Source organism: Mesorhizobium sp. M1295, from assembly GCF_040318135.1.
In the GTDB taxonomy this organism is placed as follows: domain Bacteria; phylum Pseudomonadota; class Alphaproteobacteria; order Rhizobiales; family Rhizobiaceae; genus Mesorhizobium.
This window is the reverse complement of the sequence record NZ_JAMYLU010000010.1, coordinates 162,924-212,459: the sequence shown is the minus strand read 5'-3', so window position 1 is coordinate 212,459 and position 49,536 is coordinate 162,924. Positions and strand designations below refer to the sequence as shown.

Annotated in this window: 47 protein-coding genes (1 of these 47 cut by a window edge); 24 read left to right on the top strand and 23 right to left on the bottom strand. The window is 62.9% G+C overall.

Annotation, left to right across the window (positions count from 1 at the left end; translation table 11 throughout):
• Both NKH29_RS16685 and NKH29_RS16680 read left to right on the top strand, forming a co-directional pair.
• Positions 1–1,659, top strand: a 1,659-nt coding sequence (locus tag NKH29_RS16685) for an OmpA family protein (protein WP_502911268.1), incomplete at its 5' end; no start/stop codon positions are given.
• Between the two features lie 237 nt (positions 1,660–1,896).
• Positions 1,897–2,412: a TIGR00645 family protein gene (locus NKH29_RS16680; RefSeq protein ID WP_023719323.1), complete on the top strand. Its 516-nt coding sequence runs from the start codon at positions 1,897–1,899 to the stop codon at positions 2,410–2,412.
• Positions 2,413–2,466: 54 nt separating this feature from the next.
• Here NKH29_RS16680 and NKH29_RS16675 read toward each other — a convergent pair whose 3' ends face one another.
• Positions 2,467–3,333: an SDR family oxidoreductase gene (locus tag NKH29_RS16675; protein WP_352494950.1), complete on the bottom strand. Its 867-nt coding sequence runs from the start codon at positions 3,331–3,333 to the stop codon at positions 2,467–2,469.
• A 198-nt stretch (positions 3,334–3,531) separates the two neighbouring features.
• Between NKH29_RS16675 and NKH29_RS16670 the strand changes: the two genes are divergently transcribed.
• Both NKH29_RS16670 and NKH29_RS16665 read left to right on the top strand, forming a co-directional pair.
• Complete coding sequence (locus NKH29_RS16670) at positions 3,532–3,798, top strand: type II toxin-antitoxin system VapB family antitoxin (RefSeq protein ID WP_023719325.1); 267 nt, start codon at positions 3,532–3,534, stop codon at positions 3,796–3,798.
• Positions 3,795–4,184: a type II toxin-antitoxin system VapC family toxin gene (locus tag NKH29_RS16665; protein ID WP_023719326.1), complete on the top strand. Its 390-nt coding sequence runs from the start codon at positions 3,795–3,797 to the stop codon at positions 4,182–4,184. Before NKH29_RS16670 ends, NKH29_RS16665 begins: the two co-directional genes overlap by 4 nt.
• A gap of 7 nt (positions 4,185–4,191) precedes the next feature.
• On the opposite strand, the gene NKH29_RS16660 is transcribed toward NKH29_RS16665, so the two are convergent.
• The gene (locus NKH29_RS16660; RefSeq protein WP_023719327.1) at positions 4,192–4,824 is read right to left on the bottom strand and encodes a helix-turn-helix transcriptional regulator; all 633 of its coding nucleotides are present in this window, start codon (positions 4,822–4,824) and stop codon (positions 4,192–4,194) included.
• Positions 4,825–4,831: 7 nt separating this feature from the next.
• On the bottom strand, positions 4,832–5,704 hold the full coding sequence (locus NKH29_RS16655; protein WP_352591324.1) for a S1C family serine protease: 873 nt from the start codon (positions 5,702–5,704) through the stop codon (positions 4,832–4,834).
• A 175-nt stretch (positions 5,705–5,879) separates the two neighbouring features.
• Here NKH29_RS16655 and NKH29_RS16650 point away from each other — a divergent pair, with 175 nt between their 5' ends.
• The gene (locus NKH29_RS16650) at positions 5,880–6,830 is read left to right on the top strand and encodes a S1C family serine protease (RefSeq protein WP_352494948.1); all 951 of its coding nucleotides are present in this window, start codon (positions 5,880–5,882) and stop codon (positions 6,828–6,830) included.
• Here NKH29_RS16650 and NKH29_RS16645 read toward each other — a convergent pair.
• On the bottom strand, positions 6,827–7,252 hold the full coding sequence (locus NKH29_RS16645) for a VOC family protein (protein WP_352483190.1): 426 nt from the start codon (positions 7,250–7,252) through the stop codon (positions 6,827–6,829). The genes NKH29_RS16650 and NKH29_RS16645 overlap by 4 nt on opposite strands.
• 66 nt (positions 7,253–7,318) lie before the next feature.
• Here NKH29_RS16645 and NKH29_RS16640 point away from each other — a divergent pair, with 66 nt between their 5' ends.
• The gene (locus tag NKH29_RS16640; protein ID WP_023719331.1) at positions 7,319–7,918 is read left to right on the top strand and encodes a TetR/AcrR family transcriptional regulator; all 600 of its coding nucleotides are present in this window, start codon (positions 7,319–7,321) and stop codon (positions 7,916–7,918) included.
• Here the strand turns inward: NKH29_RS16640 and NKH29_RS16635 are convergent.
• Positions 7,878–8,834, bottom strand: a complete 957-nt coding sequence (locus NKH29_RS16635) for a LysR family transcriptional regulator (protein ID WP_352639934.1) — start codon at positions 8,832–8,834, stop codon at positions 7,878–7,880. The genes NKH29_RS16640 and NKH29_RS16635 overlap by 41 nt on opposite strands.
• Positions 8,835–8,943: 109 nt before the next feature.
• Here NKH29_RS16635 and NKH29_RS16630 point away from each other — a divergent pair, with 109 nt between their 5' ends.
• The 3 genes from NKH29_RS16630 to NKH29_RS16620 all read left to right on the top strand — a co-directional run bounded on the left by NKH29_RS16630 (position 8,944) and on the right by NKH29_RS16620 (position 13,673).
• Positions 8,944–9,588 (top strand): FMN-dependent NADH-azoreductase, encoded by a 645-nt coding sequence (locus tag NKH29_RS16630; RefSeq protein WP_352494946.1) that lies wholly within the window; start codon positions 8,944–8,946, stop codon positions 9,586–9,588.
• Positions 9,589–9,717: 129 nt separating this feature from the next.
• Positions 9,718–11,100, top strand: a complete 1,383-nt coding sequence (locus NKH29_RS16625) for a 3' terminal RNA ribose 2'-O-methyltransferase Hen1 (protein ID WP_352494945.1) — start codon at positions 9,718–9,720, stop codon at positions 11,098–11,100.
• On the top strand, positions 11,097–13,673 hold the full coding sequence (locus NKH29_RS16620) for a polynucleotide kinase-phosphatase (protein ID WP_352494944.1): 2,577 nt from the start codon (positions 11,097–11,099) through the stop codon (positions 13,671–13,673). Before NKH29_RS16625 ends, NKH29_RS16620 begins: the two co-directional genes overlap by 4 nt.
• 7 nt (positions 13,674–13,680) lie before the next feature.
• Here the strand turns inward: NKH29_RS16620 and NKH29_RS16615 are convergent, their stop codons facing one another.
• Positions 13,681–13,971: an HlyU family transcriptional regulator gene (locus NKH29_RS16615; protein WP_023719334.1), complete on the bottom strand. Its 291-nt coding sequence runs from the start codon at positions 13,969–13,971 to the stop codon at positions 13,681–13,683.
• A 113-nt stretch (positions 13,972–14,084) separates the two neighbouring features.
• Complete coding sequence (locus NKH29_RS16610) at positions 14,085–14,768, bottom strand: PadR family transcriptional regulator (RefSeq protein WP_023719335.1); 684 nt, start codon at positions 14,766–14,768, stop codon at positions 14,085–14,087.
• A gap of 272 nt (positions 14,769–15,040) precedes the next feature.
• Between NKH29_RS16610 and NKH29_RS16605 the strand changes: the two genes are divergently transcribed.
• Positions 15,041–15,298 (top strand): DUF2798 domain-containing protein, encoded by a 258-nt coding sequence (locus NKH29_RS16605; RefSeq protein WP_023719336.1) that lies wholly within the window; start codon positions 15,041–15,043, stop codon positions 15,296–15,298.
• Between the two features lie 62 nt (positions 15,299–15,360).
• On the opposite strand, the gene NKH29_RS16600 is transcribed toward NKH29_RS16605, so the two are convergent.
• The 5 genes from NKH29_RS16600 to NKH29_RS16580 form a co-directional block, all read right to left on the bottom strand.
• Positions 15,361–15,741, bottom strand: a complete 381-nt coding sequence (locus NKH29_RS16600; RefSeq protein WP_352494943.1) for a thiol-disulfide oxidoreductase DCC family protein — start codon at positions 15,739–15,741, stop codon at positions 15,361–15,363.
• Positions 15,742–15,977: 236 nt separating this feature from the next.
• Positions 15,978–16,271, bottom strand: coding sequence for a GYD domain-containing protein (locus NKH29_RS16595; RefSeq protein WP_023719338.1), 294 nt, complete (start codon positions 16,269–16,271; stop codon positions 15,978–15,980).
• A gap of 205 nt (positions 16,272–16,476) precedes the next feature.
• The gene (gene rpoD, locus NKH29_RS16590; protein ID WP_023719339.1) at positions 16,477–18,498 is read right to left on the bottom strand and encodes an RNA polymerase sigma factor RpoD; all 2,022 of its coding nucleotides are present in this window, start codon (positions 18,496–18,498) and stop codon (positions 16,477–16,479) included.
• Between the two features lie 373 nt (positions 18,499–18,871).
• Positions 18,872–20,848, bottom strand: a complete 1,977-nt coding sequence (gene dnaG, locus NKH29_RS16585; protein ID WP_352494942.1) for a DNA primase — start codon at positions 20,846–20,848, stop codon at positions 18,872–18,874.
• 158 nt (positions 20,849–21,006) lie between these two features.
• Positions 21,007–21,393: an RcnB family protein gene (locus tag NKH29_RS16580; protein WP_352859229.1), complete on the bottom strand. Its 387-nt coding sequence runs from the start codon at positions 21,391–21,393 to the stop codon at positions 21,007–21,009.
• 378 nt (positions 21,394–21,771) lie between these two features.
• Here NKH29_RS16580 and NKH29_RS16575 point away from each other — a divergent pair, with 378 nt between their 5' ends.
• The 3 genes from NKH29_RS16575 (at position 21,772) to NKH29_RS16565 (ending at position 25,079) form a co-directional block, all read left to right on the top strand.
• Entirely contained in the window at positions 21,772–23,436 is a 1,665-nt protein-coding gene (locus tag NKH29_RS16575) for a Na/Pi cotransporter family protein (RefSeq protein ID WP_023719342.1), read from the top strand.
• 123 nt (positions 23,437–23,559) lie between these two features.
• On the top strand, positions 23,560–23,769 hold the full coding sequence (locus tag NKH29_RS16570; RefSeq protein WP_023678301.1) for a DUF2061 domain-containing protein: 210 nt from the start codon (positions 23,560–23,562) through the stop codon (positions 23,767–23,769).
• A 128-nt stretch (positions 23,770–23,897) separates the two neighbouring features.
• Complete coding sequence (locus NKH29_RS16565) at positions 23,898–25,079, top strand: MFS transporter (RefSeq protein WP_023719343.1); 1,182 nt, start codon at positions 23,898–23,900, stop codon at positions 25,077–25,079.
• A 2-nt stretch (positions 25,080–25,081) separates the two neighbouring features.
• Here NKH29_RS16565 and NKH29_RS16560 read toward each other — a convergent pair whose 3' ends face one another.
• The 3 genes from NKH29_RS16560 to NKH29_RS16550 form a co-directional block, all read right to left on the bottom strand.
• Entirely contained in the window at positions 25,082–25,639 is a 558-nt protein-coding gene (locus NKH29_RS16560) for a GNAT family N-acetyltransferase (protein ID WP_353000150.1), read from the bottom strand.
• A 209-nt stretch (positions 25,640–25,848) separates the two neighbouring features.
• A complete protein-coding gene (locus NKH29_RS16555; RefSeq protein WP_352494940.1) occupies positions 25,849–26,931 on the bottom strand; it encodes an arginase family protein in 1,083 nt (360 codons plus the stop codon).
• 97 nt (positions 26,932–27,028) lie between these two features.
• Positions 27,029–27,478, bottom strand: coding sequence for a GatB/YqeY domain-containing protein (locus NKH29_RS16550; protein ID WP_023719346.1), 450 nt, complete (start codon positions 27,476–27,478; stop codon positions 27,029–27,031).
• 307 nt (positions 27,479–27,785) lie between these two features.
• Between NKH29_RS16550 and carA the strand changes: the two genes are divergently transcribed.
• Positions 27,786–29,000, top strand: coding sequence for a glutamine-hydrolyzing carbamoyl-phosphate synthase small subunit (gene carA / locus NKH29_RS16545; RefSeq protein ID WP_353000148.1), 1,215 nt, complete (start codon positions 27,786–27,788; stop codon positions 28,998–29,000).
• A 347-nt stretch (positions 29,001–29,347) separates the two neighbouring features.
• Positions 29,348–29,779 carry a helix-turn-helix domain-containing protein gene (locus NKH29_RS16540; protein WP_352639942.1) on the top strand — a complete coding sequence of 144 codons (432 nt, stop codon included), beginning with the start codon at positions 29,348–29,350 and terminating at the stop codon, positions 29,777–29,779.
• On the opposite strand, the gene NKH29_RS16535 is transcribed toward NKH29_RS16540, so the two are convergent.
• The 3 genes from NKH29_RS16535 to ypfJ all read right to left on the bottom strand — a co-directional run bounded on the left by NKH29_RS16535 (position 29,707) and on the right by ypfJ (position 33,308).
• Complete coding sequence (locus tag NKH29_RS16535; protein WP_352592395.1) at positions 29,707–30,654, bottom strand: alpha/beta fold hydrolase; 948 nt, start codon at positions 30,652–30,654, stop codon at positions 29,707–29,709. The genes NKH29_RS16540 and NKH29_RS16535 overlap by 73 nt on opposite strands.
• Before the next feature lie 315 nt (positions 30,655–30,969).
• Positions 30,970–32,235, bottom strand: coding sequence for a TCR/Tet family MFS transporter (locus NKH29_RS16530; protein WP_023719350.1), 1,266 nt, complete (start codon positions 32,233–32,235; stop codon positions 30,970–30,972).
• Positions 32,236–32,387: 152 nt separating this feature from the next.
• The gene (gene ypfJ / locus NKH29_RS16525; RefSeq protein ID WP_023719351.1) at positions 32,388–33,308 is read right to left on the bottom strand and encodes a KPN_02809 family neutral zinc metallopeptidase; all 921 of its coding nucleotides are present in this window, start codon (positions 33,306–33,308) and stop codon (positions 32,388–32,390) included.
• Between the two features lie 206 nt (positions 33,309–33,514).
• Here ypfJ and NKH29_RS16520 point away from each other — a divergent pair, with 206 nt between their 5' ends.
• Positions 33,515–35,563 (top strand): hypothetical protein, encoded by a 2,049-nt coding sequence (locus NKH29_RS16520; RefSeq protein WP_353000147.1) that lies wholly within the window; start codon positions 33,515–33,517, stop codon positions 35,561–35,563.
• 34 nt (positions 35,564–35,597) lie between these two features.
• Here the strand turns inward: NKH29_RS16520 and mntR are convergent, their stop codons facing one another.
• Positions 35,598–36,053, bottom strand: coding sequence for a manganese-binding transcriptional regulator MntR (mntR, locus tag NKH29_RS16515; protein ID WP_023678308.1), 456 nt, complete (start codon positions 36,051–36,053; stop codon positions 35,598–35,600).
• Between the two features lie 236 nt (positions 36,054–36,289).
• On the opposite strand from mntR, the gene NKH29_RS16510 reads away from it, so the two are divergent.
• Both NKH29_RS16510 and NKH29_RS16505 read left to right on the top strand, forming a co-directional pair.
• Positions 36,290–37,657: an Nramp family divalent metal transporter gene (locus NKH29_RS16510; protein WP_352483177.1), complete on the top strand. Its 1,368-nt coding sequence runs from the start codon at positions 36,290–36,292 to the stop codon at positions 37,655–37,657.
• Between the two features lie 151 nt (positions 37,658–37,808).
• Entirely contained in the window at positions 37,809–38,462 is a 654-nt protein-coding gene (locus tag NKH29_RS16505) for a dihydrofolate reductase family protein (RefSeq protein WP_353000145.1), read from the top strand.
• Positions 38,463–38,517: 55 nt separating this feature from the next.
• Here the strand turns inward: NKH29_RS16505 and NKH29_RS16500 are convergent, their stop codons facing one another.
• Positions 38,518–39,426 (bottom strand): LysR family transcriptional regulator, encoded by a 909-nt coding sequence (locus NKH29_RS16500; protein WP_353000144.1) that lies wholly within the window; start codon positions 39,424–39,426, stop codon positions 38,518–38,520.
• 53 nt (positions 39,427–39,479) lie between these two features.
• Here NKH29_RS16500 and NKH29_RS16495 point away from each other — a divergent pair, with 53 nt between their 5' ends.
• Positions 39,480–40,064 carry a LysE family translocator gene (locus NKH29_RS16495; RefSeq protein WP_353000142.1) on the top strand — a complete coding sequence of 195 codons (585 nt, stop codon included), beginning with the start codon at positions 39,480–39,482 and terminating at the stop codon, positions 40,062–40,064.
• 11 nt (positions 40,065–40,075) lie between these two features.
• Here NKH29_RS16495 and NKH29_RS16490 read toward each other — a convergent pair whose 3' ends face one another.
• A complete protein-coding gene (locus NKH29_RS16490; protein ID WP_023719357.1) occupies positions 40,076–40,867 on the bottom strand; it encodes an SDR family NAD(P)-dependent oxidoreductase in 792 nt (263 codons plus the stop codon).
• Positions 40,868–41,062: 195 nt separating this feature from the next.
• Between NKH29_RS16490 and NKH29_RS16485 the strand changes: the two genes are divergently transcribed.
• On the top strand, positions 41,063–41,521 hold the full coding sequence (locus tag NKH29_RS16485) for a MarR family winged helix-turn-helix transcriptional regulator (protein WP_023719358.1): 459 nt from the start codon (positions 41,063–41,065) through the stop codon (positions 41,519–41,521).
• A gap of 38 nt (positions 41,522–41,559) precedes the next feature.
• Here NKH29_RS16485 and NKH29_RS16480 read toward each other — a convergent pair whose 3' ends face one another.
• A complete protein-coding gene (locus NKH29_RS16480; RefSeq protein WP_023719359.1) occupies positions 41,560–42,738 on the bottom strand; it encodes an MFS transporter in 1,179 nt (392 codons plus the stop codon).
• A gap of 182 nt (positions 42,739–42,920) precedes the next feature.
• Between NKH29_RS16480 and NKH29_RS16475 the strand changes: the two genes are divergently transcribed.
• The gene (locus NKH29_RS16475; protein WP_023719360.1) at positions 42,921–43,277 is read left to right on the top strand and encodes an ArsR/SmtB family transcription factor; all 357 of its coding nucleotides are present in this window, start codon (positions 42,921–42,923) and stop codon (positions 43,275–43,277) included.
• 90 nt (positions 43,278–43,367) lie between these two features.
• Positions 43,368–44,114, top strand: a complete 747-nt coding sequence (locus NKH29_RS16470) for a metallophosphoesterase family protein (protein WP_023719361.1) — start codon at positions 43,368–43,370, stop codon at positions 44,112–44,114.
• 80 nt (positions 44,115–44,194) lie between these two features.
• Here NKH29_RS16470 and NKH29_RS16465 read toward each other — a convergent pair whose 3' ends face one another.
• Positions 44,195–46,606, bottom strand: a complete 2,412-nt coding sequence (locus NKH29_RS16465; protein WP_023719362.1) for a DNA/RNA non-specific endonuclease — start codon at positions 46,604–46,606, stop codon at positions 44,195–44,197.
• An 85-nt stretch (positions 46,607–46,691) separates the two neighbouring features.
• Between NKH29_RS16465 and NKH29_RS16460 the strand changes: the two genes are divergently transcribed.
• Entirely contained in the window at positions 46,692–47,759 is a 1,068-nt protein-coding gene (locus NKH29_RS16460; RefSeq protein WP_348633221.1) for an SH3 domain-containing protein, read from the top strand.
• Between the two features lie 273 nt (positions 47,760–48,032).
• Positions 48,033–49,536 carry the beginning of a carbamoyl-phosphate synthase large subunit gene (carB, locus tag NKH29_RS16455; RefSeq protein WP_352546843.1) on the top strand. 2,000 nt of this gene lie beyond the right edge of the window, so only the first 1,504 of its 3,504 coding nucleotides appear in the window; its start codon is at positions 48,033–48,035; the stop codon falls past the right edge of the window.

Sequence of the window (49,536 nt, the reverse complement as noted above, 5' to 3'; positions counted from 1 at the left end):
GATCAGCAGCAGCTCAAGCCGCGCAGGAAGAAGCGCGACCAGCAACAGCAGGAAGCCGCACCTGCTGAACAGCCGGCCGAGCAGGCTGCGCCCGCGAACGACGTTCAGCAGCAGCTCAAGCAGCGCAGGAAGAAGCGCGACCAGCAACAGCAGGAAGCCGCACCTGCTGAACAGCCGGCCGAGCAGGTTGCCCCTGCAAACGACAACGAGCAGGGCAATCCGCGCAAGAGGAAGAATAAGCAGGACCAGCAGGCGGCGCCGGCTCTCCCACAGGCCGAGCCACTTCCAACCGACAAGCAAGCCGCTCCTGCTCAAGCCGAACAGCCCCAGGACCAGGCGAAGAAACGCGGCAAGAAGCCCGTTGGGGAAGAGCCGGTGACAGGCGAACAGCAGCCCGCAACCGGTGAGCAACCCGCCACCGGCGAACAGGCAGCACCCGCCGAGGGTGGGCCCCCTGCTTCGGGCGAAGCCGCGGCCAACCCGAACGAGGCGCCCATACTGGACAGTCAGAAGGATGTCAGGCGCAGGCACGGCAAGGACCAAGGCGGCCAAAACGCGGGTCGCCAAAATGGCGGCAAAACGGGTGGTCAGGAAGGCAACCAGCCCGTCGAGGAGAACGGCAACCAGGCGGAAGTCTCGAAACCGGCTCCGGTCGACCAGGGGCCGCCCCCGACCGACGACCGGGCAGCGCAGCAGGAGATCAAACCTGAAAAGATCGCTCCCGTGACCGAGGAAAAAGGCAAGCGCGTCGAGCGCTCAGCCGATTTCGAGGATGTTCGTCGTCGTCGGCGCCCGCAAGGCACCAATGTCCTCAGGGAATTCGGCGACCGCGTCATCCTCCAGTTCAACAACCAGACGTTCGTCGAAAGCAGCGACGCCCCGCGTATGCACCGCGGCGCCAGGAATGTCTATTATGAGGACCTGTCGGGCGATCGCACCCGGGAAATCGTGGAGCGTGACAACGGTTTCCGGATCGTCACCATCCGCAACCGCTACGGCGACGTGATCCAGCGTTCACGCATCGCGCCTGACGGACGCGAATATGTGCTGAGCTATGTCGACGAGCGGAACTATGACGATGATGCAGACTGGCGCGACCCGGGCGACGACCTGCCGCCGATGCGCCTTACCATCCCGCAAGAGGAATACATTCTGGATTCCGAAGAGGTCGAGGATCCGGACGACTACTACACCTTCCTCGAACGACCGCCGGTGGAGAAGGTCCAGCGCCTCTATTCGATCGACGAGGTCAAACGCTCAGCCCGCGTGCGCGACATTGCCCGCCGCATCGACCTCGATACGCTCAACTTCGAATTCGGTTCGGCTTCGATTTCCGACACCGAGGTCCAGAAGCTGGAGGGTGTTGCCAACGCCATGGACAAGCTGCTGAAGAAAAACCCGGCCGAGACCTTCCTGATCGAAGGCCACACGGATGCAGTCGGCAAGCCGGAAGCGAACCTTGCATTGTCCGACCGCCGCGCCGAGGCAGTCGCCGAAGCCTTGACCAATGCCTTCGGCATCCCGCCGGAGAACCTGACGACACAGGGCTATGGCGAGGAGTATCTCAAGGTAGACACGTCGGGACCCAACCGTGAGAACCGCCGCGTCGCCATCCGCCGCATCACCTCGCTGGTGGCGCCGGTGGCCAGCGCCCAATAAGCGGAATGTGAACCGCGCGATCCGATCAACCATTGAATCGCGCGGTCACCAATCTTGAAACGCGAGGTCACCAATCCCAAATTTTGGAAAGGGCGTCCCTGCCCCGTCCCGACTCCAGCGGGACACACGAGCCCCGCCGGTTCCCCTCCCCGGCGGGGTTTCGTTTTTTAGAACCTTGCAAACCGCCGCAGCCTGCCCGAAATACGGCACTCCGACAACGGAGCCCGGAATCGCCGCATGAAGCGCCTCGAACTCGCCATCGAATCGATCATTCTCGCCTCGCGCTGGCTGCTGGTCGTCTTCTATCTCGGACTGGGCGCGGCGCTTGCCATCTATGCCGTGTCCTTCGGCAAGAAGCTGTTCGAGTTCGTCTCCGTGGCCTTCACGCTCGACGACACCGATACCATCCTGAAGATCCTCGGCCTCATCGACGCCGCGCTGGTCGCCTCACTGGTGGTGATGGTGATCATCTCGGGCTACGAAAACTTCGTAAGCCGCTTCGATGAAAATGACGGCAAGGTGCATTGGCTGGGCACGATCGATGTCGGCTCGCTGAAGGTCAAGGTCGCCTCGACAATCGTCGCCATCTCCTCGATCCACCTCTTGCAGGTTTTCCTGAACTCGGTCTCCTACACGACCGACCAGCTGATGTGGCTGACCATCATTCATCTGGCCTTCGTTCTGTCGGCACTGATGCTTGCCTATATCGACCGGCTGATGGGTCTTGGCAAAGCCAAGAAAGCCGAAGGCTGAGCACGCGTCTGTGCCGGTCTTTAAGAGATACGCCTGTCAGCTAGATGCTTTCCGTCAGTAAATACCTTTGATTTTGGTATCAGTCCGCTCGAACACCTCGTCCGGCACAAAAAAGTCGCCGGCGAGCGGGCCTGTCGCGCCCGGCGCATAGGCTGAGAAATCGCTGACGCCTTCGGCGCGCAGCACTTCTTCGTCGATGTAGAAATTACCGGTTGCCCCGCGCGACGGCCTGACCAGGATGGCGTGTGCGGCATCGGCCATGATGTCGGGCGAACGGCTCATCGCCGCCACCGTCGCCCCGCCCAGGAGGTTGCGCACCGCCGCCGTGTCGATGGTCGAGATCGGCCAGAGCGAATTGACCGCAATGCCATCCCTGGCGAACTCGGCGCTCATGCCCAGCGTGCACATCGACATGCCGAACTTCGCCATCGTGTAGGCGACATGGTTCTTGAACCACTTGGCCTTCATGTCGAGCGGCGGCGCCAGATTCAAAATGTGAGGATTTTCCGCCAACCTCAAGTGTGGAATGCACATTTTGGAGACGAGAAAAGTACCGCGCGTGTTGATCTGGTGCATCAGGTCGTAGCGTTTCATGTCGGTCTCCAGCGTGCCGGTGAGTTGGATGGCGCTGGCATTGTTGATGCAGATATCGATGCCGCCGAACGTCTCCACGGTCTTGGCGACGGCTTCGGCGACCTGCGCTTCATCGCGGATGTCGCACAGCGCCGGCAGCGCCTTGCCGCCGGCCCGCTCGATCTCTTGCGCCGCTGTGTAGATCGTCCCCGGCAGCTTCGGATGCGGCTCGGCGGTCTTGGCCGCGATCGTCACATTGGCGCCGTCGCGCGCGGCGCGCAGCGCAATCGCCAGCCCGATGCCGCGTGACCCGCCAGAGATGAACAGCGTCTTTCCCTTGAGCGACATCCTCGCCCCTCCCTGTGCTACTCTCTTTTCTACCATCTTTTCTCCTTGCGATCCTTGCCTGCACCGCCGGCGGATACAAGCGCCCTTAACCCGCAGCGGTGGTGTGACGCTACGGAGGGTCGTGGATTTCGCGGGAGCGCGCGTTGAATCTGTCGGGCAAGTTGGTATATATTCTATACGAAAAGGGAGAATATATAAATGGCCTTATCGATCAAGAATATGGCGGTCGAGCAACTGGCACGTGAGCTCGCCCGCCGGCGCCAGGTATCGGTGACGGAGGCCATCCGTCAAAGCCTCGAGCGCGAGGTTGCGCGCGAGCGGCTTGTGCCGCGCGACGAGACCGGTGACCTTTTTCAACGTCTGATGGCGATTGCGGAACGAGCTGCACGAATACCGGAGCGCAAAGACGCGATGAGCGACGATGAAATTCTCGGTTATGACGAACTGGGTATCCCGACGCGATGATCATCGATTCCTCGGCGCTGGTCGCCATTTTACGCACGGAGCCGGGCTACGACCGCTTCGTTTTGGCGATCACCCAGGCTGAAAGACGTTTGCTTCCGGCACCGACACTGCTTGAAACGACAATGGTGCTCGTCGGCCGCTGGCAGGACCAGATTATCGATCGCTTCGAAACTTTTTTGCGCACCGCCTCGATCGAGACGATCCCCTTCACGGCCGACCACGCCGCGGTCGCTCGTCAGGCGTTCCTGCGCTATGGCAAGGGCCGGCATCCGGCCGCCCTCAACTTCGGCGACTGCATTGCCTATGCTGCGGCACGTATCGAAGCCATGCCGTTGCTGTTCAAGGGTGACGATTTCCGGCTGACCGACATCGAACCGGCTGTTTGATCCACGGCTAGACCAGCACCAGGCCCTGCCGCATGGCGATGGCGATCGCATCGGTGCGGTTGGCGGCACCGAGCTTCGTCAGGATCGCTGCGACGTGGAATTTCGCCGTATGCACGGAGATGTTCAGCCGCCGCGCGATGACCTTGTTGGGCGCGCCTTCGGCGAGCAGTGCCAGCACCTCGCTTTCGCGCGGCGAAAGCGTCGGCCGGACGATTTGCTCGTTACTCGGTTCCTCGTCGAACCGGTCGCTGTCATGAAAGGTAAAATCGTGCCCGTCTGACAGAGCGTGGCTGTCACGCGAAATCCGGTAGCCAGCCGCCGCCAGCCGCGCCGCAGCGGCGATCAGCACGTCGTCCGCTGCCACCGGCAGCACGGCAAACACTGTATCGGCCGGCCGCTCCCCGGCCGCTCGCGACGATAGCAGCACTCGAGGCATAGCGGCGTCGACGAGCCCGCCTTGCACCCCATGATCATCGACGATGGCGACATCCGCCGCCCAACGCCCGTCGACTTCGCCCGCCAGAAAAGGCTGCAGGTCATCGGTCGCAGCGAGAGCCGCGGACAGACTTCGCGCGCGCTCGACGTCACGGAGCACGATCAGCACCGTCAGCCGTCTGCCAGCGACCTCACCGCTTACCATCTATCCCTCAGCTCAGTGGTTTTTCACCGATGGTCAGTGAGACCTCACGGTTCTCGCCGCCGCGCACCACGCCGAGTGTCACCAAGGCACCGGCGCTGTCCGGCCCGAGCTTGCGGATCAGCTCGCGCGGGCCATGCACCGTCTCTGCGTTCCACGATACGATGATGTCGCCGAGACTGAGACCGGCGGCTTTCGCCGGGCCGCTATCGTCAAGGCTCATCACCATGGCGCCCTGTGTATCACCATTGCGGACCGGATGCAGGCCGGCACCAAGATAGCCCCTCGCCACATGACCCTTCTCGCGCAGCGTCGTGACTGCCCGCTCGATCGTTTCGTAAGGCATGACCAGCGCCCGCCGGCGTGGCCCGAACAGCAGCATGCCGATCAGTCCGCCCTTGGCGTCGAGCACAGGGCCGCCCTCGAAACGGCCGCCGGCATTGACGGCAAGGTTGATGCGCCGGTCGATCGTGCCGCCGCGCATTGAACGCCAGGCCGGGCCGACCTCGCCGACCGTGCCGAAGGTAGCGAGCGAGGTGCCGTCGCTATTGCCCGCGACGATCGCCAGATTGCCCGGCCGCACTGCATCCGCCTTCACCAGGGACGGCACGCTTGGTGCGCCGGTGGGTTTCAAAACGGCCGTGCCGGTGGACGGGTCGCGGCCGACCAGCTCGGCCTTGACGGTTTCGCCCGAAGGAAACGTCAGCTCGATCTCCTCGCCGGCCTCGACCGCCTCCTCGGCAGTGACGAAATAGTCGTCCTGCCAGTGGAAAGCGGTAGACGTGCGGTGGTGGTGCGTCGCGAAGCTGGCCGTCGCTGGAGCCGCGGCTGCGGCGATGTCGGCAATGGCGTCGGAAAATGTGCTCAGATTGAAATCGCTCATGATTTGTCTCCTGGGTTCCTCGTGACCCAGATATCGCCCGGCAGGGCGTTGGCGGATACTCGCCTGACGGCTAGTTGGGCGTTTGACTGGCCATCTGGTCAGGTCGCGGCCGGTCCGGCCGCTCCGCACATATAGGCATTGTTCATCTTGTTCCAAAAGCTACGGAGCCCCGCAGATGGCCCTGCCCGCCCAGCAATTGCAATATGACGATGCCCTTCTCGATGCCTATTCGGCGACGGTCGCCGATGCCGTCGACCGCATCGGGCCCGCCGTCTGCCGCATCGAGCGTGTCGGTGGCCCGGGCGGCCATGGCTCAGGCTTCGTCATCGCGCCGGACGGGCTGGTCGTCACCAACTTCCACGTCGTCGGCGATGCGCGCAGTGTGCGCGTGTCGATGCCGGACGGCGCCTCCAGGGAAGGCCGCGTGCTCGGCCGCGACCCCGACACCGACATTGCGCTGGTGCGCGCCGACGGCAACTTTGCCGACGTTGCGCCGCTTGGCGATTCCAAGCGTTTGAGGCGCGGCCAGATTGCAATTGCCATCGGCAACCCGCTCGGCTTCGAATGGACCGTCACCACCGGCGTCGTCTCGGCGCTCGGCCGCTCGATGCGTGCCTCCACCGGCCGGCTGATCGACGACGTCATCCAGACTGACGCCGCGCTCAACCCCGGCAATTCCGGCGGACCGCTGGTGTCCTCGGCCGGCGAGGTGATCGGCGTCAACACCGCGATGATCCACGGAGCGCAAGGCATCGCGTTCGCGGTTGCCTCCAACACCGCCAATTTCGTCATCTCGGAGATCATCCGCTTCGGCCGCGTGCGCCGCGCCTTCATCGGCGTTTCCGCCGACACCACCAACCTGCCGCGCCGCGCAGCACTCTTGTCGCAAGTGTCGAGCAGCACGGCGGTGCGCCTGCGCAGCGTCGAGAAGAACAGCCCGGCGGACAAGGCCGGCCTCAGGGAAGGCGACATTATTGTCGCCATCGACGGCCGCCCGGTCACCGGCGTCGACGATCTTGTGCGCATGCTCGACGCCGAGCGCATCGGCCGCGAGACACTGTGCACGGTGGTGCGCCGCTCCGGCATTGCCCAGGTCACGGTGATGCCGTTGGCGAGGGCAAGCTAGCTCGCTGCAGCACCCTGCGCATATTGCGCCAGGAATTCCGGGCTCGGCGGGATCGGCCTGATCACGTCGATCAGCACGCCGTTGGGATCCTTGGTGATGAAATGGCGCTGGCCGAAGGGTTCGTCGCGCAGCGTTAGCAGGATCGGCAGGCCGGCGGCGGTGATCCGCTCATAGACGGCATCCGGGTCCCTGACCTCGAAATTGATCAGCACGCCAGACGCGCGGCCCCGCCCCTCCTCCGGGATCGTCTCATGATCGCCCTGGACGATGCCGAGGTTGACGCGGCGATCTTCGGCTGAGCGCAGATGGATGTACCAGTCGGCCTCGAACAGCGGCTTGAAGCCGAAATGCGCGACATAAAAGGCTGCAGTGCCGGCAACATCGCCCGTCATCAGCACCGGATAATAGCTCGTCGTCCTCATCTTTCCTTCTCCCGGCGAACACCATACAATCTGCATGTAAATGTAACTAACATACAGGCTGAATGTATGCAACAGCGATCCGCTCGCCGCTCCAACCGTGATCGCACCGAAGCGACACGCGCCGAGCTCATCGCTGCGGCGCGAAAACTGTTCACCGAAAAATCCTATGCCGAGACCAGCACACCCGAGATCGTCGCCGCTGCCGGCGTAACGCGCGGCGCGCTTTATCATCACTTTGCAGACAAGCAGGCGCTGTTTGCCGCTGTGGTCGAACAGGAGGCGCAAGCCGTGGCGGAAGAGATCGAACGCGCGTCGCCGCCTTCGCTATTTGCCCGCGATGCGCTGATTGCCGGCTCGGATGCCTATCTGGCTGCCATGCGCGCCCCCGGCCGAACTCGGCTCTTGCTGCTTGATGGCCCCGCCGTGCTCGGCCGCGCCGCCATGGATGCGATCGACAATCGCCATGGCAACCGTTCGCTGCGTGAGGGCCTTGTTGCCGCGATGCGCTCGCACTCTATGACGAGATTGCCTGTGGAAGCACTGACCGCTTTGCTCGCCGCTGCCTTCGACCGCGCAGCGCTCGCCATTGAAGCTGGAGCATCGATCGAGGACTATCGCGCCGTTCTCATCGCGCTGATCGACGGTCTGTCTCCGGCTCCTCCTTAGGCACCTCACCCGGCTCGAATTCGTTGAAACAACCAAGCTGGCGCTTGAACTGATCGATCAGCCAGGCGGCCGCCGGTTTCGGGCTGCGATCGGCGCGGTGCATGGCATAAAGCGGCGAGCGGACTTCGCTGTAAGGCTCGAGATCGAGTTCGACGAGCCGGCCGTTCGCCAGATCATCGGCAATCAGCCATCGCGGCAGCCCGCCCCAGCCCAGCCCCTCGCGCATCAGCACGTGCTTGGTGCGCACATCCGTCAGCCGCCAAGTGCGGTAGGCGAAGACGCCATAGTCGCGCCCGCGCGTACGCTCGGACTGGTCCGAGACGACCAGTTGGATGTGTTCGCGGACATCCTCCAGCGCCACTGGTCTGGGCAGCAGCGCCAGCGGGTGATCAGGCGCTGCGGCCGGCACCAGGGAGAAGAAACCGATGCGCAGCAGATTCACATCCGCCTCGCCCAGAAGCCCTCCGATGCCGAGATCGGCCTGTCCGCCGACAACATGATCGAGGATAAGGCCAAGCGAGCCGATATGCAGACGCAGTGTCACGGCCGGAAACTGCACCTCGAATGCCTTTAGCACCCGAACCAGCACCGGCGACGGTAGCGTCACGTCGACCGACAGCGCAACTTCCGCCTCCAATCCCTGCCGATATCCGTCGATACGCGAGCGGATGCGTTGCAGCACGCCGACCATGCGCCGCGCATCTTCCAGCGTCGCCTTGCCGACATCGGTCAGTTGCGGCTCACGCGTGCCCTCACGCTCAAACAGCTTCAGCCCAAGCTGCGCTTCGAGGTTGGCAATGGCGTAGCTGATGACCGACTGCGCGCGGTTGAGCTTACGGCCGGCAGCCGAGAAGGAACCGGTGTCGGCCACCGCAACCAGGATCTGCAGTTGGTCAAGCGTCGGGTTGGGCTGCATCTTTCAATCCACAATTTAGATGGATCATATACAAAATATACCAGTTTTTCAAATGGGTCTGCGCACACATATTTGCCGGGAGATTTTAATCCAACCTTGGAGAGTCACCATGTCCATCCTTCTTGTCACATCCAGCCCACGCGGCGCCGCCTCGCACTCGACCCGTGTCGCCAACGAACTCGCCGACAAACTGCTTGCCGCCGATCCTTCGGCCAAGCTTGTCGCCCGCGACCTCGTCGCCAACCCGCTGCCGCATATCGACCCCGACTATTCGACCGGCATCTATACGCCGGCCGAAGCGCGCACCCAGCGCCAGGCTGAGGTCGTCGGCGTTTCCGATACTGTACTGGACGAGCTGTTTGCGGCCGACACCGTCATTCTCGCCACCGGCTTCATCAACTTCAACATCTCGTCGACGCTGAAATCCTGGGTCGACCACGTCGCCCGCTCCGGCAAAACCTTTGCTTATAGCGATGCTGGCCCGAAAGGCCTCGTCACCGGCAAGAAGGTCTATATCGTGCTGGCTTCGGGCGGTATCTATTCCGAAGGTGCGGCCGTGCAGTTCGATCACGCCATTCCCTACCTGCGCAGCGTGCTCGGCTTTCTCGGCATGACCGATGTCGAGGTCATCCGCATCGAAGGAGTCGGCATGGGCGCCGATGCGGTAGCAGCAGCGCTGGCCAAAGCCTCGACCAAGGTCGACGCCATTGTGGCCGCGACCGGAAGCGCCGAGCGCGTCGCCGCCGCGGCGTAAAGCCAGCATCGTTTGAATTGAACAAGGGTAGGCGCTCGGTGCCTGCCCTTGCTGTCGTTGGCGACAACCTATTGTGGTGGGCCAACAACTGCCATTGGTTATTCCGCTTGTCTGCGCTATCGGTCGCGGATGTTCCTGTCCGTTGCCACAACGCACCGTCCGGCCACCGATCTCGGTTTCCTGCTGCACAAGCATCCCGATCGTTTGCACGAGACCGACCTCTCCTTTGGCAAAGGGTGGCTATTCTATCCCGAAGCGACCGAAGAGCGTTGCGAGGCAGCACTCCTGCTCGATGTCGACCCGATAGGGCTAGTGCGCGGCAAGGGGCGGGCGGAAGGCTTGCTGGACCAATATGTGAACGACCGGCCTTACGCGGCATCGTCTTTCCTGTCCGTGGCGCTAAACAAAATGCTGCGGACGGCGATGACCGGAATGTCAAAGGAGCGCCAGGAACTGGCTAGCGGCGAACTGCCGCTGGAGGCAGTCGTGACTCCACTGCCGATGCGCGGCGGTGAGGCTCTGGTTCGAAGCCTGTTCGAACCCTTGGGCTGGACAGTCGATCTGACGCCAATCGAGGGAATCGGGTCTGGTGCAGGCGAGTCCCGGTACGGCCATCTGAAGCTGACCGGCACGGGCCGGCTCAGCGCCTTGTTGAACCACCTCTACGTGCTGATCCCGGTGATGGACGATGCCAAGCATTATTGGGTCGGCGAAGCAGAGGTCGACAAGCTGCTGTCCAAGGGAGAGGGCTGGCTGGAAAAACATCCCGCCAAGGACCTGATAGTTCGCCGATACTTGCGCAACCGCGGTGCCTTGGCCCGCATCGCTCTGGAACGACTGGTTCCTGAAACGGCCAGGGAGACTTTGCCGCCCGAACTGCGTGTCACACCTGAGGAAGCGCTGGAGACGCCGATCCGGCTCAACGATCTGCGCATGGAAGCTGTTGTCCGAGCCATCCAGGCAACGGGTGCAACCACGGTTGCGGACCTGGGATGCGGCGAAGGCAAGCTACTTTATCGGCTCGTGCGCGAGCGATGGGTCCATAAGCTGTTCGGGTTGGATCCAGCGGCACGCGAACTGGAATGGGCTGCAAAGCGTCTCAAGCTGAACGAGTTTGGCGGGCCGCCGGAGGGCCGGGTTACGCTGCTGCACGGATCTCTGACATACCGGGACGGCCGCTGGGCGGCAGCCGACGTCGCCGTGCTGGTCGAGGTCATCGAGCATCTCGACGAGGACAGGCTGCCCCTGGTCGAACGCATCGTTTTCGGCGAGACGGCGCCTAAATCCGTCATCGTGACCACTCCGAACGCGGACTACAACGCTCTGTTTCCCAGATTGGCCCCTGGCGCATTTCGCCATCCCGATCACCGTTTCGAATGGAGCCGGGCTCAGTTCGAAACCTGGGCGGCCAAAATCGGTGAGATCTATGGCTATGCAGCCACCTTCAGCGGTATCGGAGCCCAGGATTCTACCCTCGGCGCGCCCACGCAGATGGCGGTGTTCACCCGATGAGAGAACTGGACAAGACCGATCTCGCCATTCCTGACTTTGCCCTCGTCGTGCTGATCGGCTCGACCGGATCGGGCAAGTCGACTTTCGCGGCCAGGCATTTTCTGCCGACCGAGATCATCTCCTCGGATCAGTGCCGGGCGCTGGTCTCCGACGATGAGACCGACCAGGACGTCTCTGCAGATGCCTTCGATCTGGTGCGCGAAATAGCCGGCAAGCGGCTTAAACACCGCAGGCTGGCCGTCATCGACGCCACCAACGTGCGAGCCGCCGACCGCAAGGCCTGGATTGAGCTGGCGCGCAAGTGGCACGCTTTGCCCGTCGCCGTGGTCCTCGATCCAGGCGTCGAGGTGTGCGTCGCACGCAATGCGGTGCGAGCCGACCGGCCGGTCGGCGCCGGGGTCGCCCAGCGCATGACAACCGAGATCCGCAAGGGTCTTGGCGGCCTGCAACGCGAGGGCTTCCGCCAGGTCTGGACGCTTACCAGCGAGGCCAGCATCGACGCGGCCGAGGTGTCGCGGCAGCCGCTATGGACCGACAAGCGCGACGACCACGGCCCGTTCGATATCATTGGCGACATCCACGGCTGTTCGGATGAACTTCAGATGCTGCTCGCTCGACTGGGCTACAGCGTCGCCTGGTCTGAACATCAGGGCGACCGAACGGCCACTGTGATCCCGCCGCAGGGCCGCAAGATCGTCTTTGTCGGCGACCTCGTCGATCGCGGCCCCAACTCGCCCGACGTACTGCGCATCGCCATGAGCATGGTCGCGGCCGGGACCGCCTATTGTGTCCAGGGCAACCATGAACGCAAACTCGGCAGCTGGCTGGAAGGTCGCAAGGTCACGGTCGCCCACGGCCTCGAGCAGACGATAGACCAGTTGAACACGCAGGACCGCGGCCTGCGAGAGGCGCTGCCGGCCTTTCTCGACGGCCTGCGCAGCCACGTCTGGCTGGACGGCGGACACCTCGCCGTCGCCCACGCCGGTCTCAAGGAGGAAATGATCGGACGCGGCTCCGGCGCCGTGCGCGAGTTCGCTCTGTACGGCGAGACTACAGGCGAGACTGACGAGTTCGGGCTGCCCGTCCGCGCGGACTGGGCCGCAGCCTACCGTGGCAAGACAGCCGTAATTTATGGACATACGCCAACGCTGTCGGCCGAGTGGGTCAACAACACCCTGTGTATCGACACTGGATGCGTGTTCGGCGGCAAGCTGACGGCCTTACGCTGGCCGGAACGCGAACTGGTAGAGGTGCCGGCAATCCAGACATGGTCGGAGCCGATACGTCCGCTGGGCGGGTCCTGTCTGGGCAAATCGGCACAGGCCGACGCCGACGGCGTGCTCGATTACCAGGATGTCTCCGGTCGCCGCTGGATCGAGACCGGGCTGAGGGGCCGGATTGTGGTGGCCGAGGAGAACGCCTCGGCGGCACTGGAAGTGATGAGCCGCTTCGCGCTGTCGCCGCAATGGCTGATCTATCTGCCGCCGACCATGTCGCCGTCCGAGACCAGCAGCCAACACGGCTGGCTGGAACGTCCGGAAGATGCCTTCGCTTATTTCCGCGAACGCGACGTCGCCCAGGTCGTGTGCGAGGAAAAGCATATGGGTTCGCGGGCGGTGGTCGCGCTGTGCCGGAACGCGCAGGCGGCGCGCAGCCGCTTCGGGATCCCGGGCGACGAGACCGGCGCAATCTGGACCCGCACCGGACGTTCCTTTTTCAACGACGGCACCATGACGGAAGGCCTGCTCGCTCGTCTCCGGGTCGAGGTCGACGCGGCGGATCTGTGGACGGAATTGAACAGCGACTGGCTGCTGCTGGACACCGAGATAATGCCTTGGTCGGCAAAGGCCGGCAGCCTGATCGAAAGCCAGTATGCGCCGGTGGCGACATCCTCAGCCGCCGGTTTCAAGGTCAGCCGCGAGGCGCTAGCCCGTGCGATGGCGCGCGGCGTCGATGCGGCCGGCCTGAACGCACGCCTTGAAGACCGGGCCGCCCGTGCGGCTAAATACGCCACGGCCTGGGCGCCTTACGTGTGGCCGGTCTCCGGCGTCGACGACCTTAAGGTCGCGCCTTTCCACCTGCTCGCCAGCGAGGGACGTGTTTGGTTTGACCAGGATCATGTCTGGCACATGTCGCTCGCGGACCGTCTGGCTGCCCATGTTGGCGTGGTCACGCCGACCCGATGGCGTACGGTTGATCTGGCCGACGGCAGCGCGTGTGCGGAGGCTATTGCCTGGTGGGAGGCGCTGACTGGCTCGGGCGGCGAAGGCATGGTGGTCAAACCACGCGACTTCGTCAGCCGTGGCAAGAAGGGACTCATCCAGCCGGCGCTGAAGGTCCGCGGCCCGGAATATTTGCGCATCATCTATGGTCCCGAATATGACGCGCCGGACAATCTCATCCGCCTGCGAGAACGCGGCCTGAGCGGCAAGCGCAGCCTGGCACTCAGGGAGTTCGCGCTCGGTCACGAGGCGCTGACGCGATTTGTCGCCAAGCAGCCGCTACGCCGCGTTCACGAGTGTGTCTTCGCCGTGCTGGCGCTGGAAAGCGAGCCAATCGACCCAAGGCTGTAATAACGATCTACCCGAAGATCTTCTCGCCTTGCTCATCGACCAGCTGGATGCCCTTCTTGATCGAGATGTCGACAGCGTCATCAAGCCCGGCAAAGCGATCGGCGCGGATGAATTTGTGCTCCTTCATCACGCCGTCGATCTCCTTCGAAACCACGCCGCAGGTCTGGTACTGGCCCTCCGCCTTGTAGGGCGTGGCGCTGATCAAAAATCCCTTGTGCTCGATTTGCTTTACCGGCGCCGCTGTCTTTGGCTCAGCGGCTTCGTTGCCGCCGCCGAAAAGACGCTTCAGAAAAGACATGGGGTATCCTCCAACGGCAATCATCCTGCACCACATAGCGTGGTGCAGGATGATTTTCAGTACCGGTCCTTGGCCGAGCGGGCAAGGGCCGCAGCTGGCTTGGCACTCAGGGGTCAGTCGCGCGACAGCGCTTCCAGGGCCTCTGCGGCAGCTTCCAATATGCTGATTGCCTCGGCCTGCTTTGCTTCAGGCGCATCTACGATTTCGCCGAGCGCGGCGCGCAGCCGGTGGCGCACGGCGCGGAATTCGTCGCGCTTTTCCGAGCGGCCGCGGCCGCGCCGGCCACCGTCGCCGTCATCGTTCCAGCCGAACCACTCGCGCGCCTTCGCCATCTTGCGGCCGAAGCGCTCGAGATGGTCGAGCACGTGGTCGATCATCTCGCGATTTTCGTTGAGATGCGCCTGCCCTGCCTCGGTGATCGAAAACACCTTCTTGTTGCCTTCCGCCGCAGAAACGGCATAGCCGGCCTCTTCCAGGAAGGTCAGCGTCGGATAGACGACGCCGGGGCTCGGGCTGTAGACGCCGCTGGTGCGCTCCTCCAGCGCCTTGATGATGTCGTAGCCGTGCCGCGGCGCCTCGGCCAGCAGCGACAGCGTGATCAGCTTGAGATCGCCGTCAGCCAGCATACGCCCGGCGCGGAACATGTCGCCTGGTCCGCCGCGTCCGCCGCCGCCTCTCATGCCATGCCCGAACGGGCCGAACCCGCCGCGTCCGCCGAACTTGCCGGCCATATGCATGAAAACGCGCTCGGCGTGTTCGCCAAAACGATGATGCCCGAAATGATTGTCTTTGTGCATTGTCTGCTCCTTGAGTTATGTCTTACGATATATCTCAATTAGGTGCTCGCCACGATCGAGTCAAGATATATCTTACGATGTATCTGAAAATGCGCCAGCAGGATTGATTTCGCCGGCAAGGGCAGCTAGGAAGCGCGTGAGGGTCGAAGACCCCTCCGTAAGCGTCTGACGTGAAGCAACGCATCCACCCCGGTCGTTTCCGGGCAGTTACGCCGGAAGACCGGCGAATGGATGCCAATGCGACGGACCGGATGCTTCAGGGAAAAATCCAAATGACCATGAAAACCCCGCGCAGGAAGCTGCCTGCGCGCTATGCCGCCGTCCTCGGCCCGCTGGTGCTGTCGTTGCTGATGACGTTCATCGTGTCGTTCATCTCGACACTGAAAAGCCTTGGCTTCCAGCCCGATCTGCCGGCCACCTGGCTGACGGCTTGGGGCCTGTCCTGGATGGTGGCCTTTCCGACGCTGCTGCTGTTGCTGCCGGCGGTGCGCCGCATCGTTGGCTGGCTTTGCGAGCCCGTGGCTCGATAGCAGGCTGCGCCAAGGGCCCGAAGCAACTTACGGGTCTTTCAGTGCGAAGTGAACGGACACTATCACCAACGGCCTTTGCGGCGGTTCCAGGCATAGAGCAGATCGGCGAAGCGATCATAGGCATAGCGCGTCAACGGCAGCGTGGCGGGATTGCCGAACAGCGTCGCCAACCAGCCCTCGCCCGGCGTTATCAGCCAAGCCGCAACGGCAACATCGGCGCCGACCAGCAATTTGCCACCGGCGTCGGTCGCATGCAGCCGGCGCCGGATATCCTCCAGCCCGATGCCGTAGCGGGCCAGCGCCGTCGGTTCGGCATTGATGTCGCGAAATTCGATCCGCCCCGCCTTGACCGCCTCGATCAGCCGCCGCTTCTGCCGGCTGATGCCGGCATCGCAGACCGGACAGCGCGTATTGTACCAGACGGTCAGCAGAGGCTTGGCCATGGTTCGCAACACCAGCGGAGGACGCGCGACGACTATCCAGCAACTGCCGTTGCGCCGCAACGTGACGCGACACCGCGGAATGTCCCGGCTTCGGCTAATGCACGTCGCCCCAAAAACATGTCCTCGGGCCTGGCCCGAGGGTGCGCGGCGGTTTGCCATACCGACCTGTTTAAAAAGAAGAGCGTAAAGCGCGTCGCAAGAGGCCGTTCAAGCGCGACGCGCTTCAGGCACGGCACTCAGCCGAGCGAGGTAATGATCTCGCGATAGGCATCCTCCGGGAAAGCCTTGAGTGTCCGCGTCCTGACGTTTCCGCCCGCCGCCAGCATCAGCGAGAAACGAGCTAGTACGGCATCGTCGGGGGCTTCGACCACCGCCACCATGTCGCAATCCCCCATGGTGAGATAAAATGCCTTGAAGGACCCGCCCATGTCTCCCAACAGCTTCTTGGCGGCATCGAGCCGCTTCGGCGACTCGCGCACGTTTTTGGCGCCTTGCTCCGTCCAGTTGATCAGCACGATGTAAGTTGTCATGGCACACCTCCCTCCGGGGCCACGGAGCACGGCGTCACAGCCGGGGCGGGCATCCGGGTTTGTCGCCCAGAAAATGCATCCGTCGCGGAATTATCCTCTCGTAGGGCACGACCCGCAAGAGCGGCGCGTCCAATCGTGATCGCCTGTGCCCAAACGGAAAAGGACGCCACCGGCGCCCTTTAAACTGCTTATCCGTCACCCAGACTCAGCTGTCGAGGAAGCTTCTGAGCTTGCGCGACCGGCTCGGATGCTTGAGCTTGCGCAGCGCCTTGGCTTCGATCTGGCGGATGCGCTCGCGGGTGACCGAGAACTGCTGGCCGACCTCCTCAAGCGTGTGGTCGGTGTTCATGCCGATGCCGAAGCGCATTCTGAGCACGCGCTCTTCGCGCGGCGTCAGCGAGGCCAGCACGCGCGTCGTCGTCTCGCGCAAATTGGCCTGGATCGCCGCGTCGATCGGCAGGATCGCCATCTTGTCCTCGATGAAATCGCCGAGATGCGAATCCTCCTCGTCGCCGACCGGCGTTTCGAGCGAGATCGGCTCCTTGGCGATCTTCAGCACCTTGCGCACTTTTTCCAGCGGCATTGCGAGCTTTTCCGCCAGTTCTTCCGGCGTCGGCTCACGGCCGATCTCATGCAGCATCTGACGCGAGGTGCGTACGATCTTGTTGATCGTTTCGATCATGTGCACCGGAATGCGGATGGTGCGCGCCTGGTCGGCGATCGAACGGGTGATCGCCTGCCGGATCCACCATGTCGCGTAGGTCGAGAACTTGTAGCCGCGGCGGTATTCGAATTTGTCGACCGCCTTCATCAGGCCGATATTGCCTTCCTGGATCAGGTCGAGGAACTGCAGGCCGCGATTGGTGTATTTCTTGGCGATGGAGATGACGAGACGCAGATTGGCCTCGACCATTTCCTTCTTGGCGATCGCGGCTTCGCGCTCGCCCTTCTGCACCTGGTTGACGATCTTGCGGAATTCCTGGATCGAAATCGCCGTCTCGGTGGCGAGGTTCTGGATTTCGGCGCGCAGATCGCGGATGGCGTCCTTCTCGTTCTTGGTGAACTCCTTCCAGCCGCGCGAGGTCAGATTGCCGATCGAACGCGTCCAGTTCGGATCGAGCTCCGAGCCCTGATATTCCTTGAGGAACTCCTCGCGGCGCACGCCATAGCTTTCGGCCAGCCGCAACAGCTTGCCCTCGTTCTGCACCAGGCGCTTGTTGATGTCGTAGAGCTGCTCGACTAGCGCCTCGATGCGCGCCGTGTTCAAGGACAACGACTTCACCGCCTTGATCAGCTGGTCCTTCAGCTCCTTGAGCCGACGGTCCTGGCTTGGCGACAGCGTGCCGGCGGCGGCCAGCCGGTTCTCGACCTGCTGGTCCTGCAGCTTGCGCAGCTTCTTATAGGTGTCGGCAATGACGTCGAGCGTCTCCATCACCTGCGGCCGCAGTTCCGCTTCCATCGCCGCCAGCGACAGGCTCGCCTCGTCATCGTCCTCCTCGTCGTCGTCCACCAGGCCACGGGTGTCGCCGCCGACATTGGTGATGTCGTCCTCGTCCTCGCGCGAACGGCGCGGCTTTTCCTCGGTCTTGGCTTCCTCGATACGCTCGACCACCGGCGCCTGCTTGGCCTCCGGCCCGGCATAGGTCGCCTCGAGGTCGATGATCTCGCGCAGCAGGATCTTCGATTCGTTGAGCTCGTCGCGCCAGATGATGATGGCCTGGAAGGTCAGCGGACTTTCGCAGAGGCCCGCGATCATCGTCTCGCGGCCGGCCTCGATGCGCTTGGCGATCGCGATTTCGCCCTCGCGCGACAGAAGCTCCACCGAGCCCATCTCGCGCAGATACATGCGGACCGGATCGTCGGTGCGGTCGGTCGGCTCTTTTTTGGTCGTGGTGGCGGCGACGGCGGTGCCGGTCTGCTCAGCCAGCTCGTTGGCATCCTCCTCGGCGTCAGCGGCGGTATCGGCGGCTTCGGGCTCCTCGCCCTGCTCGTCGTCCTCGACCACGTTGATGCCCATGTCGGAAAGCATGGCCATCGTGTCCTCGATCTGCTCGGAGGTCACTTCCTCCGAGGGCAGCACCGAATTCAGCTCGTCCATGGTGACATAGCCGCGCTTCTTGGCGGCCTTGATCATCTTCTTGACAGCATCGTCGGAAAGGTCGAGCAGAGGGCCATCGGTCGCGGCCTCGCGTTCGGTCTCGACTTCTTCCTTTTCTTTTGTCGCCATAGTCTTTATTTTCTCCAAGCGGCTGAGTATCAAAACCGCGTAAGCTGCCGGTCCGGTCAAATTGGATGCGCTCTTTCCAGAACGCGCTTTACCGGGCCAGTAACTGCATCTCTCGTTAAGTCCAGATTAACCCTGATATCTGTGGCAAGCTGACTGCCTGTCCAGTGATCAGTACCTTACATCGCTGCATTCCCGTCGATGCCGGGGCGGGTTAACGTTTCGAATCGACCTGATTCCGCCATTCTGCCGGAAGGTCAAGCGCCTCTCGCATGATTCGCATGAAAAAAGCGAATCAATTACCCGACTTAGAGCGCCGCACGCTTGATTCGACGCGCAAGCACGTCCTTACATTCAGTCTTCTGGGGGCTTCGATCTAAACGCGCCCAGCCCTGCCCGACGATACGCCAAACCCTTCGATCAGCGCTTCCGTTGCCTGCACATCACGAAATTGCGCCTGGATTTCGACCAGGTGCCGGTAGTTTTCGTCCGTGGGGTCGCTGGCGAGCGCTGCTTCCGCCTGCTTCAGCTCCTTATGTAAGGTGCGCGCGCTGCGCTGCAAGTGGAGGGCCTGGCTGAACGCATCGCGGGCATCGTCGAGTGCCGCCGTTTCCAGCGCCGGCCATTGCCGCGCACGTTTGATCAGCGCCACCGCACGCTGCCAGATCTCGCCGCAGCCGGCCCGCTCGATCGTCGCGATCACCGCGTCGCGGTCATTGGCCATATCATGCGCCATGGCGTCGAGGATCGCCGCATGCAGCCGCTTCAGATCGGAGTTGGCGAGATCGAGGAACTCGACATGGGCGAAATTCTCGTCGATCAGCACGGGATGGTTGACGAGGGCGGCAATGATCGTCGCCTCGCGTACCGACATGCCCTCGCCGCCGCGCTTGACCAACGCCGAGCGACCGAGGCTTTCGGTGATCGCGGTGCGCCCACCGGCATTGCCGCCGCGCGCAAACTGTCCGCCGGGTGCTGAACCCTTGCCCTGGAAACGTTCGCCGGGCCGTCCGTCCTGACGCCCCTGGCGTCCGCGCTGGGCACCGAAGAAGCTCTGCACCCGCTCGCGCATTTCCTGTTGGTAGTGATAGCGAAGGCTCTCGTCGCGGATACGGCTGGTCAGTTCGCGCAGCGTCTTTTCGAGCTCGGCTCGCCGTTCCGGCGTGTCGAAGATGCCGCCGGCCGTCTCGCGCATCCACAAGAGGTCGGCCAGCGGCCGCGCCTCGGAAAGCACGGCGCGGAACGCATCCGGTCCGTCACCCTTGACCAGATCGTCGGGATCCTTGCCCTCCGGCAGCAGGGCGAAGCGAACCGAGCGGCCCGCCTGGACCGCCGGCAGCGCCATGTCGGCGGCGCGCCATGCTGCCTTCAACCCGGCGTGGTCGCCGTCGAAGCACAGCACCGGCTCGCCGGCCATGCGCCATAGAAGTTCGAGCTGGTTTTCAGTCAATGCGGTGCCGAGCGGCGCCACCACGTTTTCGAAGCCGGCCTGCGCCAGCGCGATCACATCCATGTAGCCTTCGACGGCAATGACCGTGCCGCCCTTGGCCAGCGCCCCCTTTCCCAGCGCCCCCTTTCCCAGCACTTGGCGTGCACGAGCGAAATTGTAGAGCACGTTGCCCTTGTGGAAGAGCTCCGTATCGGGCGAGTTCATATATTTGGCCAGCGCATCCGGCGCTAGCGCCCGCCCGCCGAAGGCGATGATCTTGCCCCTGGAATCCGGGATCGGGAACATAATGCGGTCGCGGAACCAATCGTAGGAAACCGGGACGTCGTCGCCATGGCGCACCAGCCCGCACGCCTCGATGTCGGCCTTGGGGACGCCCTTGGCGGCAAGATGCTCCTTCAGCGCGTTGCGGCTGTCGGGCGCATAGCCGAGGCGGAAGGACTGCTGCGTCGCCGGTGTCAGTCCCCGGTCGCGCAGATAGGCGCGGGCCTTTGCGCCTTCCGGTCCCTGCAGCCGTTCCTGGAAGAACACCGTCGCCATCTCCATGACATCGGTCAGGCTGGCGCGTTCCTTTTCGCGCCGTTCCTCATCGGCGTCGCGAACCGGCATCGGCACGCCGGCCATGTCGGCGATCTTCTCGACGGCCTCGGGAAAGCTCATCCCGTCGAGTTCGGTCAAGAACTTGAAATGGTCGCCCGAAACCGAGCAGCCGAAACAGTGATAGCGGCCCTTCTTGTCCTCGCAATGGAAGGACGGGCTCTTCTCGCCATGGAACGGACAGCACGCCCAATAATCACCGCGCGGCGCGTTTGTCTTTTTCCTGTCCCACGCGACGCGCTGGCCGATCACCGAAGAAATCGGCACGCGGTCGCGGATCTCGTCGAGGAAAGCAGGCGGAAAGCGCATGAGGGACAGCTCGTTTGGCCTCCATATAATCACACGGGCCAAGCCCGACGACTCCTAATGCGGAACCATACCCGGTTTTCACAGGCCAAAAAGAGAAGGCGGCCTGCGGGCCGCCTTCTCGATCTAATCCGGCGCAGCGCCGGTCAGCCGTTCCGCACCTACTGCGCGGCGATAGCGCCGAAGATCAGGCCCGAGAGGTTGCTGACCAGCAGATAGTCGTTGCCGACCCGGATCCACTCCTGGCCGGGACCGGGACGGCGCAAGCCGTAGTGGCGATAGTCGCGGATCGGCTGGTGACGCTTCCAGCTGGAATATCTCTGGCCGTTGCGCCAATGGCTGCGCTTCACCACGATCTTTTTCGTCACTACGACGCGCTTGTTCACCTCGACATGCTTGTTCACGTCGACATTGCCGGGCTTTTGCCAGTCGACCTGGCTATAACTCGATTGCGGTGCGTTTGGTGGGTTCAATGGTGCAGCCTGGCCCTGCAAGGCCGTTGCACCCAGCATCGAGAAGGCAATGGCGGAAAGAACGATGCGTTTCATAGCGGGTACTCCTTGGTTGTCGATGCCTCTGGAATAGAGCCGGAAGGATGAACCGAAACTGAACGCAGAGATTACGTTTTCGTAATGATTTCCTACATTTAGCACGCCTAATTCAGCACTACCTTTAAAGCGGCTGTCCGAGCACGGACGCATGACCCTCCGCAACTCCGCGGGCAATGCAACCATTTTGCCGGCCATCCATTTCCGACACGCCCCGTCGCGGGGCAACACTCGTCCGAACCGGGCAAAATTTATTATTCGGCTAAAATAAATCGGAGTAATATCAACCTCTGCAATGTCCACGATTCGCGCCCACTGTTGCCCCTTTGACTTCACCGCGCCCGCGTCGCTGGCACCTGTCGCGTTGCGGGGCCTGGCATGAGTGGCTCCGTCGTTTTGCTGCACCTTGCCGGTGCGGTGGCACTGATGCTGTTTGCTACCCGTTTGGTGAAGACCGGCGTCGAGCGCGCCTATGGCGATGTGCTGCGCCACAAACTGCGCGCCACCATGCGCAATCCCTTCATGGCGGTTCTGGCCGGCTGCGGCCTGGCGGTCGCGCTGCAAAGCTCGACCGCCGTTACCTTGCTGGTCGGCTCATTCGCCGGCTCCGGCATTGTCAGCGGCATGTCGGGCCAGCTTGCGGTGCGCGGTGCCGAGATCGGCTCGGCGCTGGTGGTCAAGCTGCTTACCTTCGATCTGTCGCTGCTGGTACCGGTCTGCCTGGTCGCCGGCACCGTCATGTTCATGGCCACCGAGCGGCGCGACTGGCGCCAGTTCGGCCGCATCCTGGTCGGCATCGGCCTGCTGCTTCTGTCGCTGGAGATGATCGGCCAGGCGTCGGAGCCGCTGCGCCAGAGCACGCTGATGCCGCTCATCGTCGATTACTTCTCCGGCGATCCGGTCACCGCCTACCTTCTGGCGGCGTTGGTCACCTGGCTGTTCCATTCCTCGATCGCCGCGGTGCTGCTTATGGTGACGCTCGCCGGCCGCGGTTTCATCCCGCCCGAACTCGGCATCGTGCTGGTGCTCGGCGTCAATCTCGGCTCTTCGATCATCGCGCCGCTTCTAACCCGCAACGCAGAACCCGGCGTTCGCATCGTGCCGATCGGCAATCTCCTGATGCGCGGCATGGGCTCTCTGATCATGCTGATCCTGTTCCTGACGTTCAAGCCGCCAGTCGCCTTCTTGGGCAGCACCGTGCCCGAGCAGATCGTCAATGCCCACATCGTCTTCAACATCCTGATCCTGATCGCCGGCCTGCCGCTGGCGCGCCTGGTCTATCGTGCCTCGGAAAAGATCGTGGCGCTGGGCACCAGGCCCCAGCCCGCCAACGCGCTCGACGTCATCGAGCTTTCGGCGCTCAACGAAAGTGCGCTCGACGTGCCGAGCCAAGCACTCGCCAATGCCACCCGCGAGGTAGTGCGGGTCTGCGAGACGGTCGAGATCATGCTGAAACGGATCATCGAACTCTATGAGAGCGCCGACGCCGACAAGATCAGTGCGCTGGCCGCGCTCGACGACCGTGTCGACAGGAAGCACGCGGCGATCAAGCTCTATCTCGCCAAGGTCACCAAGAACCCGCTGAGCGAGGACGAGGCCCTGCGTTGCCAGGAGTTGATCGGCGCCTGCGTCAAGCTGGAGCAGGTCGGCGACATCATCGTGCGCAACATGCTGGTCCATGTGAAGAAGAAATTCGAGCGCGGACTGGAGTTCACGCCGGAAGGCTGGCGCGAGCTTTGCGCCTTCCATGCCCTGGTGCTTGCCAATGCCAGGCTAGCCTTCAACGTCCTGGTGTCCCGCGATCCGGAGACCGCTCGCCAGTTGGTGCTGGAAAAGGACCGGCTGCGCGACCGCGAGAAGGAAACCAGCCAGAGCCATTTCGTGCGGCTGCGCGACGGCACCGCCAAGAGCGTCGAGACCAGCTCCATCCATCTCGACACCATTCGCGACCTCAAGCAGATCAACTCGCTGCTCGCCTCGATGGCCTATCCCGTGCTTGAGGAACGCGGCCTGCTAACCGGTTCGCGGCTGAAGGCCGGATAGATTGCGTCCACAGGCCGGTAGCTTCAGAAGCTCGCCTATGCTGTGAGCCAATGCGCAAAATTACCTTTGCGCCACCTCCTGTCTGTCGGCTAAAGATCGCCAGATCTACCGGAAGGAAAGTCGATGGACACCCATTCTCGCAGCTTCGCCAAGGCGCTTTCCTGGCGTGTCACCGGTACCATCGACACGATGATCATTTCGCTCGTCGTGACGGGAAGCATCAAGCTCGCTGCGGCCATCGGCCTGACTGAGGTCGTCACCAAGTCGCTGCTCTACTACCTTCATGAGCGGGCGTGGCTGAAAATTCCTTACGGAAGGAAGGCGGCCGCGTAGCTCTTGCCGCCGCGGCCGGCACCTGACCGGTGACAAAGAAAATCTAAAGCGGCGTCGCCAATTTCTGAATTGCCCGGTGCCCTTATCCGTGGTTTGAGGTCACCTTATCCGAGGATCGCCTTCCCGCCATGCTTCCCCTCATTGCCCTGTTCATTGCCGCCTTCGCCTTCGGCACCACCGAATTCGTCATCGCCGGCGTGCTGCCGCAGGTGGCGGATGGCCTTGGCGTCGCGATCCCGACCGCCGGCTATCTCGTTTCCGGCTATGCCGGCGGCATTGCAGTCGGCGGCCCGCTGCTGGCGCTCGCCACCAAAAGGTTCTCCCGCAAGGCCCTGCTGCTTGGACTGACTGCAGCCTTTACCATCGGCCAGGCGGCCTGCGCGCTGGCGCCCGACTTCGCCTCGATGCTGCTGTTGCGGATTGCGGTGGCCGTGGCACACGGCGCCTATTTCGGCGTTGCCATGGTGGTGGCCGTCGGCCTCGTGCGCGAAGACCAGCGCGGCATGGCGGTGGCGCTGATCCTGTCCGGCCTCACCGTATCGAATGTCATCGGCGTTCCGGCCGGCACGGCAATCGGCAACATCTGGGGATGGCGTGCGACATTCTGGGTGATGTGCGCTCTCGGCGTGGTGGCCTTCGCCGCCATCGGCGCCCTGCTGCCGCGCAAGACAGGATCGTCGAGCCCGTCCGTCAGCCTTGGCAGCGAGGTACGCGTGCTCGCACGCCAGCAGGTCTGGACCTCGCTCATCATGATGCTGATGCTGATGATCGGCCAGTTCGGCCTGTTCACCTACATCACGCCGACGCTGCTTGAGGTCACCGGCCTCGACGAGAAATGGATACCTTGGGTGCTCCTGCTCAACGGTGTCGGCGCTACAATCGGCGTCTTCGTCGGCGGGCGCCTCGCCGACTGGAAGCTGATGCCGTCGCTCATCGCAATGCTATTCCTGCAGGCGGCGATGCTCGCCTCGATCTACGCCGTCAGTCCTTACCCACTGCCGATGGTGATGGCGATCTTCGTCTGGGGCGGCCTCAACTTCGCCATCGGCACGCCGATCCAGACCCGCATCCTGACCTGGACCGCGGACGCCTCCAATCTCGCCTCGTCGCTCATTCCGTCAGGCTTCAATGTCGGCATCGCGCTCGCCGCATCGCTCGGCGCGGCGATGCTCAATGCCGGCTATGGCTATCGCAGCTTGCCGGTGGTTGGCGCGATCGCCATGCTGGTCGCGGTCGCGGTTGCGCTTGCCTCGCATGTCTGGGAATGGCGGAGCCGGGCGGCGCCGCCGCTGCCGGCTGCCGCCGAATAGGGCTACAGATCGATCCGGTAACGCAGGCTTTCCGCGCCGCCATAGGAAGCATCCTCGAAGAAACGCCCGACGAGCCCGCCGCCATTGGCCAGAACGACCTTCTGCGAGGGCACATTGTGAGGCTTGCAGGTGATTTCGACGAAGGGCAGGCCAACCGCCCTCGCCTCCTCCAGCATCAGCCGCAGCGCCTCCGTCGCATAGCCGCATCCCCGTTTCCACGGCACCACCGCATAGCCGATGTGGCCGAGCACGTGCGATGGCAGCGCCGCGGTTCCGGGCTGCCAGCGCAAGCCGATCGAGCGTGAGACTTCCCCGTCCCAGATCCAGCGCCGAAATCCAGGCAGCCGCGGCACCGTCGAACCGTCCGGCAAGACGATCGGCGGTCCCTTGCCATCAGGATCGTCGAGATCGGCAAGGAAAGTCGCTGGATCCTTTTCGATAGCCGCAAGCTGCTCGCGCGTCGCGTCGAGCAGCCGCACATTGTCCGGCGACCAGCCGCGCTCGAGGGCCGCCTTGTAGGACGGCAGGTGTTCAAACGCCGGTTTGACGAGTTCGATCATGAGCGCGAGCTTTTGGCTGTCGGCCCTCAAAGGCGGGCTTGCGGCTGTAGCGACTACGACAAAACTGCCCCGCCATCGACCGTAATTCCCAAGTTTTCCGCATTGCGCCCATGTCGCGCAATGATTGCGACCGGGCGCATAAGGCTGGCTCCGCTTGGATGAGGCAAGCCGGCCAATTGCCCGCGAACGACCGTGAGATGGATCTCGAACTATCCAAGGGCGTCTGCAAGCATCTCATTCAAGCGTGCGAATGCTGCGGACTCGTCTGGCGCATGGGCCGGATTAACTTCTGTGATGGTCAGGCCGCGCCATTGCGACAGGGCTGTCAGTTGCTTTAGCACAAAGGCGACTTGCTCCAGTTTGAGACCGTCGCAACGGCGCACATTCTCCGCAATCGGAAAATCGATAAAGGAGAGCACATCGACATCGAAGTGGATAAGCACGCAGTCAAAGCGCGCCGCCCATTCGGCCGCGCGCGCCGACGCCGCCTCGATGTCACTCAAAGCTTCCTCACGCGATATGATCTTGATCGCGTGATTTCCGATCACGGCCGCTTCGGGCGGGGTGATGTTCTCGATGCCGAAATAGAGGAGTTGCTGAGGCACGAGCATCGGGCGGGTCGGGCCGAGCCTCGCGAGCGAAGGCTCGCATCCATGGATATTGAGCAGATGGGCGACGCCGGTCCAGTCCAAGGCGCCGTCGCTCGTGTCAGGTGTGTTGAGATCGGCGTCGAAGTCAATGTAAACGAGTCCGATCCGCGCGCCGGCCGCATTCGCCCCGGCGACCGTCCCCAGTTCCACAGTACAATCGCCACCTAAAACAAGCACGTCTTCCTGCGCTGCGATCGCCGTCGCTACGTGGCTTGCGACCAACTCACAGGCGTCGCGCACGGCTTCCAGGTTCATAGCCTGCGACCGCGAAGGGTCCGGTCGCCATCGGAACGATGCAACATCGCCACGATCCCTGATGGATCTGCCTCGGTTCGTGATCGCTTCTGCGAGCCCATTTCGCCGAAAGGCCGCGGGGGCCTGTTCCTGACCCGGCGAATAGGCGCCGGCACTCGTGGCCGCACCGACAATATTCAACAAACGCGCCGCCAAATCGAAGCTCCATTTTCGCATGATCTTCTCGCAAACGTGTCCGGAGGGAGGAAGGTTCCTCCTCGACTTGAGAGGTTGCCGCCCGGCATCGGCACGAGGCCTAACAAGCAAAAAGCTCGCCGCATCGATGCCGTCGTGAGACGCCAGACGTCGAACATACAGGTTCATTCGCGCGGCCGTGGCGATGAACATGTCGGTGCGAACTGCCGTCCGCTCCGCCCGCTCCTAGCCTGGCTCCTCGCGATGGTCTCTTCGAGTCTCATGAGCACCGCTAAGGCGGGAAAAATCCCTACTGAAGCAGGCTCTTGACGATGCCGCTCGCCTTGGAGAAATCCATCTGGCCAGCATATTTCTCCTTGAGCGCCGCCATCACCTTGCCCATCTCCTTGACGCCGCTGGCACCTGTCTCGGCGATAGCGGAACGGACGGCGCTTTCCGTCTCGGCCTGGCCCAGTTGCGTCGGCAGGAAGTCGCGGATGATCGCCATCTCGTCGCGCTCCTGCGCGGCAAGTTCCGGCCGCTTGCCGTCATCGAACGCCTTGGCCGATTCCTCGCGCTGCTTCACCATCTTGGCCAGGATCTGCAGGATCTCGTCGTCGCTGGCCGGCTCCTTGCCGGCGCCGCGATTGGCGATGTCGCGATCATGAATGGCCGCCTGGATCAGCCGCAATGTCGGCAGCCGGCGCTTGTCCTGTGCCTTCATCGCGCTCTTCAGGGATTCGGCGATTTTGCCTCGCATGGTGCTTTCTCCTTCGAATGCGGCGGACAATAGCCGTGCCGAAAGCCCAAGGCAAATTCAAGTCTATCCGGCAAATCCCTGATATTGTTCGACGAAATAAATCCAGGCACGTACGGCGCGGCATCATTGACCGCCTTGGCGCCTTCCCCTATGTACTGTGCCTTGCATGAATTGAATTCTAGTGCACGTCGCCCAAAAGTGCGTAGCGGTTTTGGGGCAACGACATGCAGCGCGCCGAGGCTGTGAGATTGCCGCTTCGCGCTTTTTGTTGCGCCGATTGAGGAGCGCAGCCTTTAGGAGTGCCGCCATGGCAACGATGACCGCCGCATCGACCCCCCCTTGGGCCACCGAGAAGCCGACCGCCCTGCTGGTGCTGGCCGACGGCACCGTCATCGAGGGCCGTGGTCTGGGCGCTTCCGGCTCCGCCGTTGCCGAGGTCTGCTTCAACACCGCGCTGACCGGCTATCAGGAGATCCTCACCGACCCCTCCTATGCCGGCCAGATCGTCACTTTCACCTTTCCGCATATCGGCAATATCGGCACCAATAACGAAGACATCGAGGATCTCAATCCGCTGGCCCGCGCCGGCGCCGTCGGCGCCGTGTTCAAGGCCGATGTCACCAACCCGTCGAATTACCGCGCCGGAACCGGTCTCGACCAGTGGCTGAAGAAGCGCGGCATCGTTGCACTTTCGGGCATCGACACGCGCGCGCTGACCGCGCTGATCCGCGAAAAGGGCATGCCCAATGCCGTTATCGCGCACGCCCCAGACGGTATCTTCGACATCGATGACCTCAAGCGCCGCGCCGCCGCATGGTCGGGGCTTATCGGGCTTGATCTGGCCAAGGAGGTCACCTCCGGCCAATCCTCGGTCTGGCGCGAGACACCCTGGGCCTGGAACGAGGGCTTTGGCGAACAGGCCGACCCGTCGATGCACGTCGTTGCCATCGATTATGGCGTCAAGCGCAACATATTGCGCTTGCTTGCCGGCCTCGGCGCCAGGGTTACCGTGGTGCCGGCCAAGACCGGAGCCGAGGAGATCCTGGCGATGCGGCCCGATGGCATCTTTCTATCCAACGGCCCCGGCGATCCGGAAGCCACCGGCGACTACGCCGTTCCGGTCATCCAGGATCTGTTGAAGACCGATATCCCGCTGTTCGGCATCTGCCTCGGCCACCAGATGCTGGCGCTGGCGCTGGGCGGCAAGACCGCAAAAATGCATCAGGGCCACCACGGCGCTAATCATCCGGTCAAGGACCACACCACCGGCAAGGTCGAGATCGTCTCGATGAACCACGGCTTTGCCGTCGACGCCGACTCATTGCCGAGCGGCGTCGAGGAAACCCATGTCTCGCTATTCGACGGTTCGAATTGCGGCATCGCGCTCACCGGCAAGCCGGTCTTCTCGGTCCAGCATCATCCCGAAGCCTCGCCCGGCCCGCAGGATTCGCACTATCTGTTCCGCCGCTTCGTCAACCTGATCCGCGAAAAGCGTGGCGAGCCGGCACTGGCCGAGCGCTGACCAAGCGGATGCATCAGCTATAATATTTCGGCGGCGCGTGATCTGGACAACTTGCCGCCGGACGTCCGCGAGCAGGTCTCGGAAGGTCCGATTTCTTACGCAGTCGGCGGTCGCGGAGATACCAAGCGTCTTGTCGGCAGGAAAGGTTACAGACTTCGGATCGGGTCGCTACCGAGTCATATTTGACGAAGACCGCGCCACGATTCTTGCGATCTATGTCGGCACACGCGAAACGACAACCTACCGTCGGCCATAGTAGGACAGAACACCATGAACGCCCCGCAAATTATCAAGACCCCAACCGGCGAGGAACTGGTCGTTATCCCAAGGCGGACTACGAGATCCTTTTGCGTGCCGCCGAAGAAGCTCTGGAAGACGCTGCCGATGCGGCGATCTACGACGAGCGTAAGGCCGATCTCCGAGCGGAAAGGGCACTGCCCGCGGACGTGACCATGGACATCTTGCGGGGCTCCAGCCGGCTCAAGGCGCTGCGCAACTGGCGGCGGCTGACGCAAGCCGATTTAGCGGCCATGATCGGCGTCAGCCAGGGTTTTCTGTCGGACCTGGGGTCCAATCACCGCAAACTATCGGCGCAGAGAGGTGCAATGCTGGTCAAGGCGCTCGACATTCCAAGCGAATGGATTGAGCACCAGGTGATGCTACACTGGTTTGCGGCTTCTTCTCCCTTGGTTTTAGCTGATCCCGGTCATGGCGCGCCGGCGCCGGCGCGCTTCTCGATCAGTTCGGCAACCGCATCAGGATTGTCGGCCAGCACATAGTGGCTCGCATCGGGGATCTCGGCGCGCTCGACATGGCTCATGCCCTTGGCGCGGTAGCCGGCGAGGAAGGTCGGCAGCAGCGCAACAAAGGGGGACTTCTGGCCGAAGGCGATGACGAGCGGAACGGTGCTCGGCGCCGTCTGGGCGGCGTTCCATTCGGCATCGCTGGGGAAGGCGCGGTAGATCTCGAACGCGGCATGCAGTTGAGGCGCTCGATAGATGCGAAAATAGTATTTGCGTTCCTGCCTGGTGAATTTGCCGAAGTCGAGGAACCAGCCAAGCACGGCGGCCTGCCGACCGGGAACCACCTTTTCGGCGAGGCCGCCGGGCGCCTGGATGAAACCGATATGCCACGTGCCTGATATCGCCTTGTCCCAGCCGTCGATGCCGGGCATCGGAACATCGAGGATCATCGCACCGCGCAGCGTGTCGGGAAAGCGCCTGAGATAGGCATAGGTGACGATGCCGCCAAGGTCGTGACCCACCACATAGGGTTTTTCCAGATGCAGAGCGTCGGCAAGCCCATGGATCTGCGCCGCAAGATTGGCGGCTTCATAGCCGCCCCTGGCAGGCTCCGAGCGGCCTATGCCAGGCAGGTCGACGGCAACGACGGTGAAGCGTTGCGCCAGTCTCGGCATGACGGCCTGGTATTCGTTCCAATCTTCCGGAAATCCATGCACCAGGATAAGGGCTGGTCCGTGCCCGCCACGCAGGTAGTGCATGCTGCTGCCGTTCACCGCGGCTTTGGCCGAGGTGAACCCGGGCGGCACCTGACCTGCCCGTCCAGCAGGCGCCGCATGAGCCGCCACTACAACGAGCACCGCGCAGACAGCCACAGCCATGAGCGCCGCGCGATGAAGTATCCGGTTCAACATGTTGCTCTCCTCTCGTCTTCGATCCAGGCCCCGCGTTTGTTGCTTCTGACGTAAACTAGGGCGGGAGTTCGAATGGTCAGAGTTACAAAATGCGGCGCGAATGCCTCGAGGCCGGACTGCGCGATTACCGGAGTTGCGTTGTTGCCCTCATTCCTATCGCCTTTTTTTCAATGAAGCCATTAAAACCGGTCAACCGGTCTGTTTAAGTCGCGCAAAGAGAAGAAGGCTCCCGAAGAACCAGTGTGACGGGCATTTCGTTGGCCGGATCTGTCTCCACAGCCCGTCCTTGGTCAGGGGCGATGCGGCCGTCATGGCTCATATCTGTGCTCCGTCTTCAGCAACGCCGGACGTGACGTTTCTGAGCGCCGCCGGCTTGGCTACTTTCGTGACGAAGACGATGAGCGCCAGCGTCAGGAAAATCGCGCCGAGCAGGTAGGGTGCGCCGCCGAAGGTCACGGGCGCGTTCGGCCCCGTGAACCAGGAAAAGATCGCCGTATAAAGCAGCGGCGTGATGATCGAGGTGATCGAGAAGATCGACGTCATCGCGCCCTGGAGTTCGCCTTGTGCCGAAGGCGGCACCTTGGCGGCGGCAAGGCTCCTGAGCGGCGGATCGGCCAACGCCTCGAGGCAGCCGACGACGATCACTGCATAGATCATCCAGCCTTGCGACGCGAATGCGTAGCCGAAGGCGCTGAGTGCCGTAAATGCCAGACCGATTACCGCCGTCTTCCACTCACCGAGCTTGGGGATCACGCGCGGCAGGACCGTCGCCATGACGATAGCCCCGCACAGGCCGAAGGCACCGAGCGAGAAGCCGATCTGTTGTTCGCTCCAGCCATAGCGATAACTGGAGACGAACGACCAGACCGCAGGATACATCATGTGCCCCAGCGTCATCAGAAAGAAGACAAGCCCGATCCAGCCGATGCCTTCGTAGTTGCGCATCTGGACGAGCGTGCCGACCGGGTTCGCGCGTTTCCACTCGAAGCGGCGACGATGCTTGCTATCAAGCGTTTCCGGCAACAGAAACAGCGCGATCAAAAAGTTTACGAAGGCAAGCCCGGCAGCGAAATAGAATGGCACGCGCGGCCCGAACGTGCCGAGCAACCCGCCCAGAACCGGCCCGATGACGAAGCCGACGCCGAAAGCGATGCCAAGCAGGCCGAAATTCTTCGCACGGTTCTCGTCGGTCGAGATATCGGCGATGAATGCCGATGTCGTGGAATAGCTGGCGCCGGAAATGCCGGCCAGCACACGCCCGATGAACAGCATCGGATAGGACCAGGCGATGGCACAGATCAGATTGTCGATGGAAAACGTCAGCACGGAGGCGAGCAGAATCGGCCGTCGTCCGAACCGGTCGCTCAACCCGCCCATCACTGGTGCGAAAATGAACTGCATCGCCGCATAGGCGAAGAACAGCCAGCCGCCCTCGATAGCCGCCTCACTGATGCCGACGCCGGTCAATTCTCTGAGATAGGCCGGCAGCACCGGCATGATGATGCCGAAGCCGATGATGTCGAGCAGCAGGGTGGTGAAAACAAGCGCAAGGCCCCGCCTGGCGGTTTTGGGGTCTATCATGATGGTATCTCCTCGGGCCGCCCGGGGCGAAGGCGAACGCACCTTATAGGCGAACACATCGCTGGGAACAATGAGGGAACGGGCAGGGTGTTTTCATCCTGACATCCCCTGACTGCTATCCAGTCTCTCGGATTCGCGAGAAAACCGTCGGCTCAGATCGGATTGTTGAACGTGTCGCAGTCCGAAAGCTTGCCGTTCTGGAAGCCTCGCGCCAGCCAGGCCTGCCGCTGCTGCGACGTGCCGTGGTTGAAGCTTTCCGGCACGACGTAGCCCTGCATCTTCTTCTGCAGCGTGTCGTCGCCGATCTGCTTTGCGGCGTTCAATGCCTCCGCCATGTCGCCCTGTTCCAAAATGCCCTTCTGGCCGGTGAAATGTGCCCAGATGCCGGCAAAGCAGTCGGCCTGCAGCTCGACCTGCACCGACATGTGGTTGGCGTCGGCCTCGCTCATATTCTGCCGCATCTGGTTGAATTTGGGCAGGATGCCGACGAGGTTCTGCACGTGATGGCCGACCTCATGCGCAATAACATAGGCCTGTGCGAAATCGCCCGAGGCACCGAACTGCTGATCGAGTTGCTGGAAGAAGGTGGTATCGAGATAGACCTTGCGATCGTTGGGACAGTAGAATGGTCCGGCCGCTGACGAGGCCGAACCGCAGGCGGAGCGAATCTGGCCGCTGAACAGGACCAGTTTTGGATCTTGATAGGTCAGGCCCTCGGACTGGAAAATACCAGTCCAGGTATCCTCGGTCTCGGCCAGCACGGTCGACACGAACTGCTTCATCTCGTCGGAGGCCGGCGCACCGGTACCGCCGCCTTGCTCGCCGCTATTGTCGGTGATCTGGCCGCCGCCGCCGGGCTGCAAGCCGCTGTTATCGAGGATCTGACTCGGGTCGAAGCCGAAATACCACCCTGCCAGGAAAATCAATCCTACGATGATGATGCCCGACATGCCGCCGCCGCCGGCGCGACCTCCGATCGGGATGCGAAACTGCCCCGGCCCGCCGCCAAGCCCGCCGCTCTGGCCGCGCTCGTCCTCGACATTGTCACTCTGACGACGGCCCTTCCAGAGCATGGCAACCCCCGTGATGCATGTTTGCAATCAACCCGCCGATGTCCTGGCCGGTTCCAACCCAGCAAACAATTATCCCAATGGTTACGCCAAGTCACAGTATTTTTCGCGCTAATAAGCAATGCCGGCTGACGCGGGTCTGCTCTGGCTTAGACGTCGCAAGGTCTGTAGCATCCACCGTGGCTGTGGAAGCGAGGGGGCGCTTGCGGATGATCGGGCGGGTTCTGTTGCTGTTTGCGGCATTGTCTTGCCTAGGCCCCGTGCCGGCCAGCGCCGTCAGTCTCGATTCCAGTGTCGCAATCACCGATCCCGAGACCTTGCAGGCGCTCGAGCGCGGCGGGCTATCGATCAGCCGTCTGCTTGGGCCAGCGCTCGGACTGACACGCGACGTCGACAATCGCGGGCTGTTTTCGGTGCGCGCGCTGAGCCCGGTCCGCAACGCCGTCAAACAGCAGATCGTAGACGAACCAAGGAACAGCCCCGACTCCTATGTAACCGCTCTGGCAAACTCGAAAGACATCACCCAGAAGTTCAATCCGAAATACATCGACGACGACGGTTCGACGCTGGACCTGACCGGCATCGTCAATCGCATGGATCGCGGCTATCTCGGCCACACCGAATGCGGCGAGATCAGGCTGATCTACCGCTTCCACTATTCGGTCGAGGAGAAGCCTGGGCAACGCATCTCGTCGCGCCTGCCGCTGACCCTGAGCCTGGTCTTCAACGCCATACCGGCTTCGGCACAGATTCGCGCCTCGAAGGACCGTCCGCGCTCGGCTAACGGTTCCTGCGCGGACGTGGCGAAGCGCTGGCTTGTCGCCGGGCAGAAGAATCTGGAGCCGGATCAACTGGCGGCCTGGCTGCGCTCGGAAGAAGGCCCGCTTTCCAGCGCGATGTTGAATTCTTCGCAGATCATGCGGCTCGAGCTCAACATGCAGGTCGTGCGCCTATCGGCTTCGAGCCGGCGCGATTTCGGCGGCCACGCTGAGTATCTGTTGAAGATATTCAAGTGGGACCCGGCCAAAGCCATTTTCCAGGAAGCGAAAATGGAGAACCAGATCGACCGCAAGCTGGTGCTGGCCGACAGGCAAACCTTCGAAAGATGGCTGCTCACCGATCGCAACATCTATGATCTCGACCGTGGCCGCCTGGTGATCGACGAAAAATTCCTCGCGACCACCGCGGTTTCGGTGGCACCCGGCGGTATGAGCCGGTCGCAAAACAATTTGGCTTTTGGGCTGCTCGACGACGATGCTATCGACAAAGCGCTCAAGGACTATGTCGCAAAGGGCAATACGCTTCGCACCGTCAAATCGGTGGCCGGCTTCAATCTGCGCCTCAACGAGATGACCTGCACCGGCTGTCACCAGACGCACGGCATCGCCGGGTTCCATTACACCGGCGCCGACCCGGCCAGCGAACCGCGCCGCAACGCGGTGTTCGTGCCGGGCTCGGCTGTGTTTTTTGCCGACCTGCCGCGCCGCCGCGCCATTGTCGAGTCGTTCGCCGCTGGCAGACACCCGGATTTCAGCCGCGGCTTTGCCGGCCGTCCGGAGGCAAAATACGCCGAAGCGCTGAAAGGCACCGATCTCTACAATGGATGGGGCTCGATCTGCTATCGCGGCGCCGACCCAAGTTTCGTGGACTGGACCTGCGACGAAGGCCTGCGTTGCGCCGGGGTCCACGAGAGCGCCATCCATCCGGGCTTTGGTACCTGCGTCAGCGAGGCCGGCACCGCAGTCGGCGATCCGGTGGAGTTCGGCGAGATCAGGATGTCGAAATGGGGCAACGACCAATATTGCCGTCTGTCACCGGCAACCGCGAAGGCCTGCGCCATCGACCCGGCCAGGGACAGAAAACCGCCGATAAAGCTCGCCGGCTATGGCGCGGCGCGCCAGCGTTACGATAATCCCGAGCAGAAGACTGGCGGCTTTCCCGGCGGCATGCTGCGCAAGGCGACCTGCGAAAAGCTGCCCGACGAGGCAAGCTGCGGCCGCCTCGCCAAGACCGGCTTCAACGACTGCATAGGCTCCGGCAAGGACCACGAATTCTGCACCAGGGAATTCACCAAGACCGCTGGCCTGCGTGCTTGCGACAAGGCCCATCCCTGCCGCGAGGACTATATCTGCACCGCCGGTTTTGACGATCTGCCGGAAGCAAAGCCCGGCAAGGGCACTTGCATCCCACCCTATTTCATCTTCCAGTTTCGCGTCGATGGTCACCCGCGCAACTGGGTGCAGGATACGAACGAGTGAGCAGGTCAGTCGCACTGCATATCGCTTCGATCAATCAGCGGGCGGCGATTATTGCCTTGCGAAAGGCTTCGAGCGTCTCGGCGCTGACATGGTGCTCGATGCCTTCGGCGTCGATGCGCGCCGTCTCGGCGCTGACGCCGAGCGAGCGCAGGAAAGCCTCGACCGTCTGGTGGCGAATGCGGCTCTCTTCCGCAACCTTCCGCCCGGCATCGGTCAGGAACACGCCGCGATAGGGTTTCCGGGAGACCAGCCCGTCTGCGCACAGCCGCGTCAGCATTTTCGCCACCGTCGGCTGGGCGACGCCGAGCCGTGCCGCGATGTCGACCTGGCGCGCCTCGTTGCCGTCCTCGATCAGGTCGGCGATGAGCTCGACATAATCCTCGACCAGCGCGCTGCGGCGCGCTTCACGCGTCTGCCGGAACCCTTCCGAGTGGATTTCTGCGTCAGGCAGCGGCTTTTCGCGAGGAACCGGTCTTTTCTTCAGCGCCAATACGCGCTCCTCCCGGCAGTTTGAATCGGCATTGCAGTCATAACACGGAACCCTATTGGTTCTGGCCGTTTATTTCCATTCGGTGGCCGGCGCAACCGGCGTTCACTGCCGTTCCGGTCGCACCGTCAAGTGGGCACACGAAAAAGCATGAACAATGAAATATAGCATATTGCATAATGTTCAGCCGTGGCATAGATAAGGAGACAACATCGATCGTTCCAGTGGAAAGCCATTTCATGTCGGAAGCCGAAGCCACCTCAGCCCCCCGATCCATGTGGCGATTTGCCCGCCCGGAAGACGACGAGCAGCCCAGCCTTCGCGAAGTCAACGCAACGATCGCGGTGCCGCACTCGGGGATCTGGCTTCGCCGGCTGTTCGCCTTCGTGGGGCCGGGCTACATGGTTTCGGTCGGCTACATGGATCCGGGCAATTGGGCGACCGACCTCGCCGGCGGTGCCCAGTTCGGTTACACGCTGCTATTCATTATCATGTTGTCGAACCTGATGGCGATCCTGCTGCAGGCGCTCGCCGCCCGGCTCGGCATCGCCACCGGCCGTGACCTTGCGCAGGCGTGCCGCGCCTATTACCCGCGGCCGGTCAATTTCATGCTGTGGGTCGCTTGCGAACTGGCCATCATAGCGTGCGACCTGGCCGAGGTCATTGGCACGGCGATCGCCTTGCAACTGCTGTTCGGGATTCCGCTGATCGGCGGCGCCATCATCACCGCGCTCGATGCCTTCCTGCTGTTGTTGCTGATGAACAAGGGCTTCCGTTTCCTCGAGGCCTTCATCATAGCGCTTTTGATTATCATCTTCGGCTGCTTCGCCATTCAGATCTTTGCCGCCGCGCCGCCGGTCGGCTCCATCCTGCACGCCATGTTCGTGCCGTCGTCCGAGATCGTCACCAATCCGGCGATGCTTTACATTGCCATCGGCATCATCGGCGCCACGGTGATGCCGCACAATCTCTATTTGCACTCCTCGATCGTGCAGACCCGCGCCTACGAGCGCACCGATCGCGGCAAGCGCGACGCCATCAAATGGGCGACGACCGACTCGACCATCGCGCTGATACTGGCGCTGTTCGTCAATGCTTCCATCCTGATCGTGTCGGCGGTGGCGTTCCACGGCACCGGTCATCATGACGTCGCCGAGATCGGCCAGGCCTTCGAGCTGCTGTCGCCGCTACTCGGCCTCGGCATTGCTTCCATTCTGTTTGCCGTGGCGCTGCTTGCCTCCGGCCTGAACTCGACGGTGACGGCGACGCTGGCCGGCCAGATCGTGATGGAAGGCTTCTTGCGGCTGCGCATCCCGCAATGGGCGCGCCGCCTGCTGACGCGCGGCATCGCCATCATCCCGGTGGTGGTCGTCACCGCCCTCTATGGCGAGAAGGGCACCGGCCAGTTGCTGGTCTTCAGCCAGGTGATCCTGTCGATGCAGCTTCCCTTCGCGGTCGTCCCGCTGGTGCAGTTCGTCTCGGACAAGCGCAAAATGGGCAATTTCGCCATTTCCCGCGCCGTCGCCGTGCTGGCCTGGGTGGTTGCCGCCCTCATCCTGGTGCTCAACTTCAAGCTGCTCTACGATACGGTCGTCGGTCTGGGCTGAGCGTCTGCTCCAAACTGACGCAACTAAGGTCGGCAGTCATCCGCCCTTCCAGCCCTGGAAATTTGCCGGCCGCTGTCGGACAAATGTCCGTTCGCCCGTCCTTGGCTCGAAGTCCGGCCATGACGGCACGGATCAGGGAAAGGGAGCTCCAATGAGGAAGATCATCGCCGCAACATTCGTCAGCCTCGACGGCGTCATGCAAGCGCCCGGCGGCCCGCAAGAGGACCCGGTCGGCGGCTTCAAATTCGGCGGCTGGACGTTCCACTACTGGGACGATGTGATGGGCGCCGCCATGGGCGAGAGGTTTTCAAAACCGTTCGCGCTGCTTCTCGGCCGCAAAACCTACGACATCTTCGCCGCCCACTGGCCTTATCAGAAGAATGACCCGATCGCCGACAGCTTCAACGCCGTCACCAAATATGTGGCGACGCACAGGCCAGATACGCTGTCCTGGCAAAACAGCCAGCCGCTCGGCAGCGACGTCGTGGCGACATTGCGCCGGATGAAGCAGGAGGACGGCCCGGACCTGCTCATTCAGGGATCGAGCGAGCTGATCCAGACCTTGCTCGCCAATGACCTGATCGACGAGATCAGCCTGCTGATTTTCCCGCTGGTGCTGGGCAAGGGCAAAAAACTGTTCGGCAGCGGCACAATACCTGCCGCCTTCAAGCTGACCCGCTCGCAGGCATCGACCACCGGTGTCATCATGGCGAGCTATGAACGCTCCGGCGAGATCAAGACCGGGTCCTTTGCCACGGAGCAGCCGTCCGAAGCCGAGATCGAGCGGCGCAAGAACTGGAAATAGAGGCTGCCGAGGCGATCAAGGACGGCTGAACACTGGCCGTCCTTTTTGCTGTTTTCTAAGCCGCCTCCCGTCGCCGTGCCAACCCATCGCGGAGGTGGCCCGCGAACGCCAGTGCAGCCGGCGCAAGGCCGTGCTTCGGCAAATGCAGATTGATCGAAAAATTCGGCAGCGACGGCAGTTCCGGATCGTTGGCCAAAATATCGAGGTCGGCAGGCACGGTCGACGCCAACCAGGTGGTGACGGCCAAGTCCGAACGCACCGTCGCCGTCGTCGCGTCGATGCTGCCGTTTTCGAATACGGTGCGCCATTCCAGGCCGTGCTCGTTAAGCGCCTCCAGCACCACCGGGCGGAACGCGCAGGTCTCGGCCACCATCGAAACCGGCAAGGGGCGCTTGCTGCGAGCCCCGCCGCCTTTGGCGCCGACCCAAACTAGCCGGTCGACAACAAGGCATTCGCCGGCCGACCGACCGATCGGCTCCTCGATCACCGCGAGCTCTATCGTGCCGGCCGCCAAGGCCGCAGCCAACTCCGGCGACGAAGCACAGATCAGCGAAATCTCGACCTGCGGATACGCCTCGGCATAGGCCTTGAGCACCGGCGCAAGCAAGGTGCCGACAAGGTCATACGGCACGCCAAGCCGCACCTGACCGGCAACCGCATCGCCCGCTATCTCCGCCAGGATCTCGTCATTGAGGGAAAGCAGGCGCTTGCCCTTGCCGAATAATCGCTCGCCGGATCGGGTCAACCGCAATCCACGCCGGTCGCGCTCGAACAGGCTGCAGCCGAGAACCTCTTCCAAACGCTTGATCTGCTGGCTGACGGCACCTTGCGTCAAATGCAGCGCGTTGGCCGCCGCCGTCATGCTTGCCTTGTCGGCAACGGTGACGAAGGTTCGAACCAGAGCAGTATCGAGGTTGCGGAGCATCTGGCCATTATATTTGCTAATGCGCGTCATCGCAAACATTGCATTTACTGATGAGCCAAACAGCCTACCGTGCAGGCTTCAAAGGAAGCAGCATGTTTGAAACCGTCCTTCCCCTCGTCCTGTTTGCACTGGTCTCAACCTCAACACCCGGCATGGCCACGACTTTGTCGACGGCGTCCGGCGCGCAATTCGGCTTTCGCCGCTCTATACCGCTGATGGCCGGGGCCACGGTGGCTGCGGCAGGTGCTGCCGGGCTCGCCGGTCTGCTGGCCGCCGCCCCTTCTTTGCAACTGGCAATGAAAATAGCCGGTACCCTCTATCTGGTATGGCTTGCCCTCAAGATCGGCCGCAGCGGCCCGCCCAATCTGGACGTGACCATGGCAAAGCCGAACAGCTTTTTGGGCGGCGCCGGCCTGCAATGGATGAACCCAAAGGGCTGGGCCATGGGGCTGGGAGCGGCGGCATCTTTTGCCGCGCTCGCCAGCGGGCCACTGCAGCTCGCCTTGCTGCTCGGCACGGTCTTCGGCCTTGCCGCGGCGCTATCGCTGGCGGCGTGGTGCGTGGCGGGCACGCTGCTCGCCCGGTTGCTGCGAACCGAGCGGCAGTGGCGCATCCTCAACGCCGTGCTTGGCTTGCTGCTGGCCGCCTCGATCATTCCGATGTGGCGGACAGCGTAAGACCAGTTATTTCAGGCAGCGTAGCGTGCCGCCGGCTTGCCGGCCAGCAGGCTACCGAAGAAGCCTTGTCGGACGCCAAGAAAGGCATCCACCCCGGCAACATCGGCAAGACCCGGTGCCGTGAACGCTTCACCCTTGGCCAGGCCGGCAAGCGCGGCATCGACCAGATCGTCCGCAGTCATGACAATCTCTTGGGGCACATTGGCAATATCGCTTCCGGCGACTTCCCAGAACTCGGTCCGCGTAGCCCCCGGCAGCACGACCTGTACGGCTACACTGCTGTCGGCGACTTCCCGCTGCAGGGCCTCGGTGAAGTTGACGACATAGGCCTTGGTGCCGCTATAGATGCCGCCGAACGAGGTGTCGAAGGCCAGCACCGAGGCGATGTTGACGATGGCGCCGCGGTTGCGCGCCAATAGTCCCGGCAGCACCGCGCGCGTCAGCCGGGTCAGCGCCACCACATTGACCTTGATCATGCGCTCGGCGACATCGGCGTCGGCCGTTGCCACCACCTGCGCGCCGCCAAGGCCGGCATTGTTGACCAGCAGCGTCACGCTGTCGTCGGTTGATATCGCCTGTTCGACCCGTCGCAGATCGGCGTCGTCGGCCAAGTCGGCGCTGATGACGCTGACCTTGATGCCATACGCGTAGCGGAGCCTCTCCGCCAATTCCTCCAACCGGTCGGCGCGCCGCGCCACCAGCACCAGATCGTAACCTTGGCCGGCGAGCCGGTCCGCATAGATCGCGCCGATGCCCGACGAGGCACCGGTGACGACCGCCGTGCCTTTGTTCTGTTCGCTCATTGTCTTGTTCCTTCTGGTTCGATTCCAATGCCGGTGCCGCAGGGCAACACCCTTGCTTCGACCGGCAGGCTAATTAAAGGCATATGCCACTATTCGTACGTAGGCATATGCCACCATCTTGTCAATCCGCGGAGTAAGGACTATTTCTGGTTCGCATCAAGGGTCCCTTCCGGTCCCCTCATCGGAAATCCGCCAATGTCCCGAACCACCCTGCCCGGCCTGGTGTTTTGCAACAACGCCATGCTGCGCCGCGCGACGCGGAAACTCGGCCAGTTCTATGACGATGTGCTCGCACCCTCGGGCATTAAGGCCACGCAGCAGGGCCTGCTCTATCAAATCCACGTCGGCAATGAACCGACGATGGGTGCCATTGCCGCGGCCCTCGTCATGGACCTGTCGGCCCTCGGTCATACGCTGAAGCCGCTGATCCGGGACGGTTATGTCGAGGCCTTCGCCGACCCTGCCGACCGCCGCATCAGGCGCGTCAGGCTGACACCGCAGGGCCGGACCAAGCTCGAAGAAGCTCTGAAGCTGTGGCAAGTCGCCCAGCAGCGCTTCGAGGAGATGTTTGGAAAAGAGCAGGCGGCAAGCCTGCGAGCGGCGCTGGACGAAATCGCCGCGTTGGATTTTGACGCAGGGCCGGCCGCGAGTTGAATTATCGGCGGCCGGCAGCCAAGCTTTGCTAACAAGCCTTATTCGGCCGGCATCGCCACCGGACGTGCGGCCAGGTGTCCCGCCAGCATCACGCCCAAACCAATGATCGGGAATGCCGCCGCGACCACGCCGAGGTCGGCCGGTGCGCCATAGCGCAGCACCGCGGCGCCAACCACGGCACCCAGTGCGACGCCGAGATAGAGTGCCGAAGCGTTCAGCGACAGCACGATGGGCGCGGCATCGGGCGCCAGCTTGATGATGCGGCTGGCTTGCGCCGGCGGGAATGCCCAGCCGACGATGCCCCACGGCACCATCATGGCCATCAGTGCCGGCCCGGCGATCTCGCGCGGCAGGAATGTCGGGATCAGCGAAAACGTGACCAGCATGGCGGCACTCAGCGCCAGTGACCAGCAGACGGTGCGCGTCGCGCCGAAACGGTCGGCGGCCTGCCCACCGCCGATATTGCCGATGACCGCGCCAACGCCGAAGGCGAGCAGCATTCCGGGTAGCGCGATCGGGCTCAGGCCGCCGCCTTCGATGGCGAGCGGCGCGACAAAGGCAAAGACAGTGAAGGCGCCGATCAGTGCCAGGATCGTCGTCACCAGGATGGGCATGACGCCGGGGCGGAGTGCCGCTGCCAGCCGCATCCGGAGCGGTAGCCTGGTGCCGACGATGCCGCGCGGCAGCCGGTACCACAGGATCGCGCCGGCGAGCGCGCCAAGGCCGGCAATGGCAAAGAAGGTGCCGCGCCAGCCGGCAACCGTCGCAACAAGCGCGCCAAGCGGCGCGCCGACCGCCACCGCAACCGTGGTGCCGCCGACGACCACGGCAATGGCGCGGGCGCGGTGATGATCGTCGACAAGCGCAACGGCCGTTCCCTGCGCGGTCGCCGCGAACAGGCCTGACGACAGCGCCATGACGATGCGCGCGATCAACAGCAATTCGAAGGAGGAACTCAGCGCCGCGGCGACGTTGCCCAACACGAAGAACACCAGCGTCCACAGGATGACGCGGCGCCGGTCCCATTCGCCAGTCAGCGTTGCCAGGATCGGCGTGCCGATCGCATAGGCGAGCGCAAACGCCGTGATCAGCGTGCCGGCGAGCGGAACGGAGATGGCGGCATCCTTTGCAATGTCGGGCAAAAGGCTGGAGATGACGAAACCTTCGGTCGAAATCGTGAATGATCCGAGCGCAAGCCAGATGAGGCGCTTATCCATGGCAATTTCCTTAGTTCAAAGGTTATTGAACAATTGGACATAACAGGGCATGATGTCAATGAGCTTGTGCAGACTAATCGAACCCTACTGACAGCCCTGTGTCAGGACAGGCCCGAATACCACCAGAACCGCGAAGGATCAGATGCGTTGAAATCGGCCCCGAATGTGCTTAATTCCTGGTCATGACCTTGCCCCATCCCACCGCCGACCAGATCAGCCTGCCGAACGTGCTTGCCGTGCTCGGCGACCCGACGCGACTGGCCATCGTGCGCTATCTCGCGAGCAAGGAGGGCGTGCCGCTGAATTGCAGCCGGTTCCTCGACCTCTGCTCGAAGACCAATCTGAGCTACCATTTGGCCAAGCTGCGTGAGGCCGGCGTTACCCGCACCGAGGCGGTTGGCACCAGCCGGCTGATCACGCTGCGCCGTGACGATCTCGACCGCCGCTTCCCGGGCCTGCTCGACAGCGTGATTGCCGCGGCCGGCGACGATGCATCGTTGCCGGCGGTCGGCGGCCATGAGATCGAAGTCCGCGCCTAGAGCGACCCCGAAGCTGCATTCCGCTCTCGCCCGCTTCGCGAGGTGAGGAAGATAATTGTCCTCCAGCCATTCCAACAAACGGAGCCTGCCATGCGCATCGCCGTCCTCGCCGACATCCACGGCAATGTCCTGGCGCTCGACGCCGTGCTCGATGATCTGCGGCGACGCGGCGGCGCCGACCTCATCGTCAATCTCGGCGATTGCGTTTCCGGCCCGCTGTGGCCGCGCGAGACCATGGAGCGGCTCGAGGCACTCGACCTGCCGACGGTGCGCGGCAACCACGACCGCCGCGTTGCCTACGACACCGCCGACGAGACCATGTGGCCTTCCGACCGCTACGCGCATGAACGGCTGACGGCAGCCCAGCGCGAGGCGCTGTTCGCGCTGCCCGTCACGCTGGAGGTGGCGCCTGGCGTGCTCGCCTTCCATGCCCGGCCCGACCACGATGAAAAATACCTGGCTGACGCGATAGTCGACGGCCGGCTGGTGCGCGCCCCACTGGCCGCCATCGAACGGCGACTCGGCGCGATCGATCCCGCCTGCCGCATCATGCTTTGCGGCCACAGCCATCGTAGCGAGCTGGTCCGCATTCCCGGCGGTCCGGTCATTTTCAATCCAGGCAGCATCGGTTGCCCGGCCTATCACGACGATACGCCGCCGGCGCATGTCTCCGAACAAGGCTCGCCGCACGCCCGCTACGGCATCATCGACCTGCATCCCGATCGTTTCGAGGCCATCGCCGTCGACTATGACCACGAGGGGGCGGCGCGTCGGGCCGAGCAGGCTGGACGGCCCGAATGGGCTCACGCGCTGCGCACCGGCTTCATGCCGGGCTGAGCTTGCTCATGCCAGGCTGAACGGATGACCGCCTTCGAGCGGCAGGCAAGCAGCCTCGATGGCCGCGACCGGTCCAATCTTCACTTGTCGGACGCGGATCGCTTCGATCGCCTGGCAGGACGTCGGGTTCTGGCCGCCGAAGTCTTGGCCGCCGAAGTCTTGGCCGATGAAGCCTTTGGCCGTGAGGTCTTGGGCGCCAGTTGCGTTGGGTTGAAAGTCTGTGCAGGAGCCGATTCGGATCCGGCCCGAATGTCGGCGTCGCGCACCTGCTGGCCAAAGTTCAGGCCGGTCAGTTCTTCAATCTCGGCCACCGTCGAAAGGAACTCCGATACCCTGGCAATTTCAAGCGGGTCGTCGAATGCCTCGGCACGCCCACCGAACGCTTCGGGCATCACTTCCAAAACCGGCTTCTGGTCCGCCAGCAGCGCGATGGCGCGCAGGCCAGTTTGATCGGACCACAGCGCGATCTTCCAGAACTTGAGCGGAATATGGCTGTCGAAGCGGTAAGGAGGATCGTCCTCGCGGAACACTGGGCCTGCAAACACCGTGACACGGCCTCGCGTCGTATAGGCGTTGCGCAGCACATAGGTTTCCACCGCGCGCCATCTCAGTTTCCCCTTGGAGCCGGGATGGTCAAGCGAGCTTCCCTGATTGAAAAAGCCGACTTGCGGCGCAGCATTGGGATAGAAGAACGTGTCCCGTTCTGCCGCGACCGCCTCCTGATCCACTCCCCATGCAGGGTCGCCGCGAAGCGTAATATGGCCCTTCTGGAACATTCGAGCTATTCGTTCCTTGGATTTTGGGACGGGAAATCCAGGCACATTCTGGCTCGAATAGAATTCCTGGGTCATCTGCTCGCCAGGGTCGATGCGACGGTCGGGCCGGAAAGCGTCGCTGGCTTCCGAACCGGAAATCGACTCTACCCCCAATTCGACAAGCGACGGGTTGTCGATGACGGTCTTGTCCTCACGATTGACCGCCTTGGTGCGGGATCCATCGATATTGCAGGCTGTGACGAAGGCAAGCCTGCGATCGGCGTTCATCAAGATCGAAAAATGATGATAGCGCAATTCGTGTGGGTCCTCGCCCGGTTTGGCAAGGAGGTTTTTGGCCAACCGGTAGGGTGAATTGGCAACCGTCGGCATTGGCAGGACAAAGCCCGCTATGAAGCCGGGTTCATACCCTCCGCGATCGTCGAAATCCTCCGTTTTCCAACCCGCGGCCTCGGCGATGGCCACCTTCGCGGGTTCGCTTGCCGGGCCTTTGCCGTCGTTTCGTCTTGCATCGCCTCCGTCGCGGTCGATCAAGGGCGCCCGGACATTTATCTCGACGGGAAAAGTCCAGGTGACCGAGCCATCGGCGTTGTGTCTCGTCGCCGGTGGATTGTCATCCGGTTCCGGCCGCTGCACCGACTTGTCCAGCACATCTTCGCGAATGTCGGCGTTCAGCCGAACTGTCTCGTCCATCATGCGCGGCGTGCCGGCCCAAATCGCCAGAGCTTGCGAAACCGCCGATGCCGAGGAGCCCGGCAGCCTGGACTTTCTAGCGCCCAGATCGTCAACGATGGCGCTGATCCTTATGCCTTCGTTGATCTCGCGCGTCAGCGCATAGCCACCTATGCCCGTCACCTCGTGGAATGGCCCTGCCCAATGGTGCAGGGCAATTGGCTCCCATTCATTGTTGAAAACCGGTGAACCGGAGGAACCCTGTTCGGTATCGGCAACATAGTGCAGCACTTGAACCGTTTCGTCGCGGGCCACCAGCCGGTTTTCACGCAGCACCAGTTCCTTGAAGCGGCCATCGGGGTGCTGAACGATGTTGGCGATTTCGCCAAGCATATGCTTGTCGCGCGCGTCCGACAGCGAGATAAAACCGAACTCCTCCAGTTCCTTTGGGCCGGAACGCCGCTCACCGACCCCGATCAGCGTATAGTCCAGACCCTCTATGCTATCGGTCACGAAACAGAATTCAGGATCGAGCAGGAACGTCGTCGGCGTGCGCACGGCATTCGCACCGTCCTGCTCATAATCGAACTGGACCTGGAAGCGCCGGGAATCTGCCGGCGACGAAATCACATGGTTGTTTGTGAGGAACAGCCTTGGCCCGACCAGAAAACCCGATCCTTGTGGATTGCCGTTGAGAAAGGCAACGCGGCCGACCGCATCGGCCACACGGCGCCCACGCTCCAGAAATGCGACACCGATGAAATCGAGCGTTGGGCCGAGAATTGCCTCCGGTCCTGGCTGTTTGGCGGCGGCCTTTCTCTCCCCGGCAGACCTCATGTCGATTGCTGCCGATATCATCTCCGCTTCGGTGCGGCTGAGCGACGCTTTTACCTGCAATCTGTCGAGTCGCCTGGAGAGGGTCTGTTCGGCGGCCAGCGGATTGCCGTTGGCGATGTGACCAAGTGAAGCCTCAATTTCCGCGCGCGTTTTCTTGATACGCTGGCGAACTATGTTTTCCACCTGCGCAAATATTTCAAGGTCGACCATATTGCCCTCCTCAACCTTACTTGAGAGAGTGCATATTTACATGAAATGTGCAATATTTTGCCGGCTTTTAGTTCACGAAAGTGGCTTGCTCCGCGATTCAACACGCGGCACCTTACTCATTTTCGGGCTTACGCAGCGCCGCCTCGTCGCCTATAAAAACCGGCTGGCGTGCGATGGCGTTTCCGTGCCTGGCCGCGCCTTCGGCAATGCAACCTACCGCCCATGGCAGATGATTAGGCGCACAATAACACTCCGATCCCCGCTGCTTGCGCTGATTGCCGCTCCGCTGATGTTGGCGGGCCCGCCGGCCAGTGCCCAGGAGCCGGAGCCCATCATCTCGATTGTGACTGGTCTCGCTCCGGGTGATCTCCTGAACGTGCGCGCCACGGCATCGGCGATGGGCAAGATCGAGGCGCGGCTGCCGATTGGTTCGAGCGTCAAAAATCTCGGCTGCGGCGACGTCAGCGGCCATCGGTGGTGCAAGGTTGAAGACATTGACGACCCCAAGCTGAGCGGATGGGCGCCCGCGCGCTACCTCGACCCTATCAATCCCCAGCAAGTGACACCCCAGGCGACGGCCAATACGGAGAGCCCTGCCTCCCAACCGCTACCCGATCTGACAACGCGCCTCGGCGCGACCGCTCCCGAAACGGCGCTGAGCTCCGCTGACGCAATCGGCAGGGTGGCGATCGAGGATGCTTACCGCCTGGCCCTGGCCGCTGGAAACCCCTCGACTGGACAGGTTGATGGATCGGCGCCCGCGGCTGCCGACCCCGTCCAGAATTTCGGCGCGGCCAACGCGGCGCCTCCGCCCGACGCACAGACCGTTGCGCGGCTACAGCCGCCGGGGACACCGGTCCCTGGGACCGGCAACGCCATCCCCTGCGCGCGCTATCTCGGCCAGCCGATGACCAGTTGCAAGGCGGCGGTCGTGCGCACCGGCGACAAAATCGACGTGACCGTGACCTGGCCCGATGGCGGCACGCGCATCATCAGCTTCCGGGCCGGCAAGCCGGCCGGTGCGGACGCACCCGGCGAATTCCGCTTCACCCGCGAAGGCAGCCTGAACATGATCCGCATCGGTGCTTCCGAGCGTTTCGAGATTACGGATGCTTTGGCGTTGGGGGATAGTGGTAAGGGAATAAGGCAGTAGGGCAGTAGGGCAATATGTTTAAAGGGCGCTCGAACCTACTGCCCTACTGCCCTACTGCCCTACTGCCCTACTGCCCTACTGCCCTACTGCCCTACTGCCCTACTGCCCTACTGCCCTACTCCCCTACTCCCCTACTCGCATTTTAGGGGGTTACATCCGGCAAAACTCTTCCCTATAAGGCCCTCCTAGCCTGATACCAGAATCGCGAGCACAACCGGCCGGGTCATCCCGTCCGGCTTTTTGTGCAAGCCGCCCGCCGAACGGACCCTCGACATGCCAAGACGCACCGACATCAAGTCGATCCTGATCATCGGGGCCGGCCCCATCGTTATCGGCCAGGCCTGCGAGTTCGACTATTCCGGCACCCAGGCCTGCAAGGCGCTGAAGGAAGAGGGTTTTCGCGTCATCCTGGTCAACTCCAATCCGGCCACCATCATGACCGATCCGGAGCTGGCCGACGCCACCTATATCGAGCCGATCACGCCGGAAGTTGTGGCCAAGATCATCGCCAAGGAGCGGCCGGACGCGCTGCTGCCGACCATGGGCGGCCAGACCGCGCTCAACACCGCTCTGTCGCTGCGCCGCATGGGCGTGCTCGACCGCTATAATGTCGAGATGATCGGCGCCGACGCCACGGCCATCGACAAGGCCGAGGACCGCGCTTTGTTTCGCGAGGCGATGAACAAGATCGGCCTGGAAACGCCGAAGTCGATGCTGGCCAACGCCACCGACGTCAAGAACGCCGACCGCAAGACGCACGAGGCCGAGCGCGCCGCGCTGAAGGCCGAGAAGCCCGAAAACCTCGACGCCGCGCTCGACGCGCTGGAGACCAGCTGGAATCTCGGCGAAGGCGACCGCAAGCAGCGCTACATCAGCCACGGCATGGCGATTGCAGCACAAGCGCTCGACCATGTCGGCCTGCCCGCCATCATTCGCCCGTCCTTCACCATGGGCGGCACCGGCGGCGGCATCGCCTACAACCGCGCCGAATTCTACGAGATCGTCCAGTCCGGCCTCGACGCCTCGCCGACCACCGAAGTGCTGATCGAGGAGAGCGTGCTCGGCTGGAAGGAGTATGAGATGGAGGTCGTCCGCGACAAGGCCGACAATTGCATCATCGTCTGCTCGATCGAGAATATCGACCCGATGGGCGTGCATACGGGAGACTCGATCACCGTCGCCCCGGCGCTGACGCTGACCGATAAGGAATACCAGATGATGCGCAACGCCTCGATCGCGGTGCTGCGCGAGATCGGCGTCGAGACCGGCGGCTCCAACGTCCAGTTCGCCGTCAACCCGGCCGACGGCCGCCTGGTAGTCATCGAGATGAACCCGCGCGTCTCGCGCTCGTCTGCGCTGGCCTCCAAGGCGACCGGCTTCCCGATCGCCAAGATCGCGGCCAAGCTCGCCGTCGGCTACACGCTGGACGAGCTGGAGAACGACATCACCGGCGGCGCGACGCCGGCCTCGTTCGAGCCGAGCATCGATTATGTCGTGACCAAGATCCCGCGCTTTGCCTTCGAGAAGTTTCCCGGCGCCGAGCCGGTGCTGACCACCTCGATGAAATCGGTCGGCGAGGTCATGGCCATCGGCCGCACCTTCCAGGAATCGCTGCAGAAGGCATTGCGTGGACTGGAAACCGGCCTCACCGGCCTCGACGAGATAGAGATCCCCGGCATCGGCCATGGGAACGCGCCGGCCAGCCATGTCGATGACCGCAACGCTATCCGCGCCGCTCTGGGCACGCCAACGCCCGACCGGCTGCGCATGGTGGCGC

Coding starts and splice junctions, on each gene's coding strand:
- NKH29_RS16650 (WP_352494948.1), top strand. CDS start 5,880: ATGGCCCTGCCCGCCCAGCAATTGCAATATGACGATGCCCTTCTCGAT.
- NKH29_RS16670 (WP_023719325.1), top strand. CDS start 3,532: ATGGCCTTATCGATCAAGAATATGGCGGTCGAGCAACTGGCACGTGAG.
- NKH29_RS16680 (WP_023719323.1), top strand. CDS start 1,897: ATGAAGCGCCTCGAACTCGCCATCGAATCGATCATTCTCGCCTCGCGC.
- NKH29_RS16605 (WP_023719336.1), top strand. CDS start 15,041: ATGACCATGAAAACCCCGCGCAGGAAGCTGCCTGCGCGCTATGCCGCC.
- NKH29_RS16565 (WP_023719343.1), top strand. CDS start 23,898: ATGCTTCCCCTCATTGCCCTGTTCATTGCCGCCTTCGCCTTCGGCACC.
- ypfJ (WP_023719351.1), bottom strand. CDS start 33,308: ATGCTCTGGAAGGGCCGTCGTCAGAGTGACAATGTCGAGGACGAGCGC.
- NKH29_RS16630 (WP_352494946.1), top strand. CDS start 8,944: ATGTCCATCCTTCTTGTCACATCCAGCCCACGCGGCGCCGCCTCGCAC.
- NKH29_RS16660 (WP_023719327.1), bottom strand. CDS start 4,824: ATGGTAAGCGGTGAGGTCGCTGGCAGACGGCTGACGGTGCTGATCGTG.
- NKH29_RS16475 (WP_023719360.1), top strand. CDS start 42,921: ATGACCTTGCCCCATCCCACCGCCGACCAGATCAGCCTGCCGAACGTG.
- NKH29_RS16560 (WP_353000150.1), bottom strand. CDS start 25,639: ATGATCGAACTCGTCAAACCGGCGTTTGAACACCTGCCGTCCTACAAG.
- NKH29_RS16640 (WP_023719331.1), top strand. CDS start 7,319: ATGCAACAGCGATCCGCTCGCCGCTCCAACCGTGATCGCACCGAAGCG.
- NKH29_RS16485 (WP_023719358.1), top strand. CDS start 41,063: ATGTCCCGAACCACCCTGCCCGGCCTGGTGTTTTGCAACAACGCCATG.
- NKH29_RS16575 (WP_023719342.1), top strand. CDS start 21,772: ATGAGTGGCTCCGTCGTTTTGCTGCACCTTGCCGGTGCGGTGGCACTG.
- NKH29_RS16505 (WP_353000145.1), top strand. CDS start 37,809: ATGAGGAAGATCATCGCCGCAACATTCGTCAGCCTCGACGGCGTCATG.
- NKH29_RS16470 (WP_023719361.1), top strand. CDS start 43,368: ATGCGCATCGCCGTCCTCGCCGACATCCACGGCAATGTCCTGGCGCTC.
- NKH29_RS16500 (WP_353000144.1), bottom strand. CDS start 39,426: ATGTTTGCGATGACGCGCATTAGCAAATATAATGGCCAGATGCTCCGC.
- rpoD (WP_023719339.1), bottom strand. CDS start 18,498: ATGGCGACAAAAGAAAAGGAAGAAGTCGAGACCGAACGCGAGGCCGCG.
- NKH29_RS16510 (WP_352483177.1), top strand. CDS start 36,290: ATGTCGGAAGCCGAAGCCACCTCAGCCCCCCGATCCATGTGGCGATTT.
- NKH29_RS16665 (WP_023719326.1), top strand. CDS start 3,795: ATGATCATCGATTCCTCGGCGCTGGTCGCCATTTTACGCACGGAGCCG.
- NKH29_RS16480 (WP_023719359.1), bottom strand. CDS start 42,738: ATGGATAAGCGCCTCATCTGGCTTGCGCTCGGATCATTCACGATTTCG.
- NKH29_RS16555 (WP_352494940.1), bottom strand. CDS start 26,931: ATGTTCATCGCCACGGCCGCGCGAATGAACCTGTATGTTCGACGTCTG.
- NKH29_RS16635 (WP_352639934.1), bottom strand. CDS start 8,834: ATGCAGCCCAACCCGACGCTTGACCAACTGCAGATCCTGGTTGCGGTG.
- NKH29_RS16570 (WP_023678301.1), top strand. CDS start 23,560: ATGGACACCCATTCTCGCAGCTTCGCCAAGGCGCTTTCCTGGCGTGTC.
- NKH29_RS16600 (WP_352494943.1), bottom strand. CDS start 15,741: ATGGCCAAGCCTCTGCTGACCGTCTGGTACAATACGCGCTGTCCGGTC.
- NKH29_RS16615 (WP_023719334.1), bottom strand. CDS start 13,971: ATGTCTTTTCTGAAGCGTCTTTTCGGCGGCGGCAACGAAGCCGCTGAG.
- dnaG (WP_352494942.1), bottom strand. CDS start 20,848: ATGCGCTTTCCGCCTGCTTTCCTCGACGAGATCCGCGACCGCGTGCCG.
- NKH29_RS16620 (WP_352494944.1), top strand. CDS start 11,097: ATGAGAGAACTGGACAAGACCGATCTCGCCATTCCTGACTTTGCCCTC.
- NKH29_RS16490 (WP_023719357.1), bottom strand. CDS start 40,867: ATGAGCGAACAGAACAAAGGCACGGCGGTCGTCACCGGTGCCTCGTCG.
- NKH29_RS16645 (WP_352483190.1), bottom strand. CDS start 7,252: ATGAGGACGACGAGCTATTATCCGGTGCTGATGACGGGCGATGTTGCC.
- NKH29_RS16520 (WP_353000147.1), top strand. CDS start 33,515: ATGATCGGGCGGGTTCTGTTGCTGTTTGCGGCATTGTCTTGCCTAGGC.
- NKH29_RS16675 (WP_352494950.1), bottom strand. CDS start 3,333: ATGTCGCTCAAGGGAAAGACGCTGTTCATCTCTGGCGGGTCACGCGGC.
- NKH29_RS16535 (WP_352592395.1), bottom strand. CDS start 30,654: ATGTTGAACCGGATACTTCATCGCGCGGCGCTCATGGCTGTGGCTGTC.
- carA (WP_353000148.1), top strand. CDS start 27,786: ATGGCAACGATGACCGCCGCATCGACCCCCCCTTGGGCCACCGAGAAG.
- NKH29_RS16530 (WP_023719350.1), bottom strand. CDS start 32,235: ATGATAGACCCCAAAACCGCCAGGCGGGGCCTTGCGCTTGTTTTCACC.
- NKH29_RS16610 (WP_023719335.1), bottom strand. CDS start 14,768: ATGCACAAAGACAATCATTTCGGGCATCATCGTTTTGGCGAACACGCC.
- NKH29_RS16495 (WP_353000142.1), top strand. CDS start 39,480: ATGTTTGAAACCGTCCTTCCCCTCGTCCTGTTTGCACTGGTCTCAACC.
- NKH29_RS16465 (WP_023719362.1), bottom strand. CDS start 46,606: ATGGTCGACCTTGAAATATTTGCGCAGGTGGAAAACATAGTTCGCCAG.
- NKH29_RS16625 (WP_352494945.1), top strand. CDS start 9,718: ATGTTCCTGTCCGTTGCCACAACGCACCGTCCGGCCACCGATCTCGGT.
- NKH29_RS16655 (WP_352591324.1), bottom strand. CDS start 5,704: ATGAGCGATTTCAATCTGAGCACATTTTCCGACGCCATTGCCGACATC.
- NKH29_RS16580 (WP_352859229.1), bottom strand. CDS start 21,393: ATGAAACGCATCGTTCTTTCCGCCATTGCCTTCTCGATGCTGGGTGCA.
- NKH29_RS16550 (WP_023719346.1), bottom strand. CDS start 27,478: ATGCGAGGCAAAATCGCCGAATCCCTGAAGAGCGCGATGAAGGCACAG.
- NKH29_RS16595 (WP_023719338.1), bottom strand. CDS start 16,271: ATGACAACTTACATCGTGCTGATCAACTGGACGGAGCAAGGCGCCAAA.